Source organism: Sphingomonas sp. OTU376, from assembly GCF_038440415.1.
Taxonomy (GTDB): Bacteria; Pseudomonadota; Alphaproteobacteria; order Sphingomonadales; family Sphingomonadaceae; genus Sphingomonas; species Sphingomonas kyeonggiensis_A.
This window is the reverse complement of sequence record NZ_JASATQ010000041.1, coordinates 1-48057: the sequence shown is the minus strand read 5'-3', so window position 1 is coordinate 48057 and position 48057 is coordinate 1. Positions and strand designations below refer to the sequence as shown.

The 48057-nt window shown below is 66.9% G+C and carries 40 protein-coding genes; 21 read left to right on the top strand and 19 right to left on the bottom strand.

Annotated features, from left to right (window positions below; genetic code table 11):
• Positions 1–347 precede the first annotated feature (347 nt).
• Entirely contained in the window at positions 348–2363 is a 2016-nt protein-coding gene (gene roxA, locus AAHM44_RS16405; RefSeq protein WP_342250659.1) for a rubber dioxygenase RoxA, read from the top strand.
• Positions 2364–2436: 73 nt separating this feature from the next.
• Here roxA and AAHM44_RS16400 read toward each other — a convergent pair whose 3' ends face one another.
• Positions 2437–3969 carry an acyl-CoA synthetase gene (locus tag AAHM44_RS16400; protein WP_342250658.1) on the bottom strand — a complete coding sequence of 511 codons (1533 nt, stop codon included), beginning with the start codon at positions 3967–3969 and terminating at the stop codon, positions 2437–2439.
• A gap of 146 nt (positions 3970–4115) precedes the next feature.
• Here AAHM44_RS16400 and AAHM44_RS16395 point away from each other — a divergent pair, with 146 nt between their 5' ends.
• From AAHM44_RS16395 to AAHM44_RS16385, 3 genes are read left to right on the top strand one after another with little or no spacing between them, the layout of a single operon-like run.
• Positions 4116–5585, top strand: a complete 1470-nt coding sequence (locus AAHM44_RS16395) for an acetyl-CoA acetyltransferase (protein WP_342250657.1) — start codon at positions 4116–4118, stop codon at positions 5583–5585.
• Entirely contained in the window at positions 5585–6217 is a 633-nt protein-coding gene (locus tag AAHM44_RS16390; protein ID WP_342250656.1) for a glutathione S-transferase family protein, read from the top strand. Before AAHM44_RS16395 ends, AAHM44_RS16390 begins: the two co-directional genes overlap by 1 nt.
• Positions 6214–7365, top strand: coding sequence for a CaiB/BaiF CoA transferase family protein (locus AAHM44_RS16385; protein ID WP_342250655.1), 1152 nt, complete (start codon positions 6214–6216; stop codon positions 7363–7365). The genes AAHM44_RS16390 and AAHM44_RS16385 overlap by 4 nt, the downstream gene beginning before the upstream one ends.
• A gap of 55 nt (positions 7366–7420) precedes the next feature.
• Here AAHM44_RS16385 and AAHM44_RS16380 read toward each other — a convergent pair whose 3' ends face one another.
• From AAHM44_RS16380 to AAHM44_RS16370, 3 genes are read right to left on the bottom strand one after another with little or no spacing between them, the layout of a single operon-like run.
• Entirely contained in the window at positions 7421–9085 is a 1665-nt protein-coding gene (locus AAHM44_RS16380; protein ID WP_342250654.1) for a GMC family oxidoreductase, read from the bottom strand.
• Entirely contained in the window at positions 9085–9999 is a 915-nt protein-coding gene (locus tag AAHM44_RS16375) for an oxygenase MpaB family protein (RefSeq protein WP_342250653.1), read from the bottom strand. The genes AAHM44_RS16380 and AAHM44_RS16375 overlap by 1 nt, the downstream gene beginning before the upstream one ends.
• A gap of 5 nt (positions 10000–10004) precedes the next feature.
• A complete protein-coding gene (locus AAHM44_RS16370) occupies positions 10005–12479 on the bottom strand; it encodes a TonB-dependent receptor (protein WP_342250652.1) in 2475 nt (824 codons plus the stop codon).
• Between the two features lie 124 nt (positions 12480–12603).
• Between AAHM44_RS16370 and AAHM44_RS16365 the strand changes: the two genes are divergently transcribed.
• The 4 genes from AAHM44_RS16365 (at position 12604) to AAHM44_RS16350 (ending at position 16880) form a co-directional block, all read left to right on the top strand.
• Positions 12604–13335, top strand: coding sequence for a helix-turn-helix transcriptional regulator (locus tag AAHM44_RS16365; protein WP_269574214.1), 732 nt, complete (start codon positions 12604–12606; stop codon positions 13333–13335).
• 49 nt (positions 13336–13384) lie between these two features.
• Positions 13385–14035 (top strand): TetR family transcriptional regulator, encoded by a 651-nt coding sequence (locus AAHM44_RS16360; protein ID WP_184170525.1) that lies wholly within the window; start codon positions 13385–13387, stop codon positions 14033–14035.
• Positions 14036–14121: 86 nt separating this feature from the next.
• Complete coding sequence (locus AAHM44_RS16355; protein WP_342250651.1) at positions 14122–15738, top strand: fatty acid--CoA ligase; 1617 nt, start codon at positions 14122–14124, stop codon at positions 15736–15738.
• On the top strand, positions 15738–16880 hold the full coding sequence (locus tag AAHM44_RS16350) for an acyl-CoA dehydrogenase family protein (protein ID WP_342250650.1): 1143 nt from the start codon (positions 15738–15740) through the stop codon (positions 16878–16880). Before AAHM44_RS16355 ends, AAHM44_RS16350 begins: the two co-directional genes overlap by 1 nt.
• 65 nt (positions 16881–16945) lie before the next feature.
• Here AAHM44_RS16350 and AAHM44_RS16345 read toward each other — a convergent pair whose 3' ends face one another.
• The 4 genes from AAHM44_RS16345 to msrB form a co-directional block, all read right to left on the bottom strand.
• Positions 16946–17482 carry a hypothetical protein gene (locus AAHM44_RS16345; protein ID WP_342250649.1) on the bottom strand — a complete coding sequence of 179 codons (537 nt, stop codon included), beginning with the start codon at positions 17480–17482 and terminating at the stop codon, positions 16946–16948.
• A 67-nt stretch (positions 17483–17549) separates the two neighbouring features.
• Positions 17550–18062 (bottom strand): CPBP family intramembrane glutamic endopeptidase, encoded by a 513-nt coding sequence (locus tag AAHM44_RS16340; RefSeq protein WP_342250648.1) that lies wholly within the window; start codon positions 18060–18062, stop codon positions 17550–17552.
• Complete coding sequence (locus tag AAHM44_RS16335; protein ID WP_342250647.1) at positions 17978–18442, bottom strand: hypothetical protein; 465 nt, start codon at positions 18440–18442, stop codon at positions 17978–17980. The genes AAHM44_RS16340 and AAHM44_RS16335 overlap by 85 nt, the downstream gene beginning before the upstream one ends.
• 169 nt (positions 18443–18611) lie before the next feature.
• The gene (gene msrB, locus AAHM44_RS16330; protein WP_269574219.1) at positions 18612–19055 is read right to left on the bottom strand and encodes a peptide-methionine (R)-S-oxide reductase MsrB; all 444 of its coding nucleotides are present in this window, start codon (positions 19053–19055) and stop codon (positions 18612–18614) included.
• 37 nt (positions 19056–19092) lie between these two features.
• On the opposite strand from msrB, the gene AAHM44_RS16325 reads away from it, so the two are divergent.
• Positions 19093–19347, top strand: coding sequence for a hypothetical protein (locus tag AAHM44_RS16325; protein WP_342250660.1), 255 nt, complete (start codon positions 19093–19095; stop codon positions 19345–19347).
• On the opposite strand, the gene AAHM44_RS16320 is transcribed toward AAHM44_RS16325, so the two are convergent.
• The 3 genes from AAHM44_RS16320 to AAHM44_RS16310 form a co-directional block, all read right to left on the bottom strand.
• Positions 19311–20354: a CaiB/BaiF CoA transferase family protein gene (locus AAHM44_RS16320; RefSeq protein ID WP_342250646.1), complete on the bottom strand. Its 1044-nt coding sequence runs from the start codon at positions 20352–20354 to the stop codon at positions 19311–19313. The two genes, AAHM44_RS16325 and AAHM44_RS16320, sit on opposite strands and share 37 nt — an antisense overlap.
• 147 nt (positions 20355–20501) lie before the next feature.
• Entirely contained in the window at positions 20502–21284 is a 783-nt protein-coding gene (locus tag AAHM44_RS16315; protein ID WP_269574222.1) for an SDR family NAD(P)-dependent oxidoreductase, read from the bottom strand.
• Between the two features lie 18 nt (positions 21285–21302).
• Positions 21303–22478, bottom strand: a complete 1176-nt coding sequence (locus AAHM44_RS16310; protein WP_342250645.1) for an acetyl-CoA C-acetyltransferase — start codon at positions 22476–22478, stop codon at positions 21303–21305.
• Positions 22479–22623: 145 nt separating this feature from the next.
• On the opposite strand from AAHM44_RS16310, the gene AAHM44_RS16305 reads away from it, so the two are divergent.
• The 3 genes from AAHM44_RS16305 (at position 22624) to AAHM44_RS16295 (ending at position 26266) form a co-directional block, all read left to right on the top strand.
• The gene (locus tag AAHM44_RS16305) at positions 22624–24042 is read left to right on the top strand and encodes an aldehyde dehydrogenase family protein (protein WP_342250644.1); all 1419 of its coding nucleotides are present in this window, start codon (positions 22624–22626) and stop codon (positions 24040–24042) included.
• Positions 24042–24929, top strand: coding sequence for a crotonase/enoyl-CoA hydratase family protein (locus AAHM44_RS16300; protein ID WP_342250643.1), 888 nt, complete (start codon positions 24042–24044; stop codon positions 24927–24929). Before AAHM44_RS16305 ends, AAHM44_RS16300 begins: the two co-directional genes overlap by 1 nt.
• Positions 24930–25111: 182 nt before the next feature.
• Positions 25112–26266 carry an acyl-CoA dehydrogenase family protein gene (locus tag AAHM44_RS16295; RefSeq protein ID WP_342250642.1) on the top strand — a complete coding sequence of 385 codons (1155 nt, stop codon included), beginning with the start codon at positions 25112–25114 and terminating at the stop codon, positions 26264–26266.
• Positions 26267–26434: 168 nt separating this feature from the next.
• Here AAHM44_RS16295 and AAHM44_RS16290 read toward each other — a convergent pair whose 3' ends face one another.
• Entirely contained in the window at positions 26435–29008 is a 2574-nt protein-coding gene (locus AAHM44_RS16290) for an ATP-binding protein (RefSeq protein ID WP_342250641.1), read from the bottom strand.
• Positions 29009–29161: 153 nt separating this feature from the next.
• Between AAHM44_RS16290 and AAHM44_RS16285 the strand changes: the two genes are divergently transcribed.
• Both AAHM44_RS16285 and AAHM44_RS16280 read left to right on the top strand, forming a co-directional pair.
• Positions 29162–29530: a response regulator gene (locus AAHM44_RS16285; RefSeq protein WP_184170490.1), complete on the top strand. Its 369-nt coding sequence runs from the start codon at positions 29162–29164 to the stop codon at positions 29528–29530.
• Positions 29531–29533: 3 nt separating this feature from the next.
• The gene (locus AAHM44_RS16280; RefSeq protein ID WP_184170487.1) at positions 29534–29923 is read left to right on the top strand and encodes a response regulator transcription factor; all 390 of its coding nucleotides are present in this window, start codon (positions 29534–29536) and stop codon (positions 29921–29923) included.
• A 10-nt stretch (positions 29924–29933) separates the two neighbouring features.
• Here the strand turns inward: AAHM44_RS16280 and AAHM44_RS16275 are convergent, their stop codons facing one another.
• The 3 genes from AAHM44_RS16275 to AAHM44_RS16265 form a co-directional block, all read right to left on the bottom strand.
• Entirely contained in the window at positions 29934–30452 is a 519-nt protein-coding gene (locus AAHM44_RS16275) for a GAF domain-containing protein (RefSeq protein WP_184170484.1), read from the bottom strand.
• A gap of 70 nt (positions 30453–30522) precedes the next feature.
• Positions 30523–31020 carry a type II toxin-antitoxin system VapC family toxin gene (locus AAHM44_RS16270; protein ID WP_184170481.1) on the bottom strand — a complete coding sequence of 166 codons (498 nt, stop codon included), beginning with the start codon at positions 31018–31020 and terminating at the stop codon, positions 30523–30525.
• Positions 31020–31244, bottom strand: a complete 225-nt coding sequence (locus tag AAHM44_RS16265) for a type II toxin-antitoxin system Phd/YefM family antitoxin (RefSeq protein ID WP_184170478.1) — start codon at positions 31242–31244, stop codon at positions 31020–31022. Before AAHM44_RS16265 ends, AAHM44_RS16270 begins: the two co-directional genes overlap by 1 nt.
• A gap of 206 nt (positions 31245–31450) precedes the next feature.
• On the opposite strand from AAHM44_RS16265, the gene AAHM44_RS16260 reads away from it, so the two are divergent.
• Both AAHM44_RS16260 and AAHM44_RS16255 read left to right on the top strand, forming a co-directional pair.
• Complete coding sequence (locus AAHM44_RS16260) at positions 31451–32824, top strand: cation:proton antiporter (RefSeq protein ID WP_342250640.1); 1374 nt, start codon at positions 31451–31453, stop codon at positions 32822–32824.
• A 64-nt stretch (positions 32825–32888) separates the two neighbouring features.
• A complete protein-coding gene (locus AAHM44_RS16255) occupies positions 32889–34097 on the top strand; it encodes a hypothetical protein (protein WP_342250639.1) in 1209 nt (402 codons plus the stop codon).
• Positions 34098–34312: 215 nt separating this feature from the next.
• On the opposite strand, the gene AAHM44_RS16250 is transcribed toward AAHM44_RS16255, so the two are convergent.
• Positions 34313–35839, bottom strand: a complete 1527-nt coding sequence (locus AAHM44_RS16250) for a tryptophan halogenase family protein (protein ID WP_342250638.1) — start codon at positions 35837–35839, stop codon at positions 34313–34315.
• 95 nt (positions 35840–35934) lie between these two features.
• Here AAHM44_RS16250 and AAHM44_RS16245 point away from each other — a divergent pair, with 95 nt between their 5' ends.
• Positions 35935–36591, top strand: coding sequence for a trimeric intracellular cation channel family protein (locus AAHM44_RS16245; RefSeq protein WP_342250637.1), 657 nt, complete (start codon positions 35935–35937; stop codon positions 36589–36591).
• 16 nt (positions 36592–36607) lie between these two features.
• On the opposite strand, the gene AAHM44_RS16240 is transcribed toward AAHM44_RS16245, so the two are convergent.
• Both AAHM44_RS16240 and AAHM44_RS16235 read right to left on the bottom strand, forming a co-directional pair.
• A complete protein-coding gene (locus tag AAHM44_RS16240; protein WP_342250636.1) occupies positions 36608–37147 on the bottom strand; it encodes a pseudouridine synthase in 540 nt (179 codons plus the stop codon).
• A gap of 88 nt (positions 37148–37235) precedes the next feature.
• Positions 37236–38852 carry a family 43 glycosylhydrolase gene (locus AAHM44_RS16235; protein WP_342250635.1) on the bottom strand — a complete coding sequence of 539 codons (1617 nt, stop codon included), beginning with the start codon at positions 38850–38852 and terminating at the stop codon, positions 37236–37238.
• Positions 38853–39053: 201 nt separating this feature from the next.
• Between AAHM44_RS16235 and AAHM44_RS16230 the strand changes: the two genes are divergently transcribed.
• Genes AAHM44_RS16230 through AAHM44_RS16220 form a run of 3 tightly spaced genes read left to right on the top strand, consistent with a single transcriptional unit; the run spans position 39054 to position 43464 of the window.
• Positions 39054–40667 (top strand): hypothetical protein, encoded by a 1614-nt coding sequence (locus tag AAHM44_RS16230; RefSeq protein ID WP_269574232.1) that lies wholly within the window; start codon positions 39054–39056, stop codon positions 40665–40667.
• Positions 40649–42232 (top strand): Dyp-type peroxidase, encoded by a 1584-nt coding sequence (locus tag AAHM44_RS16225; protein ID WP_269574233.1) that lies wholly within the window; start codon positions 40649–40651, stop codon positions 42230–42232. The genes AAHM44_RS16230 and AAHM44_RS16225 overlap by 19 nt, the downstream gene beginning before the upstream one ends.
• Positions 42229–43464, top strand: coding sequence for a cytochrome P450 (locus AAHM44_RS16220; protein ID WP_269574234.1), 1236 nt, complete (start codon positions 42229–42231; stop codon positions 43462–43464). Before AAHM44_RS16225 ends, AAHM44_RS16220 begins: the two co-directional genes overlap by 4 nt.
• Before the next feature lie 3 nt (positions 43465–43467).
• Here the strand turns inward: AAHM44_RS16220 and AAHM44_RS16215 are convergent, their stop codons facing one another.
• Positions 43468–44499: an aldo/keto reductase gene (locus tag AAHM44_RS16215; protein ID WP_342250634.1), complete on the bottom strand. Its 1032-nt coding sequence runs from the start codon at positions 44497–44499 to the stop codon at positions 43468–43470.
• A gap of 312 nt (positions 44500–44811) precedes the next feature.
• Between AAHM44_RS16215 and AAHM44_RS16210 the strand changes: the two genes are divergently transcribed.
• Positions 44812–47976 carry a TonB-dependent receptor gene (locus AAHM44_RS16210; protein ID WP_342250633.1) on the top strand — a complete coding sequence of 1055 codons (3165 nt, stop codon included), beginning with the start codon at positions 44812–44814 and terminating at the stop codon, positions 47974–47976.
• The last annotated feature ends 81 nt before the right edge of the window (positions 47977–48057 follow it).

The following is a 48057-nucleotide window of genomic DNA, read 5'->3' as shown; positions in this document are numbered from 1 at the left end:
AGGCGGTCAGCCCCGCCTCGGCGCTGCCGGCGCGCGCCATGCGCAGGAAAAATACGAAGGGCGTGAGCGACAGGGACAAAACAACCCCCCCCCCCCGGGCGGCCCCCGGGGTAACCCAACCCCCCCCCCCCCGGTGGTTTTTACGCCCACCCACCCCCACCCCCCCCACACCCCCCCCAGGGGGGGTTTGACGATCAGGGCGGGATGACGGTCGGAGGAGCGGGTGTCCCCCCAAACCTGCCACGTTCGCCAGCTTGCCGCCTGCCCACCCCCGCAGCATTTTCCGATCAAATGCCGGCACATGTGGCTCGTCCGCAGGGGTGACCGGCGACAATGGGAGAGGTGCGATGGCCAACTGGACTGCCCTGCTCGCAAGCGCTGCGATACCCCTCACGCTTGCCCCCGCCGCGCTGGCACAGACCCAGCCGCTGCTCGACGAAGCCGCGATCCGCTCGCCGCTGGCGGCCGGGTGTGCCGGCAAGTCGGACGCGACGCCGCTGCCGGTCGATCCGCGCACGCTCATCGTGCCCAGCGTCAATGCGAACCCGAACGGCGCCGTCCGCTTCAATTCCTTCTTCACCAACCTGCACAACCCCGGCGCGCCCTGGGTCAACCGGCTGCCGGCGCGGCCCAGCACCTGTGGCGCGTGGCGCGCCAGCGTCGCGCGCGGCAAGCAGAACCTCGAGACGCGGCGATATTTCCTGCCCTTCTCGCGCGCCCAGGATTACGACAAGCTCTGGGCGGTCTGGGGGCTCTCCTCCAAGCCCGCCGATTTCAACGAGCAGGTCGAGAAGCGCTACGGCTTCTATCCCGCGCCTTTCCGAAATCCCTATCCGCTGCCGGGCGAGAATCCGAACACCACCAATGGCGGCTCGGGCCAGCTTCCGCTTGGCCTGATCCAGGGCAAGGGCGATGACGGCAAATGGACCGGCACGATCACCGCGTCCTGCTCGGCCTGCCATGACTCGCGGCTGGGCAATGCGAGCGAGTCCGGCTTCACCTGGGGCCTGGCCAACAGCGCCAATGACGCCGGCCTGCTCGCCTCGGACCTGTTCCGCACCAGTCCGGTCACCTGGCTCGGTCTGGCGCTGCCGATCCCGTGGAGCGACGGCCGCGGCTCCAGCGACGCGATCGGCCTGATCACCCTGCTGCCCGCCCTGTTCGACATGGACACGCTGCAGCTCGCCCCCAGCCTGCTCGAATATACGCCCGACACGCCCGCCGGCGGCATGACCAAGGCGCCGGCCTGGTTCAACCGCGCCTTCAAGACGCGGCAATTCTGGGACGGCTCGCTCACCTCGGACAACGTCCATTCGGAAATGGCGTTCGGCGTCGCCACGCTCACCCGCGATGCCACTGCCCGGCGCGCGCTGGAGAGCGATTTCGAGGACATCAACAACTTCCTGCTCTCGCTCTCGGCGCCCAAATATCCCGGCACGATCGATCGGCCGCTGGCCGAGCAGGGTGCGGTGATCTTCCACCAGCGCGATCTCTGGGCGAACGGCGCCAATGTCGAGATTCCGCGCCAGCCGGGTAACGGCTCCTGCGCGAGCTGCCACGGCGTCTATTCGCCGCGCTATGCCAACGACACCGCCTATCTGCCCGATCCGCGGCTCAAGGGCCTGCCGGGCAATGTCACGCCGATCGAGACGATCCAGACCGATCCGCGCCGGTTCAACCTGTTCGCCGATCCGCGCCAGCGCCGCGCCTGGAACAGCAGCTGGTGGGCATACAACTCGCTCAGCCCGAGCTGGTACGGCTATCCGGTGGAGTCGCTGATCGCCAGCTCGATCCGCCGGGTCTATCGCGCGGTCTACGACAATGGCGGGCCGATCTATTCGCCGCTCGGGCCGAACGAATGGGTCGAGCCCAAGGGCTATGTCTCGCCGCCGCTCTATGGCGCCTGGGCGGGCGGGCCGTTCCTGCACAATGGCAGCGTCCCCGATATCTGGGGCATATTGAAGCCTTCGGATCGTCCGGCGGTGTGGAAGCGGCCCTATTCGCCGGCGGGCATCGGCGGCAAGAACCAGGGCTATGATTATAGCTATGCGTCCTACGACTTCGCCAAGCTCGGCTGGAAGTACGAGACGCTGAATTGCAGCAGCTCGCCTTCGGTCCCGCCCTATCAGCCGTGCAACGGCCAGGCGACGCCGGATCGCTTCTATTCGGCCTTCGCCAATTCGGCGGCGGGCTATCTCAACCTGGCCTATCAGACGCCGCCGCCGATCACCGATGAGCAGATCCGCTCGCGGATGAGCTTCAACAGCAATCTCTATGGCGACGGCAATGGCGGCCATACCTTCACCCAGTCGCTCACCGATGCCGAGCGGCTGGCGCTGCTGGAGTATCTCAAGACGCTGTGAGCGCCTTGCAATGTAGGGTTTCGTCTGGCTGGCTTGGGCGGCCGGTTTCCAGGCCGGCCGCTCCTTGAATCGGTCAGGCCTCGACTTGCGCCCAGTAGCGGTCGCGCAGCAGCCTTTTGTAGAGCTTGCCCGTGGGGTGGCGCGGCAGTTGGTCGACGAAATCGATCCGCCGCGGCTGCTTCACGCGGGAGAGCTGCGGGGCGAGCCATTCGGCCAGTTCCTCGGCAAGCGCGGAGGAGGGTTCGAATCCCTCCCCTGGCTCGACCACCGCGATAACCTGTTCGCCCATATCGGGGTGGGGAGCGCCGATTACCGCCACATCGGCCACCTTGGGATGGAGCACCAGCAGGTTCTCGATCTCCTGCGGATAGATGTTCACTCCGCCGGAAATGATCATGAAGCTCTTGCGGTCGGTAAGGTAGAGAAACCCTTCCGCATCGACATGGCCGACATCCCCCAGCGTGGTCCAGCCATGCTGGTTCGCGGCGGCTTCAGTCTTCTCGGGATCGTTGTGATAATGGAACCCGGGCCCGCCTTCGAAATGGACCAGCCCGGTTTCGCCAGTCGGCAGCGGCTCGCCGTCCTCGTCGCAGATCCGGATCGTCCCCAGCACCGCACGGCCGACCGATCCTGGATGGGCCAGCCAGTCCTTTGCGCCGATCATCGTCAGCCCATTGCCTTCGGTCCCGGCATAATATTCGAGCAGCACCGGCCCCCACCAGTCGATCATCGCCTGCTTCACCGGCACCGGGCAGGGCGCGGCTGCGTGGATCGCCATCCGGAGCGAAGTCAGGTCATGCCGGCTGCGCGCGTCTTCGGGCAGCTTGAGCATGCGGATGAAGTGCGTCGGCACCCACTGCGCGTGCGTAATCTTGTGCCGCTCGATCAGCGCGAGCGCCTGCTCGGGATCGAACTTCTGCATGACGACCACGGTACCCCCCAGCCGATGCACCGCCATGCACCAGCGCAAGGGCGCGGCATGATAGAGCGGAGCCGGGGAGAGATAGACGGTATCGCCGTCCACCGCCGCATGCCGGGCGATGCCGACCATGGCGTTGGGCATGGTGATGTCGGTCTCGGGCAGCTGCGGGCGGATGCCCTTGGGTCGCCCGGTGGTGCCCGAGGAATAGAGCATGTCGGTGCCGGCGCGCTCGTCGGCGATGCGCGTGGCCGGCATTGCGCCGGCCTCGGCTTCCCAGGCGCGGAAGGGCGGCACGGCGCCGTCGAGCATGAACAGCGCGACGTCGTCCAGCGCCACTTCCGCCGCTACCGCACTCGCAACCGATGCCAGTGCCCGGGAAGAGATCAGCGCCCGCGCGCCGCTGTCCTGCACAATGAACGCGGCTTCGCTCGCCGTCAGCCGCGAGGATACAGCCACGAAATACAGCCCGGCCCGTTGCGCGCCCCAGGCGATCTCGAGGAAGCGGAGATGGTTCTCCAGCAGCACCGCGACCGCGTCCCCCGGTTGAAAGCCGAGCGCGCGGAACAGCTGGGCCGCTTGGTTCGAGCGGGCTTCGAGCTCGCCGTACGTCAGGGCCTGGCCCGTCTCGGCCAGGATCAGCGCGGGCTTCTCCGGCGCGGTTTCGGCGTGGACGCAGGGATGCATTCGGCCCTCTCTCCTCTCCATCGGGAGCGGTTTCCGCTCTCCGAGGCGCAGCATAGCCGAACCGCGGAAATGCGCTGCTATCGCTAGTGATAGTTCCGCATGCCGGGGCAGGCGGCGATACCGGACGGGCGACCAGGGAGAGGAAAATGGCGCCGGACACGCCCGTCATGGTGGGCATCGGGGAGTCGATCGACCGCCCCTTCGCGATTTCGTCGGCCAGGGAGCCGCTGGCGCTGATGGCCGAGGCCGCGCGTTCTGCCGACGCGGATGCCGGTGGCGGGCTGCTCGGCCGGGTCGACGCACTTGACGTGGTGAGCATCGTCAGCTGGCGCTATGCGGATGTCGCCGCGTCGCTCTGCGCCGAGCTCGACATCGCGCCGCGTATACAGGCCTTTCACGAGGTCGGTGGCGAATCCCCGGTCCGCCTGCTTCACGAAGCGGCGCTGCGGATCGCCCGGGGCGAGAGCAGGGTCGCGCTGGTCGTCGGCGCGGAGGCGCAGCACAGTGCGGCGCGGGCGAAGCGCGAAGGCGAGACGCCACCCTGGACGCCCTTCGCCAGGGACGCACCCTCGCCGCTGCGCGGGGCCGACATCGTCCACCCGCTCGCGCTGCGCCACGGCCTGTCGACCCCTACCCAGGTCTATCCGTTGTTCGAGATGGCCAGCGCCGCCGCCTGGGGCCAGTCGCCGGAAGAAGCGCGGGCGGAGTCGGGCACGCTCTGGGCGCGATACGCCAAGGTCGCCGCCGAGAACCCCCGCGCCTGGATGCGCAAGGCCGCGACCGCGCACGAGATCGTCACACCTTCCGAGGCCAACCGGCTGATTGCCTGGCCCTATACCAAGCTGATGGTTGCCAACCCGGCGGTGAACCAGGGTGCGGCGGTGATCGTCACCAGCCTTGAGGTCGCCCGCGCGGCCGGCATCCCCGACGAGCGCATGACCCACATCCTCGGCGGCGCGGCGGCCAGCGAGCCGCGCGACTTCCTCGCCCGGGATGGGTTCGCCGCCAGCCCCGCGCAGGACGCAGTGCTCGCGGCAGCATCGGCACTGGCGCCCGGCGGCTTCGACGCGCTCGAGCTGTACAGCTGCTTCCCCTGCGTCCCCAAGATGGCGCGCCGCAGCCTGGGCCTCGGCCCCGATGTCGAACCGAGCGTCACCGGCGGCCTGACCTTCTTCGGTGGTCCGCTCAGCAACTATATGCTGCACGCCGCCTGCGCGATGGTGCGCGTGCTGCGCGGTGGCGGCACCGGGCTGCTCTACGGCCAGGGCGAGTTCGTCACCAAGCATCATGCGCTTGTCCTGTCGCGCGAGCCCGGCGCGCCGATCGCTCCCGGCTATTCGGTGCAGGCCGCAGCGGATGCCCGCCACGGGCCGGTGCCTGAACTGGTTGAGCCCGAACCCGGCCCGGCGACGCTCGAAAGCGCGACGATCCTGTACCAGCGCGACGGATCGGTCGATCGCGGCGTGGTCGTGCTGCGCACGCTCGAAGGCGCTCGCACCCTAGCCACGGTGCCGGCCGAGGATAGCGAGACGCTCGCGCTGATAACCGGCGAAGCACGCTTCCCGGTCGGCCTGATCGGCACGATCAACGACCAAGGCCAGTGGAGCCCGCAATAATGACCCCAACCCTGTATCATTGCCGCGACGCCCGCTCGTTCCGCGTGCTCTGGATGCTCGAGGAACTGGAAGCCGAATATCGGCTGGAACTGCTGCCCTTCCCGCCGCGGGACCGGGCGCCCGGCTATCTCGAGCTCAACCCGCTCGGCACCATCCCGCTCTTCCTGGAAGGCGAGGCACGGATGACCGAGTCCGCCGCGATCTGCCACTATCTTGCGACTACGCGGGGCGACGGCCGTTTCGCTATAGCTCCCAGCGAGCCCGGCTATGCGGCCTATCTCGACGCGCTTTCGTTCGGCGAGGCCACGCTCACTTTCCCGCAGACCCTGGTGCTGCGCTACGCGATGCTGGAGGACGAGGCGCGGCGGGTGCCGCAGGTCGCGGACGACTACCGGCAATGGTATCTCGCTCGCCTGCGTGGCCTCGAAGCGATGCTGGCCGAAGCCGATCATGTCGCGGGCGGTAGCTTCACCGCCGCGGACATCTCGGTCGGCTATGCGCTGATGCTCGCCGAGTTCCTCCGCATCGGCGACGGCGGTCTGCTGCGTGTCGCCGCCTATTGGGAGCGATTGCGTGCCCGCCCGGCCTTTGTCCGCGCCAAGGCGGCGCAGGTGCAGGAGCGGGCGGCATGATGCTGGAGGGTATCCGCGTCGTCGACATGACGACGATCGTGTTCGGCCCCTATGCCACCCAGATGCTCGCCGACATGGGCGCGGAGGTCATCAAGGTCGAGGCGCCGGGCGGCGACCAGACCCGGCAGTTCGGCCGATCCCGTGCTGCTGCGCGGCAGATGGGTCCGGTGCATTGCACGCTCAACCGCGGCAAGCGGGCGATCGCGCTCGACCTGAAGGTGTCCGAGGACGCTGAAACCATGCGCCGCCTGCTCGCCGCCGCCGATGTGTTCATCCACAACGTCCGCGGCGAGGCGATGGAGCGGCTCGGCTTCGGCTATGAAGCGGTGCGCAGCCTGCGCGGGGACATTGTCTATGTCCATTGCCAGGGCTTCGGTTCGGGCGGCCCCTATGCCGGCTTGCAGGCCTATGACGACGTAATCCAGGCCGCGACCGGTACGGCCACCCTGCTGCCCCGTGCGGACGGCAATCCGGCCCCGCGGTACCTGCCGTCGCTGGTCGCCGACAAGGTTGCCGGGCTCTACGGCGCCCAGGCGGTGCTCGGTGCGCTGGTCCATCGGCTGCGCAGCGGGGAGGGGCAATTCGTCGAGGTGCCGCTGTTCGAAAGCTTCGCGCATTTCATGCTGCAGGAGCATCTGTTCGGCGCCGCCTTCGATCCGCCGCTCGAGCCCGCCGGCTATCCGCGCCAGATCGATCCCAACCGCCAGCCTTTCCCTACCGCGGACGGCTATGTCAGCATCGTGCCCTATACGCCGGCGACGATCGCGAAATTGTTCGAGTTGCTCGGTGCGACGGAAGTGTTCGACGATCCCCGCTTTGCCACGCCGATGGACCGGTTGCGCAATATCAGCGCGCTCTATGGCGAGATCGCCCGCTTCACCCCGGCGAGGACCAGCGCGGAATGGGTGAGAATCCTCAATGCCGGCGGCGTGCCCTGCATGCCGGTCCGCGATCTCGATGCGATCCGCGAAGACCCGCATTTGGCGGCGACCGGCTTCTTCCGCGCGCGAACGCACCCGGAGGAGGGGGACTATGTCGAGATGCCGCTCCCGATCCGCTTCGGCGTGCGGGCGGTGCCGGACGGTGCGGTGCCGCCGAGGATCGATGCCGATGGGGAAGCGATCCGGGCGGAGCTGGGGCCACAATAATCGTCATCCCGACTTTCGCCGGGATGACGGCTGGTGGAGAGCGGGCCTCGAGGCTTTAAGCCGCCACCCGCGCCTTAGCCGTCGCCAGGATCATGTCGCTGGCCTTCTCCGCGATTGCGATCGTCGGTGCATTGGTATTCCCCGAGACGATCCGGGGCATGATGCTGGCATCGACCACGCGCAGCCCACTTATCCCGTGCACCCGCAACTCGGGATCGACCACCGCGCGCGGGCCATGCCCCATCATGCAGGTGCCGACCGGGTGGTAGAGCGTCGTCCCCGCCCGTCGCGCATGCGCCAGCAGATCGGCATCGCTCTGCAGTTCGGCACCCGGCTGAAGCTCGTGGTCGATGAAGTCCGCCAGCGGCTTCTGCGCCGCGATCCGCCGCCCCCAGCGCAGGCCGGCGACAATCACTTCCTGGTCGAGCGGATCGCTGAGGTAATTGGGTGTGATCCGCGGCGGCGCCAGCGGGTCGGCCGAGCGGATGCGCACGGTCCCGCGCGACTCCGGGCGGAGCTGGCAGGCGGCGATGCTGATTCCCGGCAGCTTCTCCAGCTGCATCTTCTGCAGCCGGGCGAGCGCATCGCCGTCCACCGTCGCGGGCAGGATGTGGAACTGGATGTCCGGCGAGGCGAGATCGGGCCGTGAGCGGCAAAAGGCGGCGATATGCGCGGCTGAAAGGGTAAGCAGCCCCTTGCGTGCCACCGCATAGCGCGCGACTTCGCCGAGAAGCCGCAGCCCCCGGCTGAGTTCGTTGACCGAGACGGTGCCAGGCTTGAGCCGGTAGTTTGCCGAGATCAGCAGATGGTCCTGGAGGTTCTCGCCCACACCGGGCAGGTCACGCACCACCGCGATACCCTGTTCGCGCAGCAATTCGCCCGGCCCGATGCCCGAGAGCTGGAGCAGCTGCGGCGAGTTGATCACGCCGCCCGCCAGGATCACTTCGCACACAGCCTGCGCGACCAGCCGCTTGCCGCCGCGCACGAACTCGACGCCGGTGGCCCGGCCGGTCTCGATCACCACGCGCGTCGCCTGGGCATGGGTGACGACACGCAGGTTCGGCCGCTGCATCGCTGGATGGAGATAGGCCACGGCCGCCGAGCAGCGCCGCCCGTTGCGCACGGTCAGTTGGTACCAGGCGACGCCTTCCTGCTCCGGCCCGTTGATGTCGCGCTGGGGCAAGCCAAGTGCCTCGCACGCCTGCACCACCGCTTCGGACACCGGATGCGATCCGGCGGGGTCGGTGACGCTCAGCGGTCCGCCGGCGCCATGCGTTTCGCAGGCGCCATGCTGCTGGTCCTCGGAGCGGCGGAAATAGGGGGCGATGTCGTCCCAGCTCCAGCCTTCGCAGCCCATCTGCCGCCAGCCGTCATAATCGGCGCGCTGGCCACGGACATACAGCAGCCCGTTGATCGAGGAGGAGCCGCCCAGCACCTTGCCGCGCGGCCAGATGTGGCGGCGACCCTCGGTGCCTTCATCGGGCTCGGTGCGGTAGAGCCAGTTGACCTTGGGATCCTTCAGCGTCTGCGCATAGCCCACGGGGACGTGGATCATCAGGTTCGACAGGAACTGTCCGCGTTCCCGCAAAGGCCGGTCGTCGCCACCCGCCTCGAGCAGCAGCACGCGGTTCCGGCCATCGGCGCTCAACCGGTCGGCGAGCACACAGCCGGCCGAACCGGCACCCACGATCACGTAATCGGCTTCGAAGCGTTCGGGCATCAGGCTTTCCGGCGACGATAGAGATAGTTGGCGGGCAGGCCGAGCCGCTTGCAGGCCTCGACCGGCGGGGTGCCGGGGATCGGCACCCGCTCGAACAGCGCGCCGAGCGTGCGGACGGTGCGGCGTTCCCAGCCGCGCAGCCGCCATTCCTCGCCGTCCAGTTCCAGCGTCTTGCGTGCCCAGTCCGGCAGCAACGCGATCGCCGCGCGCACCATCATTCCCTGGAAGGGACGGAGCGGCAGCGGCACGCCCCGGGTAGCGAGCATGATGTCTAGGAAATCGCCGATGATGGCGTGCGGCTCCAGCCGTCGCCGCATCGCTTCGAATTGTGCCTGCTGCTCGGCAACCGACAGCGGCGCGCCATGCGCGAGGAACAGGTCGGCCGAGGGCTTGGCCTCGACATACGACCGATCCTTCTCCTCGCGGGTCAGCGTCCGGCAATAGGCCGAATAGGCTTCCATGAAGCCGAAGCCTACCGTGCATTGCACCCAGTTGAGCAGCTCGGGATCATTGGCGTGATAGGTCTCACCGCGCGGCGTCTGTCCACGCACGCGTTCGTGCATGCGTGTCACCCCGGTGATCACCTTGGTGGCGACATTGGCGGGGGCATAGACACTGACATGGGTGACATAGCCGGTGCGCTGCAGCCGGGTCAGCGGATCGGTCGGGAAGATCGAATGTTCCCACACGCCCGAACGCACCCGCGGTTCGCCCAGTTCGAGCAACACCGCCGCGATCCCGCCGACGAACAAAGCGACGGGGTTCTTGAACACTGCCCAGGCGACCGAGTCCGGCGGATAGAGCGCCGGCGCGCCTGGCGGATTGGAATAGTCGATGCGTGGCAGGATCCGCTTGCCCCCCGGCGCCGCGGTGGGCGCGGGGCCGGGGGGAAGCGGGATGGCCTGCTCACGCATCGGGATCAGAAACCGGCGGTCAGCGAGGCGCCGAACGTGCGCGGACGGCCGGCATAGCGGACGTTGAGGTTCTGGTTGTCCACTACCGAGGTCCAGTAATATTCGTTGGTCAGGTTGCGGGCCCAGATCGTAAGGCCCCATTTCCCGTCGGCGCTGGCGATGCCGATGCTGCCATTGACCAGTGCATAGCCCTTGATCCGGAACAGCGGGTCCTCGCCGAAGTCGCTGTGGGTCTCGCTCTGATAGGTGGCGTTGGCGGTCGCCTGGAAGTTCAGGCTCGACGAGATCGGCAGGTTGAGCGTCGCGGTGCCGCTGGTCGAGAATTCCGGCGCGAACGAGAATTCCGATCCGTCGTAGTTGGTCGGGATGCCTGCCGCGTTGGCGCCGGTATAGTCGGTGATCTTGGTCTTCAGGTATGTCGCGTTCCACGCGAAGGTGAAGGCCGGCGAGGGCCGCAGCGTGATCTCGCCGTCGATGCCCCAGGCATGCGAGCTCGGGATATTCACCAGCCGCTGCAGCGCGCCGAAGGTCGGGTCGGCCACGTACGAGCTGAACTGCTTGTCGGTATAGTCGTAATAGAAGCCGCTGACATTCACCTGCGCCAGCCGCCCGCCCACCGCGGTCTTGATGCCGGCTTCATAGGCGGTCAGCTTTTCCTGACGGGCGGGAGTGAACTGCACCGCGCGATTGGCCGGCACGATCGGCACCACACCCGATTTCACGCCGCGCGCCACCGAAGCGTAGAGCAGGGTGCCCGGCGCCGCCTGGTAGTTGAGCGAGAAGCGGCCCGAGAAATTGCTCTCGTCGAGCACCGAATGGACCAGCTTGTCGGTGTTGGTCGCGGGATCATAGGTGGTGCAGCCGTCCTTCTGCACCATCGGCGCGAGCAGGCCATAGCTCTGGAAGATCACGGCACGACCGGCGGTGTTCACGATCGGCAGGTAATTGCCATTGTAATCGACCGAGCAGCCGTCCAGCTCGCCATGGTCGATGCCAAGCCGCGCGCCGGCATTGATCTTGAAACCGCTGCCCAGGTCGAATTCGGCCGTCGCGAAGCCGCTATATGTCTCGTTATAGCCGCTCGCCCGGCCCGCGCCTTCGCGGAAGCCGACCGCCACCTGTGCAGGCGTATAGCCGCCGGGATTGAAGATCGCATTGGTCACCGGATTGGCTAGGATGCCCTGCGCGGCCAGACGCAGGTAAACGACCGAGCTGTTCTCGCCGATCAGGAAGCGGCTGTTCTCGCGCAGGTCGTCATGCGCGTAATAGCCGCCCACCGTCCAGCGGAAGCCCGGGCCATTGCCCTCGAAGCGCAGCTCCTGCGAAAACGACTTGATCCGCGCATCATATTGCGTCGAGACGATTTCCCACGGCGCGCCGCTGAAATCGACCACGTCCTTGCGGGTGAAGTCGTTGTATCCGGTCAGCGAGATCACCGAGAGCTGGTCGTTGGGCGACCAGGTCAGCCGCATCTGGGCCGAGACGAAGTCGGACTTGGCGCGGGGCGGTCCCATGCCGGTGGCGAGGCCCACCGTCGCCGCGCGTGCACCGGCGGGCTGCCAGCCGGCATCGCTCGCCCGGGTCGGCTGGTTGTTCTGCAGATAGGCGAGCAAAGCCGCCGAGTTGAAGTCGCCCGGCCCCACGGCGGGGGAGGCGGCGGAGAGCCGGTTGGTCAGGTTCAGGCTGATCGCCTGGCCGGCCTGGGTATCCGAACGGTCGCGCCAGCCCGAGACGGTGATGAGCCCTTCGAACTTGCTCGACGGCTGGAAGCTCAGCGAGGCGCGGGCGCCCCAGCGCTTGACCTTGCCCAGCTTCTCGCCGCGGCTCTGGTCGATCTGCCAGCCCTCGTCGCTGTTCTCGTCGCGGCCCGATACGCGCAGCGCGGCATTGTCGCCGAGCGGCAGGTTCAGATAGGCCTCGACATTGTAGGTCTTGTAGTTGCCTGCCTCGATCGTGCCGCCCGCGGCGAAATCCTTGCCCGGCTTGGCGGTGATGAAGTCGATCAGGCCGGCAGTGGTGTTGCGGCCATAGAGCGTGCCCTGCGGCCCCTTGAGCACTTCGACGCGCTCCAGGTCGTAGATCGGCCCGCCGGCCATCGACGGATAGGGATAGGCCAGCTCGTCCTGATAGATGCCCACGGTCGAGGTGGCGGTGATGTTGGTGGTGTTGAAGCCGATGCCGCGCAGCGTGAAGATCGGCACGCCCGAATAGGCCGGCGAAACCTGGAGGCCGGGCACCGAGCTGGCGAGCGACTCGACATCGGTGATCTGCAGGTCCTTCAGCGTGTCGGCGGAGAGCGCCTGCACCGCCAGCGGCACCTTGTTGATCGATTCCGAGCGGCGCTGGGCGGTGACGACGATCTCGTCATTGCTGGTTTGCGGGCCCTCCGCCTTGGGTGCCGGAGCTTCCTGCGCCAGCGCGGGTGCGGCGAGCAGCAGCCCGAGCGCGGATCCCATCAGCAAGCCTGCCTTGATCGCCATATCCTCTTCCCCTCCATATCGCCGATCCGCCTCGATTTTCGGGGTCGATTTCCGGCTGTTGTTTGTTTGAATAATTAGCTTTAGGGAAAGCGCTGTGCAGCTATCGTATGTGATAGGGAAGAACATGGCCTCTGACGCGCAGAATATGCCCTGGGAACTGGCCGGCCGGATCGTCGAGCATGGCCGCCGCATGGGCCTGCCGCTGATCGCCGCCTGCGCCGACATCAGCAGCGCCCGGCCGGTGCAGCTGGCCGACGGCACGCCGGTCAGCGCGCTGTTCGAATTCACCCATGATGCGGGTGCCTATTGGGCCCAGGGCGATTTCGCGCTGCGCAACGCGATCGTCTCGGTCGCGCGCCATCTCGCCGAGCCCTTCTATTACGACCAGGGCCGGATCCGCAGCTGGCGGCCGCTGCGGATCGAACCGCAGATCGAGCGCGAGGCGATGCAGCGCAGCTACCGGGTGGAAAGCGCGATCGTCGCGCCCGTCCACCTCCCCGCCGGCGTGATCGGCGCGGTGGTCTGGGCGACGACCACGCCCGGTCTCGACATCGACGCGCTGTTCGAGCGCGAGGCTTCGGTGCTCCATCCGCTGGCGCTGCGCTTCATCGCCACCTGCAATGCCGGGCCCGACGCCTCGACCGATATCGTCCAGCACAAGCTCACCCGGCGCGAGGTCCAGTGCCTCAAGCTCGCCGCGGCGGGCAAGACGGACGGCGAGATCGGGACGATCCTTGGCCTGTCGGTGCCGACGATCCGCTTTCACATGCGCCGCGCCAGCAGCCGGCTGGGCGAGAATGGTCGATTGCGCACGGTGCAACGCGCGGTCGCCCTGGGCTTCGCGCGGCCCAACTGACAATAACGGGAGGTTGGCGCGGCGGTGTCGCGCCGGTTAAGGTACGGAAATGGCAAGCAAGGCAAAGGCTCCGGTCGTGCGACTGGAGGCAAGTTCGGCGGATCAACTGCTCAACGCGACCAGCGCGTTGATGATCGAGCGCAACACGGTCGATATCACCTTCGCCGATATCGCGGAGAAATCGGGGCTCAATGCCGCGCTGATCCGTTATCATTTCGGCAGCAAGCTCGGCATGTTCATGGCGCTGCTCGAGCGCGATGCCGGCGGCACGTTCGACGATCTCGAGCGGCTGGTGAAGGCCGACATGGATGCCGGCCAGAAGCTGCGCCACCACGTCCACGGCATCATCAAGGTCTATTATCGCTATCCCTATATGAACCGCCTGGTCGCCGCGCTTGCGGTAGAGACCGACAGCGAGACCGCACGCTTCATCTCCGAGCGGTTCAGCCGGCCGCTCGCCGCCGCGCAGAAGGCGATCCTCGAGCAGGGCGAGGCCGAGGGCATCTTCCGCAAGATCGATCCGATGCTGTTCTATTTCTCGCTTATCGGCATGTGCGACCATCTCTTCATCGGCCGCCACTCGCTCCGCTACGCCTTTGGGGTGGAGGATATCGATGACGATCTGCGCAAGGCCTATGCCGTGCACGTCACCGATCTGCTGATGCGCAGCGTGCTGGTGAAGCCCGAAACCGACGCCTGACTTGCGAATCGCTTAATCAAGCGATTAAACAATGCTCGAGGGCAAAAACCCCCCGCGGTTCGAACCGGCTCGGAGAGGAGCGGCATATGGGCGATACACTGGTTGCGGAAGCCAAGTCGGGCTGGATCGATTTCGAGGCGATGCCCCGGCTGGGTGACATCCCCGCCTATCATGCGAAACATCGCCCGCATGCCATCGCCACCCGCTTCGAAGGGCGCGATACCGACTGGTCCACGCTCGATCGTCGCAGTGACCAGGTTGCCCGCGCGTTGCGCGCCGCCGGCTGCCGGGTAGGGGATCGCATCGCCTATCTCGGCAAGGGCAGCGACGAGTTCTTCGAGCTGCTGTTCGGCGCCGCCCGCGCCGGCGTGGTGGTGGTGCCGATCCAGTGGCGGCTCGCCACCGCCGAAATCTGCACGATCCTCGCCAATGCCCAGGTCAGCCTGCTCTTCGCCGGCCCCGACCAGATCGGTCGCGCCGCTGAATGCGCCGCCAATGACACGATCCGCGAGACGATCGCGATGGAGGACGGGGCCGAGGGTTTCCGCAGCTTCGCCGCCTGGCGCGATGCCGCACCCGAGCAACCCATCCCCGACGATGTCGATGCCGATGACGTCGCGCTCCAGCTCTATACTTCGGGGACCACCGGCGAGCCCAAGGGCGTGATGCTCAGCCACCGCAACCTGCTGCGCGGCCGCACCGACTCCATGGCGCAGGCGATGCCGTGGAACGAGTGGCTCGAAGGCGACGTCAACCTCGTCGCCCTTCCGCTCGGCCATATCGGCGGGGTCGGCTGGGCGATCGTCGGCTATTTCAACGGCGCGACCTCGATCGTCCACCGCGAGTTTGTCCCCGCCGCGGTGCTGGAGGCGATCGCGCAGGGCGGCGTCACCAAGATGTTCGTCGTGCCCACCGCGCTCCAGATGCTGCTGATGCTGCCCGGTGTACGCGAGGCCGATTTCAGCCGGCTGCGCTACATCCTCTACGGCGCCTCGCCGATCGCGCTCGACCTGCTGCGCGAGGCGACCGAAGTGTTCGGCTGCGGCTTCGCCCAGCAATATGGCATGACCGAAACCTGCGGGACGATCGTCTATCTGCCGCCCGAGGACCATGATCCCGCCGGCAACGAGCGGATGCGCGGCGCCGGCCTGCCGATGCCCGGCGTCGAGATCCGGGTCGTCCACCCGACCGAGCGCACCGCGCTCCCCGTCCGCGAGGTCGGCGAAGTCGAGACCCGCTCGGTCGCCAACATGGTCGGCTATTGGAACCTGCCCGAGACCACTGCGGACACGGTCGATGGCCAGGGCTGGTTGCGCACCGGCGACGCCGGCTATCTCGACGAAGACGGCTATCTCTACATCTGCGACCGCTTCAAGGACATGATCTGCTCGGGCGCCGAGAACATCTATCCCGCCGAAGTGGAGAGCGCGATCTTCGGCCACCCGGCCGTCCAGGAAGTCGCGGTGATCGGCGTCCCGCACGACAAATGGGGCGAGGAAGTGAAGGCAGTGGTCGTGCTCAAGCCCGGCGCCGAGCCCGATGATGCCTCTATCCTCGCCTACGCCCGTGAGCGGATCGGCGGGTTCAAGGTGCCCAAGTCGGTCGATTTCGTCGCCGCCCTGCCGCGCACGCCCTCGGGCAAGGTCATGCGCCGGGCGCTGCGCGATCCATACTGGGCCGGCCGCGAAAGGGGAGTGAACTGATGCTCGATACCGCTCGCCGCACCGGCCAGGACGAAAGCCAGGCGCTGTTTCGCGAAAGCGTCCGCCGCTTCCTCGCTGCCGAGGGTGTCCCGCATCTCGATCGCTGGGAAGAGGCCGGCATCGTCGATCGCGATTTCTGGACCAAGGCGGGCAGCGCCGGCCTGCTCTGCCCGACCGTGCCCGAGGAATATGGCGGCCCGGGCCTCGACTTCGCCTATAACGCGATCGTCACGGAGGAGCATGCCTATGCGCGCGTTCCCTCGGGCATCACCCTCCAGTCTGACGTGCTGGCCGATTATTTCATCGCCTATGGCTCGGAAGAGCAGAAGCGCGAATGGCTGCCCGGCATGGTTTCGGGCGAGAAGGTCGCGGCGATCGCGATGACCGAGCCGGGCGCGGGATCGGACCTGCAGGCGATCCGCACCACCGCGCGGCTCGACGGCAATCACTATGTCATCAACGGCACCAAGACCTATATCTCCAACGGCCAGACCGCCGATGTCGTGATCGTCGTTGCCAAGACGAACGTGGAGCTTGGCGCCAAAGGCACCAGCCTGTTCCTGGTCGAGGCCGATCGCGCGGGCTTCGCGCGCGGGCGCAACCTCGACAAGATCGGCCTGCACGGCGCCGACACCAGCGAGCTGTTCTTCGAGGATGTCCGCGTGCCGGCGACCAACATGCTCGGCCAGGAAGGCCGCGGCTTCGCCTATCTGATGCGCAATCTGCCGCAGGAGCGGCTGACCATCGCGATCGGCGCCCAGGCCAGCGCCCAGCGCGCCTTCGACGAGGCGCTCGGTTTCGTGAAGGAGCGCAAGGCGTTCGGGAAGACGGTGTTCGATTTCCAGAACACCCGCTTCACCCTCGCCGACCTCGCGGCGAAGCTGCAGATCGGCTGGGCCCATATCGACTGGGCGCTCGCCCGCCATCTCCGCCACGAGCTGACCCCCGAGGAAGCCTCGGCCGCCAAGCTGTGGCACACCGATACCCAGTGGCAGATCATCGACGCCGCGCTGCAGCTCCACGGCGGCGCCGGTTATATGAACGAATACCCGATCGCCCGCCTCTGGCGCGACGCCCGCGTCTCGCGGATCTTCGGCGGGACCAACGAGATCATGAAGGAAGTAATCGGGCGGGGGTTGTAGCCAAAGGCGTTTGCTAAGCCGTAGTTTGCCTGAGCTTCCTATAAACGTTACGCGAAGAGCAGAGCTTACTGTGTGTTTGAGGCCGAGTTCGGCCATTCTGGCCGTTTGAGATCCTTGCCTGAAATAATCGCTGCAACGAGTTCTAACCGGCCGCCAACGAGCTCGCGAATAATCTCTTGATCCTCTGAGGTGCCGTCGCGATCGTCGAGGTCTGTTGCAATGGGCTCGAGTACCAAGTTTATCAGTTTGAGCTGGCCGCCGACCGCAACGAGGTGACGGGCCGTCGATCTGGGCCCCTGATCCGAGAGTTCAAAGATTGGAAACCGATCAATTTCGTTAGCGACGGTTACCATGCTGAGTCCTGCTGCACGTATCGAGACGGCCGTCGGCAAGAAGTGCGCCGACGTTCGATGATAGCTTTCAAGAACCTCGAAGCCATTCAATAGGAGGCGGGCCGCCGCATTCTTCAATTGGCGACGTCTTTGCCAATGAGGCGCGAAGGCAGTTATGTAAGTCACGACCAGTGCCAGCATTGCTCCAAGAAATTGTGCCCAGCCAGACAGGCTCTCATGGACTTCTAGCCAGGCAATGGTGTCTGCCACCGGGTCTCGGCCTCAATCTACAATCGATGTAGCGCTTAACGTAGTACGGGAATGACGAAGGTGGAAGTCAGGCGGCAGTGTTGTGCCCAAACCGCCCGGCCCGCTTCGCCAGCCACAGCGCCACCAGTCCCACCGCCGTGCACACCAGCAGTGCCGGCAGCGAAGCCTCGGGCCCAAACCCGCCGCCGCTCAACCAGACGTTGGCATCGGTATGTGCAATGCTGCGCGCCAGTGAAGGTCCGAAATTCCCGCCCGACACGGCTGCGCCGAAGACATAGCCCTGGGTGAAGTTCCACGCGCCATGCACGCCGATCGACATCCATAGCCGCCCGGTCAGCGCGTACAGCGCGCCCAACATGATCCCGGCCTCGAGCGCGATGCACACCACACTCATCACGGTCGCACCGGGATTGAACGCATGGCCCAGCCCGAACAGCGCTGCCGAGGCGGCAAAGGCGACCACCGGCCCGAACGTGCGCCACAACAGGCGCAGGATCACGCCGCGCACCAGCAGTTCCTCGACCACCGCCGATTGCAGCGCCAGCCCGGCCCGCGCCATGCCGGCGCGACGCCGTGCCACTCGAAGCTGTAGAGGCCGGCGCCGATCAGGATCGTCATCACCGCCACGAACATCGCCGAACCAAGCCCAAGGCCGATCGCGAGCTGCCCCGCCGCCGGCTTCAGCGCCAGCTCGCCCGGCCAGCGATCCTCGCCCAGCCGTACGAGCAGCGTGTAGATACCCAGCGCCAACAGGCAGGCCACGCCGCTGGCGACAAGACCCAGCATCGGGTCGCCCTTGGGCAGCAATTGCTGCACCGGCACCATCGCGACGCGCAGCGAGAGCCCGATCAGCACGGCCATGCCCAGCATCCAGGCGATTGCCCGCAGCCAGCGCAATCGCCCTGGTTGCAGGATACGGCGTTCGCCAAGTGCGATCGGAATGGCGGAATGGATGGTCAACTCGAATCCCCCTGAAATGCGACGCCAGGACGTTCGCAAGGGCCTTGCCACATGCGAAACGACCCGCCGGCGCTGGGGGAGGCACCGGCGGATCGCGCAGTCTGTGGTGAATTACGCCACGGCTTGGCGCCGATCCCCAATCGCAATTGGGGTTCGGTGCCAACTCGGCTCAGGCGACGTCCTCGACCTGGTCGAGGTAGGCGCCGTAGCCGAGGGATTCCATCTCCGCCCTGGGGACGAAGCGTAGCGAGGCTGAATTGATGCAATAGCGCAGCCCGCCGCGATCGAGCGGGCCGTCCTCGAACACATGGCCGAGATGGCTGTCGCCATGCGCCGAGCGGACCTCGGTGCGGATCATGCCGTGGCTGGTGTCGCGCAGCTCGGTGACATTGGCGATCGGCCTGGTGAAGCTCGGCCAGCCGCAGCCGGATTCATACTTGTCGGACGACGCGAACAGCGGTTCGCCCGAGACGATGTCGACATAGATGCCGGCTTCCTTGTTGTTGAGCAGCGGGCCGGTGCCCGGGCGCTCGGTGCCGTTCTGCTGGGTCACGCGGAACTGCTCCGGGGTCAGCGCGGCGATGGCTTCATCGGTCTTGCGATAGTCGGTCATGCAAATCTCCGTTTCGCTGCGCTATGTGGGTATCCGCATGGCGAAGAAAAAGCGCATCCTCACCGCGACCATGGCCGATGGCTATGTGAAGACGATCGGGCCGACCAACGCGTCCTTCACCCATTACTGGCGCATCGTCGCGCATCTCGGCGGCGGCAAGACCGAAGTGTTCTGGGGGCACGCCAAGTCGCTCAAGGAAGCGACGGGCAAGAAAGCCGCGCTGGCCGATGCCGCGAAGCAGCGCGGCTGGGAAGGCTATGATTTCGAGGTGGTCGAGCTGGTCGAGAGCTGAGGCGCTGAAAAGCGTGGCGCTGGCGCCGGCTGCACCACGCCCTCCCGCTCGATGAACGCGCCGCGCGCGACATTGTGCGGATGTGCCGGCGCCTCTGCCATCGACAGCACCGGCGCGAAGCAGATGTCGGTCCCCTCCATCAGCGCGCACCATTCGTCGCGCGTCTTGGTCCGGAACAGCACCGCCAGCTTGTCCTTGAGCGCCGGCCAGGCGGCGGGGTTCATCTGCGCATTGAAATCGGGGTCGGCATCCAGCCCCGTCACCGCGCGGAGTTGGGTATAGAATTGCGGCTCGATCGCCCCGATCGCGACATGCTTGCCGTCCGCCGTCTCATAGGTGTCGTAGAAATGCGCTCCGGTATCGAGGATGTTGACCCCGCGCTCGTCGCGCCAGCCCAGGGTGGAGCGGAAGCCCCACACCATGCTCATCAGCAGCGCCGCGCCCTCGGTCATCGCGCAGTCGATCACGCTGCCCTGGCCGCTGATCCGCGCCTGGAGCAGCCCCGCGCTCATCGCAAAGGCAAGCAGCATGCCGCCGCCGCCGAAATCGCCCACCGCGTTCACCGGCGGGGTCGGCTTTTCGCCCGCCCGGCCAAAGGCGTGGAGCGCGCCGGCCAGCGCGATGTAATTGATGTCGTGCCCGGCCGCCTGGGCCAGCGGGCCGGTCTGTCCCCAGCCGGTCATCCGGCCATAGACAAGCCGGGGGTTGGCGGCGTGCAGTTCGGCCGGGCCCAATCCCAGCCGCTCCATCACCCCCGGTCTGAATCCCTCGATCAGCCCGTCGGCTCCTGCCGCCAGTTCGCGGACCTGCGCGATTCCCTCGGGCGACTTGAGGTCCACTTCCACCGCCGTACGCCCCCGCAGCAGCGGGTCGCGCGGGTTGGGTGGCTGGCCGGGGCGGTGGACGTACAGCACCTCCGCCCCGTGATCGGCGAGCATCATCCCACAGAACGGCGCCGGGCCGATCCCGCCCATCTCGACGATCCGGATGCCTTTCAACGGCTGCATGGCGACCTTTCAACTCCCCTCCCTGGAAGGGAGGGGTGGGGGTGGGTGGATGCACGCGATGCGGCGCGGTTGTCCCTTGGGTCACAGTATCGCCAGGCCGCGACCCACCCCTGGCCCCTCCCTTCCAGGGAGGGGTAAGAAGGCGCCTCAGCGCGGCGCCATCCGGATACCACCGTCCAGCCGCACATCCTCGCCGTTGAAATAGCCCGTCTCGATCATGCAGAGCGCCAGCCCCGCATATTCCTCCGGCCGCCCGAGCCGCTTGGGGAAGGGGACCGAGGCTGCCAGCGCATCCTTCACCGGCTGCGGCGCGGCGGCGAGCAAAGGCGTGTCGAAGATGCCCGGCAGGATCGTGTTCACCCGGATGCCTTCGCCCATCAGGTCGCGCGCGATCGGCAGGGTCATGCCGACCACGCCGCCCTTCGACGCCGAATAGGCGGCCTGGCCGATCTGCCCGTCCTCGGCGGCGACGCTGGCGGTGTTGACGATCGCGCCGCGCTCGCCGTCTTCCTGCGGATCGAGCGTCAGCATCCCCGCTGCCGACTTGGCGATGCAGCGGAAGGTGCCGACCAGGTTGATCTGGATCACCCAGTTGAACGCCTCGAGCGGGAAGTGGCGGATCGATCCGTCTTCCTTGGCGCGGCTCGCGGTCTTCACCGCGTTGCCGGTGCCCGCGCAATTGACCAGCACGCGCTCCTGCCCATGCGCAGCGCGTGCCTTGGCGAAGCCGGCATCGACGCTCTCGTCCGACGTCACGTTCACTTCGCAGAACACCCCGCCGATCTCGGCGGCGACGGCCTCGCCCTTTTCCTTCTGCAGGTCGAAGATCGCGACCTTCACGCCCTTGGCGGCCAGTGCCCGCGCGGTTGCCGCTCCCAGCCCCGAAGCGCCGCCGGTCACCACCGCGGCAATAGTGTTATCCAGCTTCATCCATCCCCTCCTATGATCTCAAAGCCGCTCGACGATCGTGACGTTCGCCAGGCCGCCGCCCTCGCACATCGTCTGCAGACCGTAGCGCAAGCCCCGCTTGTGGAGCGCGTGCACCAAAGTCGCCATCAGCTTGGTGCCCGAGGCGCCGAGCGGATGCCCCAGCGCAATCGCGCCGCCATTGACGTTGAGCTTCGCCGGATCGCCGCCGACATGCTTGAGCCAGGCGAGCGGCACCGGTGCGAACGCCTCATTGACTTCGTACAGGTCGATCTCGTCGATCGACATGCCGGCGCGCTTGAGTGCCCGGTCGGTCGCGAACAGCGGTTCCTCGAGCATGATGACGGGATCGCCGCCGGTGACGGTGAGGTTGTGGATGCGTGCCAGCGGCGTCAGACCATGCGCCTTGAGCGCCGCTTCGGACACGATCAGCACCGCGCTGGCGCCGTCGCAGATCTGGCTGGCATTGGCCGCGCTGATCATCCCGCCTTCGGCGAGCAGCTTGACCGAGCCGATGCTCTCGGCGGTCGCGTCATAGCGGATGCCCTCGTCGCGGGTATGGAGCGCCGCCCCCTCGGGCGTCTCGACTTCGAGCGGCACGATCTCGGCATTGAAGTCGCCGCGCTCGGTTGCCGCCGCCGCGCGGCGATGGCTCTCCAGCGCATAGGCGTCGAGCAGCTCGCGGGTGAAGCCGTGCTTCCGTGCCATCATCTCGGCGCCCATGAACTGGCTGAACTGCACGCCGGGATAACGCGCTTCCTGGCGTGGCGATTTGGGCCCACCGAGCCCGGCCTGGGCGAACAGCGCGCCGGTCGATCCCATCGGCACGCGGGTCATGCTCTCCACGCCCGCCGCGATCACCACGTCCTGCGTGCCCGAGAGCACGGCCTGCGCGGCGAACTGGATCGCCTGTTGCGAGCTGCCGCACTGGCGGTCGATCGTCACCGCCGGCACGCTCTCCGGCAGGCGCGAAGCGAGCACGGCGTTGCGCCCGACCTGGAAGCCCTGCTCGCCGCCCTGGCTGACGCAGCCCATGATCACGTCCTCGATCACGGCCGGATCGATCCCGCTGCGATCGGCGACGGCGTTGAGAACCTCGCCCGCCATGTCGGCCGGGTGCCATCCGGCAAGCCGGCCGCCGCGCCGCCCTCCCGCCGTGCGAACGGCTTCGACAATATAGGCGGTAGGTGCTGCCATCATCCTGCTCCTGTCCATTTTCGAATCAGCGGTACCAGCCTCGGCTAATGCGATCAACGGACTTAATCACCTGACTAAGTAAATAGTGGCAGGGCGAAATATGCTGTTCTATGCTCGCGCCAAACAGAGTCTGGAGGAGAGGGAAATGACCGCGTTCGACCGCGATTTCACCATGACGATCGGCGGCCAGCCCGTGCCCGGCGCCGCGACGATCCCGGTGCTCAATCCCGCAACCGAGGAAACCGTAGCGGAAGCCCCGGATTGCAGCGCGGCCGAGCTCGACGCCGCCATCGCCGCTGCCCGCGCCGCCTTTCCCGGCTGGCGCGCGACTCCGATCGAGCAGCGTCGTGCCGCGGTCGCCAAGATCGCCGAAGTGATTTCCACGAATCTCGATCAATTTGCCCGGCTGTTCACCCAGGAACAGGGCCGTCCGGTCGGCAAGGCGACCGAGGAACTGATGGGCGCTGCCTTCTGGGCCGCCAGCGTCGCCAAACAGGCAATCCCGGTGCTGGTGAACGAGGACACGCCCGATCGTCGCTCCGAGACCCGCCGCGTGCCGATCGGGGTGGTCGGCGGGATCGTGCCGTGGAATTTCCCGATGCTGCTCGGCGTGTGGAAGATCGCCGGCGCGCTGCTCACCGGCAATACGCTGGTCATCAAGCCTTCGCCCTTCACCCCGCTGACCATGCTCAAGCTCGGCGAGCTGATGCGCCCGCATCTGCCGGCCGGCGTGTTCAACGTGGTCAGCGGCGGCGATCAGCTTGGGCCTTGGATGACCGCGCATCCCGGCATCGACAAGATCAGCTTCACCGGCTCCACCGCCACCGGCAAGCGGGTGATGGCCAGCGCCGCCGCCAATCTCAAGCGCGTCACGCTCGAGCTGGGCGGCAACGACGCGGCGATCGTGCTCGGCGATGTCGATGTCGCCAAGGTCGCCGAGCCACTCTTCTGGTCGGCCTTCGGCAATAACGGCCAGGTCTGCATCGCGACCAAGCGGCTCTATATCCACGACAGCGCCTATGACGCGCTCGCCGCCGAGCTGACCGCGATCGCCAACCGGGTGAAGACCGGCAACGGCCTCGAACAGGGCACCGATCTCGGCCCGGTCCAGAACCGCGCCCAATATGAGCGGGTGAAGGCGCTGATCGCCGATGCGCAGGCTGAGGGCCTGACTTTCCTCGCTGGCGGCGAAGTGCCGGAAGGGAAGGGCTATTTCATTCCCGTTACCCTGGTCGACAACCCGCCCGAAGACAGCCGCGTCGTCGCCGAGGAAGCTTTCGGCCCGGTCCTGCCGCTGATCCGCTTCGACGATGTCGAGGACGTGATCGCCCGTGCCAACAACAGCGATTATGGTCTGGCCGGCTCGGTCTGGTCGGCCGACACCGATGCCGCGCTCGCCATCGCCGAGCGGCTCGATACCGGCACCGTCTGGATCAACGAGGCGCAGCACGTCACCCCCTGGGCGCCGTTCGGCGGGCACAAGCAATCGGGGATCGGTGTGGAGAACGGCACCGAAGGGCTGCTCGAATATACCAACGCCCAGACGATCTCGGTGCGCAAGTGATGGAGTATGCGCAGATCCGCTATGAAGTCGCCGAGGGCATCGCAACGCTTACGCTCAACCGGCCCGACAAGCTCAACGCCTATTCGATCCGGATGATGGAGGAGATGATCGACGCGTTCGACCGCGCCGATGCGGATGATGAAGTCGGCGTGGTGATCGTTACCGGCGAGGGGAGAGCCTTTTGCGCCGGCGCCGATCTGGAAATGGGCGCCAAGGTGTTCGACGCCGCCGGCGGCCCGGACTCGCCGATCCGCGCCGACGGCTCGATCGACTATGCCAGCCCGCATGCCCGCGACTATGGCGGCCGGCTGACGCTGCGCATCTTCGAGAGCCTCAAGCCGGTGATCGCCGCGGTCAACGGCCCGGCGGTCGGCATCGGCGCTACGATGCTGCTGCCGATGGACATCCGTCTCGCCAGCGACACCGCGCGCTTCGGCTTCGTGTTCGCGCGACGGGGGATCGTCCCCGAAGGCGCGTCGATGTGGTTCCTGCCGCGCATCGTGGGGATCGATCGCGCGCTCGAATGGTGCATGAGCGGGCGGTTGCTGGGGGCGGAGGAAGCGCTGGCCGGGCGGTTGGTCCGCTCGGTGCATGCGCCGGACGACCTGCTCGCCGCCGCCCGCGCGCTGGCCCGCGAGATCGTCGACAACGCCGCCCCGGTCTCGGTCGCGCTCACCCGCCAGATGCTGTGGCGCGGGCTCGGCATGGCGCATCCGATGGAGGCGCACCGCATCGACAGCCGCGGGGTACTGGCCCGTGGCCGAAGCGGGGATGCCCGCGAAGGCGTGATGGCGTTCCTCGAGAAGCGTGCGGCGACGTTCCCGGACCATGTATCGAGCGGCATGCCCGATTATTTCCCCTGGTGGGAAGAGCCGGGCTATTTCTGAGCCCGGCACCGACAAACCCGAATCCGTCATCCCCGCGCAGGCGGGGATCCAGGGTAACGGAAGGCAGCCCGTGCAATTGGGCATGGGCCGGCGTGGAGGCCGGCCCTATCGGCTACGCCTTTGCTCGTGGCTCTGGATTCCCGCCTGCGCGGGATGACGATGACAGGATGAGAGAAGCAGCGATGAATCCCACCCAACTCGCCGCCCAGGTCGAAGCCTTTGTCCGCGAAACCATCGCCCCCTATGAGCGCGACCCACGCTGCACCCCGCACGGCCCGTCCGAGGAGCTTGTCGCCGAACTCCGCGACCACGCCCGCGCCGCCGGCCTGCTCACCCCGCATATTGCGAACGGCACCCATCTCACCCACCGCGAGACCGCGCATGTCCTGCGCGCCGCCGGCCTCTCGCCGCTCGGCCCGGTAGCGCTCAACGTCGCCGCGCCCGACGAGGGCAACATGTTCCTGCTCGGCCGCGTCGCCACGCCCGAGCAGAAGCAACGTTTCCTCGATCCGCTGGTCGCCGGCACCGCCCGCTCGGCCTTCTTCATGACCGAGCCCGCCACCGATGGCGGCGCCGGCTCCGATCCCTCGATGATGCAGACTGTTGCCCGCCAGGACGGCAACCACTGGGTGATCGACGGCCGCAAGGCGTTCATCACCGGGGTGCAGGGCGCCAAGGTCGGGATCGTCATGGCGAAGACCGGGGAGGGGGCGACGCTGTTCCTGATCGACCTGCCCGATCCGGCGGTGCGTATCGAGCGGGTGCTCGACACGATCGACAGCTCGATGCCCGGCGGCCATTCGATCGTGGCGATCGACGGGCTGCGCGTCCCCGCCGATCAGATCCTCGGCGAACCCCACAAGGGCTTCGACTATGCCCAGATCCGCCTCGCGCCCGCGCGGCTCACCCATTGCATGCGCTGGCTCGGCGCCGCCACTCGCGCGCACGAGATCGCCTGCCAATACGCCGTGAAGCGCCACGCCTTCGGCAAGCCGCTGATCGATCACGAAGGCGTCGGCTTCATGCTCGCCGACAACCGGATCGCGCTGCAACAGGCCTGGCTGATGATCGACTGGTGCGCCGGGGTGCTCGACAGCGGCGTTGCTGGCATTGCGGAGAGCTCGATGGCCAAGGTCGCGGTGTCGGACCTGCTGTTCGGCGTGGCCGATCGCTGCGTCCAGGTGATGGGCGGCACCGGCGTCTCGGGTGACACGATCGTCGAGCAGGTCTTCCGCGAAATCCGCGCCTTCCGCATCTATGACGGCCCCACCGAAGTCCACAAATGGAGCCTCGCCAAGCGCATCAAGCGCGAGACGCTGGCGAGGATGGAAGGGTAGGGAAGCGCGCTATCGACTTCTGACTCTTTCAGTTCCCCCGCGAAGGCCGGGGCCCAGGTTCGGCGAAGTCTCGATGGCGCGGGGGGCTCTCGAACGACATTGCAACTGGGCCCCAGCCTTCGCCGGGGAACGGCCATGTCAATAGCGTGTCGTGAGCTTGGCTATGGCTTAAGCCCGAAGCTCCGCCAGGAACGCCTCCACCAGCGCCCCGCGCGCGCCAGCCGCAGCTACTTCCAGCGCATCCTCCAGCGCCGAAGCCTTGCTCCCCAGTTCCGCCTGGCCGAACAGCCCTGCCGAACCGGCGAACTTGTGGAGCAGCTCGCCCAGCGCCTCGGTCTCCGTGTCGCCCTGTTCGCCACCCACGAACGCTTCGGTCGCCACCAGCAGCTCCGCCTTGCGCTCGGCGAACTTTGCCCAGAGCGCGGGCGACAGCTTCATCGCTGGTGCCTTATCCTCCGGAGGCGGTGCGGGAATCGGCTCCATCGCCGGTGCGATCGGCTCCGGCGCGGTAGCAGCTGGCACCGCCCAGCGATCGATCGCCGCGGCTAATTCGGCCAGCTGGATCGGCTTGGCGAGATGCGCCTGCATCCCCGCCTCCAGACAGGCTGTAACGTCGTCGGCATAGGCATTGGCGGTCAGCGCCAGGATCGGCAGCTTCTGTGCCGAGATGCCTGCGCCGCGGATCGCACGGGCGGCGGAGATGCCGTCGAGCACCGGCATCTGCATGTCCATCAGCACCAGGTCGAAGGGCGTGCCTTGCAGGTCCGCCGCAGTCGCCGCCTCCAGCGCATGTGCGCCGTCGCCGACGATCGTCACCCGGTGGCCGAGTCGACCGAGCATTTCCTGCATCAGCAGCTGGTTGACGTCGTGATCCTCGGCCACCAGCACCTGCAGCGCGCGGGTGGCGCGCTCGGGGCTGCGCGGCCCCGCGCCGTCCGCATCCACCGCCTCCGCGGCGACAAGCGGCAGGCACAGGGTGAACACGCTGCCCTGGCCCTCGGCGCTGCGCAGGCCCAGCTCGCCGCCCATCAGCGACGCCAGCCGGCTGCTGATCGCCAGGCCCAGCCCGGTGCCGCCATAGCGGCGTGCGGTCGATTGCTCGGCCTGGACGAACTGTTCGAAGATCGGGGCATGGCGATCGGGCGGGATGCCGATGCCGGTGTCGGTCACGGCAATGTCGATGCGCGGCGTGCCGCCGTCGCTCGCCGCCTGCCGCGCGCTCAGCGTGATCCTGCCTTCGCCGGTGAACTTCACGGCGTTGCCCAGCAGGTTGAGCGCGATCTGGCGCAACCGCAGCCCGTCGACCATCACGAAGCGCGGCAGCGTCGGGTCGACGATGAAGTCGAGCGCCAGTCCCTTGGTCGCGGCGGCCGGTTCGATCAGCTTGAGGCAGCCCCGCAGCGCGTGGCGCAGATCGACGCGCTCGGCATTCACCTGCATCTGCCCGGCCTCGATCTTGGACAGGTCCAGAATGTCGTTGAGCAGCCGCATCATCGCCCGGCTCGAATCGACGATCAGCTGGGCGTGGCGGTGCTGCTCGGGCGGCAGGTCGCTGGCGAGCAGCAGGTCGGCAAAGCCCAGCACGCCGTTCATCGGCGTGCGGATCTCGTGGCTCATGTTCGCCAGGAAGCTCGACTTGGCCTGCACCGCCAGCTCCGCCCGCTCGCGCGCCGCCTCCAGTTCGTGCTCGAGCTGCTTGCGCCGGGTGACGTCGCGCAACGACGCGATGATCTCCGAAGGCGCGCCGGTGGCGGGATCGCGGACCAGCCCGCAATGCGCCTCGATCCATTGTTCCGACGCATTGGGGTCGAGCAGATGGGTGCGATAGGTGATCACCCCGCGCTCCACTTCGCCCGTGGTCAGCAGGTGCTGGAACTCGAACATCTCGGCGCGATGCTCGCTCGACACGCCGAAGCCGATCGAGCGGCCCAAGACATGCGCCGGCTCGACCCCGAGCACCGGCTCGGTGGAGGGCGAGGCATAGATGCACACGCCGTTCAGGTCGAAGCGCAGCACCGCGTCGGTGGCGTTCATCGCGAGCAGAGCCAGCTCGGCCTCAACCACTTCGCGTCGCGAGATGTCTTCGTGCAGCCGGCGGTTGGCGTCGCGCAGGATCGTCATCCGCTCGCGCCGCTCGCGCGCGATCAGATAGGCGAGCAGCAGCACCAGCATGCCGCTGGCCAGGCCGGCGAGCTGGATCGGCCCTTCATAGCCGCTGGCGCGCGCCAGCCGCGTCTGGAGCAGCTTCTCCTCCTCGCCGCGGATATCGCCGATCAGCGCCAGCATTCGGGCGGTCTCGTGGCGATTGGCGTCGCTCGCCAGGATCGCGGTCGCCTCGGCGGCGCGATTGGCGCCGCGCATCGCCAGCGTCTGTTCGGTCTCGACCATGCGCTGGCGGATCAGCGCGGCGAGATAGGCGACGCGCTCGCGCTGGCGCGGATTGTCGTCGGTCATGTCCTCCAGGCCCGACAATTCGCCGGGCAGCTCCTTGCGGACGCCGTCGATATTCTTGCGTGCCTCGGGATCCCCGGTGAGCAGATAGCCGCGGCGATAGACCTCGGCGCGCAGCGTCAGGATGCGGACATGCGATAGCCGGTCGGAAACCTGGAAGGTGTGGCGCACCCATTTGTCGGCATTCTGCTTCTGGCTGAACAGCCAGATGCCCGATGCGGCCGAGCAGGCCAGCAGCACCAGGGCTGCGACAAGGATCCATTGCGACCGGCGCGTCAGTATCTCTGCCATGGACTCGGCCCCTAAATAAAAAGGGTTAACGGGGTGTTCGGCCCCTTGCTGCAAAACGCCGGAAAGACAGAATGGCCACAGAATTTTAGCACGGAAGCGAAACCATGCGGTCTCCGTGGGTTATAAAATAGATTAGGATCGAACGAGAGTCAGATGGCACGGATCATCATAGCGGACGACGACGAGATCGTGGGCGAGATCGCCCGCGATGCGCTGATCGCGGCCGGGCATGGCGCCGGGCTGGTCAAGGACGGGGCCGAGGCGCTGCGCGTCATCAAGGCGCGCCGGCCCGATCTGGTCATCCTCGATTGCAACATGCCGGAGATCTCGGGCGTTCTCCTGGTGCAGGAGTTGCGCAAGATGCCCGATTTCGCCGATCTGCCCGTGATGATGCTCACCGGCCGCCGCAGCGACCGCGACGAGGAGCTCGCGCGGTTCGCCGGCGCGAACGAGTATCTGAAGAAGCCCTTCGATCCGGACGAGCTGGTCTTCCGGGTCGAGGAAATGCTGGCCAAGGCCTGAGCCATGGCGCGCATCATCTATGTCGAGGATGACGAACTGGTCGGTGCCGTGGTGCAGCAGGTGCTGAGCGCGGCCGGCCATATCGTCGGGGTGATCAACCACGGCACGCTGGCGTTCGACACCATCGCGTTCAAGAAGCCCGACCTGGTGATCCTCGATCAATCGCTGCCGGGCATGCAGGGCACCGATATCCTCAAGGCGCTGCGCCGGCTGCCGGCGCTCTATCTCACGCCGATCCTGATGCTGTCCGCCAAGGGCAGCGAGGCGGAGATCGACGCGGCGATGGGGGCGGGGGCCAATGACTATCTGGTCAAGCCGTTCGAACCCGAGGAGCTGGTCCAGCGCGTCGCCGACGTGCTGCGCAACAACAGCTTCGCCAATCGGGTTTCCTGAAAGGCGGCCGTCAGGCCGCGGCCAGCAGTTCCGCCGCGCGTTCACCCAGCTCACGCAGGCGCTTGCTCTGCTCGGGCAGCAGCTTGGCGCGCGGATGCTGGTCGATCGCGCACAAGGCGCCCAGTGCCTCACCCTCGGGGGTGAGCAGCGGCACGCCGACATAGAAGCGGATATGCGGCGAGCCGAGCACCAGCGGATTGCCCGCGAAGCGCGGATCATGCGCGGCGTCGAACACGCACATCACGTCGTGCGGATTGGCGATGGTGTGGCCGCAGAACGAGATGTCGCGCGGCGTCGAGCTCAGCTCGCCGCCATGGCAGGCCAGGATATGCTGGGTCTGCCGGTCGATCAGCGTCGCGATGCCCATGTTCGATCCGAACAGCTGGGCGACTTCCTCGACGATCGCCTTCAGCTCCGGCGACGCCGACTTGCCGGTCAGACCGAGCTTGTCGACCGACGCCTGGCGCTGCTTCTCGCCGCGCAGCAAGGGGGCGAGGGCATGAAAGATCGGCTTGAGTTTAGGTACCATTGGGCGACTGTTGCCGTAAATTGTCTAACCACAAGTGAAGGCGGCAATACGGGCCTCTTCGTAACGCACATCACGCACGGACGAACAAGTTCTTGAGCCAAAGCGGACCAGTTCGTGCGGCGTCGCGCCAATCGCCCTCCTCCTCGGCCGCATCGGGCGTATAGCCGCGCGGGTCGAACAGCTTCACGCGCATGCCCTTGAAGGCCGCGGTGTTGCGGGTCACCAGGGTCAGTCCATGCTCCAGCGCCGTCGCGGCGAACAGCGCATCGCGGGTGTCGCCCAGGGCAAGCTGCCCGCGCCGCCGCGCCACCGCCGCGTCGAGCGGCAGCACATGCCCCTCGAACGCCGGGAGCAGCTGCTCGTCGATCCAGCCGCGCAGCATCGCGCCGGCCGTCTTGTCGCGCCGCGCGGTCTCGGCGGCGCTGGTCTCCAGCTCGACCAGGCTGATCGCGGAGAGGAACAACCGCTCGCGCGCGACCCCCGAAGCCCAGGCGGTCAGCCCCGCCTCGGCGGTGCCGGCGCGCGCCTTGCGCAGTTCATAGACGATGGGCGTGTCGAGCAGGAACATCACCAGCGCCCCGGCGGCGCCAGCTCGGCATCGAGGCTGCCGGCGGGCAGGGCGAGCAGGTCGACGATGCTCTCGCGCTGCCCGCTCAATGCACGGAACTGGTCGATGCTCATCAGTACATGGGTCGGCCGCCCGCGATCGGTGACGAACACCGGCTCGCCGCGCGCGAGTCGCTTGGCGGCGCTCACGTCCTGGTTGAATTCGCGGCTGGTGATGACCTTCATTTGATGCCTATGTACCTATATTGTCCGCGTTGTCATGTAGGTACGTTACTACTGTGTGGACGACATGCAACAGAAACATCCCGGCCGCCGGAAAAATCAGGGGGGTGGCGAACTTTGCAGTTGCGTGCAGCCATTGCCGCGCGCTCCTTCCTGCCAAGCGACAGGCGCACAAGTGCCACGCGAGAGGATGAGTGGGGGAAGGTAGAATGCTCGATCTGTTGAATAGTGCCTGGCATGCGTTGACCGATGTGCTCAGTCCGCACGGCCCCGCGGTGAACGCCGCGAAGAGCTATGCGCCCGGCGACTACAGCATCCATTTCTTCCTGCAGCTCGCGATCATCATCCTCGCCTGCCGCGTCGTCGGCTGGCTCGGCCAGAAGTTCCTCAAGCAGCCCCAGGTCGTCGGCGAGATGATCGCCGGCGTGGTGCTCGGCCCGTCGCTGTTCGGCCTGTTCTTCCCCGATCTCCAGCTGGCGATCTTCCCCAAGGAGACGCGCAACGTGCTCTACACCGGCGCGCAGCTCGGCGTCGGCCTCTACATGTTCATGGTCGGCCTCACCCTGCGGCTCGATCATTTCAAGTCCAAGGCGAAGAGCGCCGCGGGCGTCTCGGCCGCCGGCATCGCCGCGCCGTTCCTGCTCGCCGCGCTGATCACGCCGTTCCTGCTCACCGTGCCGGGCCTGTTCACGCCGGGCATCAGCCAGTCGAACGCCACGCTGTTCATGGGCGCCTGCATCGCGCTCACCGCCTTCCCGATGCTCGCCCGCATCATCAATGAGAACGGCCTGGCCAACTCGTCGCTCGGCACGCTGTCGCTGACGGCCGGCGCGTTCGACGACGCTGCCTCCTGGTGCGTGCTGGCGCTGGTGCTGGCGACCTTCGGCGCCGGCCCAGGCGTGGCGGTGCTCGCGATCGGCGGCGCGATCCTCTACGCCGGCTTCATGCTGATCTGGGGTCGCAAGCTGCTCGCTCCGCTCGGCCGCATCGTCGAGGAAAAGGGCGAGATGACCACGGGCATGCTCGCGGTCACGATGATGCTCTTCTGCCTCTCTGCCTTCGTCATGGATGCGATCGGCATCCACGCGATCTTCGGCGGCTTCCTGATGGGCGTCTGCATGCCGCGCGGCCTGTTCGTCCGCGAGCTGCAGCGCAAGGTCGAGCCGATCGCGGTCGTCCTGCTGCTGCCGATGTTCTTCACCTATTCGGGCCTCAACACCCGGATGGACATGGTCAACTCGGTCGAGCTGCTGCTGATCGCGCTGGGCGTGCTCGCGGTGTCGATCCTCGCCAAGTTCGGCGCCTGCTGGGCCGCGGCCCGCCTCGCCGGCGAGGACAATCGCACCGCGCTCGGCATCGGCGCGCTGATGAACTCGCGCGGCCTGATGGAGCTGATCATCATCAATATCGGCCTGCAGAAGGGCATCATCGGCCCGACGCTCTTCTCGATGCTGGTGCTGATGGCGATCGTCACCACCGTGATGGCCACCCCGCTGTTCGAGCTGGTCTATGGCCGAAAGGCCCGCGAGACCGGTGAGCTCGGCGCCCGCGGCCAGCCTGAGCCGCAGCTCGCCGCTGCCTGAAGAGGTCCTCCTCCGCCCGCCCCGTTCTATAAAGGAGGGGCGGGTTCTTTTCGAGGAAAGCAGAATGAAGAAAGCGCTGGTTTGCGCTATGGGATTGCTCGTCGCCGGCACGGCGCGGGCGCAGGAAGTGAAGTTCACGCCCAACCTGGATGTCCGGCTGCGCTGGGAGCATTTCGAGCAGGACGGCATGCCCGAAGACGCCGATGCGGTGACGCTTCGCGTCCGTCCGGGCGTGACGGCGAGCTGGCGGAACTGGACGGCGCTGGTCGATGTGGATGCGGTGGTCGCGCTGACCAACAGCTATAATGACGGGTTCAACGGCAAGACCCGCTATCCGCTGATCCCTGACGCCGAGAATCTCGAGTTCAATCGCGCCCAGCTCCGCTATGCCGGCAAGGACGGGCTGGCCGTGACCGCCGGGCGCCAGCGCCTCAACTTCGCCGATGATCGCTTTGTCGGCAACGCGCCGTGGCGGCAGAGCGAGCGGACCTATGACGCGGTCCGCTTCCAATATGGCAAGCCGCTCGGGCTGAGCACCGACGTGGCGTATAGCTGGAGCGTCCGGACCACGGACGGCCGCCAGGGCCGCGGCTCCCGGCCTCAGGCGATCGGCGGCGACAATGTCTTCGCCCTGGTCAACTATGGTACAAAGATGGGTACGCTCAGCGGCTTCGCCTATCTGGTCGATCAGGACGAGGCTGCGGTGCAGGGCTTCCGCCTGTCGACCCAGACCTATGGCGTGCGCTTCAGCGGCAGTCGGCCGCTCGGCAAGGATGTGTCGGTCGGCTATGCCGCCAGCTGGGCGCGGCAGAGCAATTACCACCGCAACCCCAATCGCTACGCCGCCGATTACTGGATGGGCGAGGCCAAGCTCACCGCCAGGGGTCTCAGCCTGACCGCCGGCTATGAAGTGCTCGGCGCCGACAAGGGCGTGGCGCTCACCAGCGTCCAGACCCCGCTCGCGCCGCTGTTCAAGTTCAACGGCTGGGCCGGCAAGTTCGGCACCACCCCGCCCAACGGCCTGCGCGATCTCTATGGCAATGTCGGCTATGCCTGGAAGAAGGTCGGCCCGCTCGACGCGATCAATGTCGGCGCGATCTATCACCGTTTCCACAGCGACCGGCTCGACCTGCAATATGGCGACGAGTTCGACTTCATCGCCGGCGTGAAGCGCGGGCGCTACGCACTCTCCGCCCGCTATGGCCGCTACAAGGCGAAGCAGTTCGCCACGGATACCAACAAGCTCTTCGTCCAGCTGGACTGGATACTCTGACCGGGGCGGCGGCCGGCCCCATATCCGTCATCCCGGCGAAAGCCGGGATTTCAGGCGGTAAGAGTACTTCGCCAACAACATGACTGTCATCCCCGCGCAGGCGGGGATCCATTACCGCTGTCAGTAGTGAATGGATTCCCGCCTTCGCGGGAATGACGGTTGAAATAGGGAGGGGCGCTTGCCGCCCGAGATCCCGGTTTTCGCCGGGATGACGGCTACTTCGCGTTAATCGCGTCGATCAGCGCCCGGTGTGTCGGCAAATCCTCGGTCGCCCGCTCGCCGAACGTCCGGATCCGCGCGAACAGCTTCTCCGCCGCCGCCACGTTCGGGAAATCGCCGCGCCCGTCCGACAGGTCGGTGCGATAGTCCATCCCGTAGAGGATGTACTGGTAGTTGAAGAAGGCGAAGCTCTCCAGGTCGAGCAGGAAGTCGAAGCGTCCCGGCGGCCGGTGGCGCCATTGCCGCAGCAGTTCCTGCAATGCCTCGGGGATCGAGGCCGGATCGGCATTGTCGCGCCAGAAGGGTTCGTCGCGCCGGCTCAGGCAGTAATGGAGCTTGAGGAAGTTGATGATCCGCTCGTAGCGCGCGACGATCAGCTCGTTGAAGCGCCTGGCCGGGGCATCGATCGGCCCGTTATGCGGGAACAGCTCGGCGATCATGCCGACGGCGGCCTCGATCAGCACCACGCCGGTCGATTCCAGCGGCTCGAGGAACCCGCCCGACAGGCCCACCGCCACGCAGTTCTTCACCCATTGCGCCTCGCGATAGCCGGGCTCGAACGGGATGATGCGTGCCTTGTAGGCGTCATGCCCCACATAGTCGCGCAGCACCTGCGCTGCTTCGTCGTCGGACATGTGCGCCGAGGAATAGACGGTGCCGATGCCCCGCGCGCCCTCCAGCCCGATGTCCCAGGTCCAGCCGGCCGCATGCGCCGCCGCGATGGTGAAGCTCTCGATCGGCGCGTCGGGGTCGGCGTATGGAATCTTGCAGGCGATCGCCCGGTCGGTGAACAGCACCTGCCGGGCCGACTTGAACTCCGCCCCCAGCGCCTTGCCGATCAGTTCCGCCCGGAAGCCCGAGCAGTCGATATAGAGGTCCGCCTCCAGCGCGCCCAGCTCGCGGGTCTGCACCCGGGCGATCGCGCCCTCCGCGTCCAGCTCGACGCCGGTCAGCAGCCCGGAGACGTGCCTTACCCCCAGCTCGACCGCGCGCTCCTGCAGGATCTTCGCCAGCCGCGCCGCGTCGAAATGATAGGCATAGTTGAGCGGCCCGGAGAACTCGCCTTCGCCGCGCTTCTTGGGTGCCCGCTGGCTCTCCGCGACGCGGTTCTGGATCGTCACCGCCTCGGCGAAGGGCGGCCGCGTCCCGGCGTCCTGGAGCAGCCAATAGGGCACCAGGCTGGTCCCCTCGGTGTAGAAGGGCGGTTCGAACGGGTGGAGATAATGGTGCCGCGTGCCGTCGGGCAAAGGTGCGTGGAGCCAGTCGTTGAAGCGGATGCCCTGCTTGAACGTCGCACTGGTCGCGCGGATGAACTGGGTCTCGTCGATGCCGAGGAACTTCAGCGTCGATCGGATCGTCGGGAAGGTGCCTTCGCCTACGCCGATGATGCCGAGTTCGGGCGATTCGAGCAGCGTGATCTCGATCCGCGCGCTGTCCGCCACATCGAGGAACCGCGCGAGATAGGCGGCCGTGAGCCACCCCGCGGTGCCCCCGCCAACGATAAGGATACGCCTCTTGCCCATGCAGCGGCGAGCTTAGCCTGCGTGGGTCGAGGAAGCCACTGGTTGCGATGCGAAACCCGGCCTAACTTGCCGGCGATCGGACGGAGCCTGCCAAGATGAAGCTCGACGACACCGCCACGAACCGTATCCGCGACAGGATGCTGGACGCCGTGGATCTTGCCGCCACCTTCGTGCTGGCGGTGGAGTGCGCGCTCACGGCCGTCCAGGCGGACTTCGACCTGTTCGGCATCCTGGTACTGTCCTTTGTCGGCTCGGTCGGCGGCGCGGTGATCCGCGACCTGCTGCTCGGCGAGCATCCGCCCGCGCCGTTCCGCGACTGGCGTTATGCGGCACTGGCGCTGGCCGCAACCATGGTCGTCCTCATCGCGTCGCTTGTTCTGGGCCCGGTCGGGAGTTTCACGCCGCCGCTGCAGGTCGATGTGTTCGAGGGCGGCGGCCTTGCGCTTGCCGCGGTCGCCGGTACGCGCAAATGCCTCGACTACAAGCTCAACAGCGCCTCGGTCGTGATCATCGCCACCGTCAACGGCTGCGGCGGGGGCATGCTGCGGGACGTGCTGCTGGCCCGGGTGCCCAAGGTCCTGCACGAGGATTTCTACGCCACCGCCGCCATCGCCGGCGCGGCGCTGATCGTCGTGCTGGTCCGCCGTTTCCAGGTGCGCCAGGACGTGGCGGGCGCGGCCGGCGCCGTGGCGATCTTCACGCTACGCGCCGCGGCGCTCGTTGGTGCGTGGCGGTTGCCGCATCTCCATTAGGCGCTCCCGCCAGGCATCATACCACGCGCCACGTGCCGCTCGGCAGGTCCGCGAGCGACCAGTCGCCGATGCTCCATCGCACCAGCCGCAGGGTCGGGTGGTCGACGGCGGCGGTCATCCGGCGCACCTGACGGTTGCGCCCCTCGCGGATGGTCAGCTTGATCCAGCAATCGGGGATGTTCGCGCGGTAGCGGATCGGCGGATCGCGCGGCCACAGGTCGGGCGCCTCGATCCGCTCGGCCAGCGCCGGCAGCGTCGGGCCGTCCTTCAGCACCACGCCGGTGCGCAGCCGATGCAGCGCTTCCTCGCTCGGCTCGCCCTCGACCTGGACCAGATAGGTCTTGGGCAGCTTGAACTTCGGGTCGGCGATCCGCGCCTGCAGCCTGCCGTCGTCGGTCAGCAGCAGCAGCCCCTCGCTGTCCCGGTCGAGCCTGCCGGCCGGATAGACGCCCGGCAGGTCGATCAGGTCGGACAGGGTGGCGCGCGCCGTCTCGGTGCCGCGATCGGTGAACTGGCTCAGCACGCCATAGGGCTTGTTCAGCCGGACGAGCGTCACGCCGGGCCTGCTGCGGAAGAGGGGGGCAAGAACATGCCGGCGTCGATCATGGCGGCCCGCCTAGCGCGGAACCGCCATGATCGCCAAGTCAGAGCGCCCGGAACCTGAAGTCCCGGAACTTCGCCTCGCCCGCGCCCGCCGAGTACAGCCCCGGCCGCAGCATCAAAAACCCGCCGCGCACATTGTGGTGATAGCCCGAGACTTCCATGCCCCGGTCGAACCGCTTCCACGTCTTCCCGCCATCGCCCGACAAATGGAACGCCACGATATGCCTGTCGTTGCGCACCCGCATGCGGAGCTTGCGGCCATAGGGATTGGCCGGCCGCCCGCGCTCCATGCCGTACTGGTGGGTGACGAACTTCTTCTCGTCGAAGCCCAGCCCGCAATAGAGCTTCTCGTCATAGAACAGCACCAGCCCGGCGGTGCCACCCGGCGCGATCTCGATCTCGCATTCGAACTCGTATCCGGTGTCGCCGGCGATCAGCAGCAGCGGCGACGAGTCCACCGGCGCCTTGCCCGTGGCCTTCAGGGTCAGCGTGCCAGCTTCGGCGTGCACTCTGTCCGATTCCGTCTGGGAGGGTTTGAAGAAACTCCACTTCCGCCCCAGCGCCAGCGGCCCGGTGAAGTCGTCCGACAGCGCCTGGCCATGCGGCACCCGCGCGCCGCCCTTCGGCTTGCGGATCGGCTTGGAAAGATCCCCGCCGGTCATCCGGAACCAGCCGTCCGCCGTCCATTCTATGGGGTCGAGCAAGGCCTGGCGCCCCAGCGTCCAGTATCCGTTCTCGAAGCCGTGATAGACCGACCACCAGCTCCCGTCGGGTGCCTCCACGAGCGAGGCATGCCCGCGCGACCACCAGGCCTCGTCGTTGTTGACAGTGCGCACCAACGGGTTTGCAGGGCATTGCTCCCAGGGCCCGTGGATCGAGCGCGAGCGCGCCGCGATCACCATATGGCCGGTCGGCGGACCTGCCGTGCCGCCCACCGCGGTGATCATGTAGAACCAGCCCTTGTGGTGATGGATCTTCGGCCCCTCGGGGGAGAAGCTCTCCACGTCCCATTCCTCGGGATAGTGCCAGGGGTCGTAGACATGCTCGACCTGGCCGACAGTGGACAGACCATCCTCGGAAAGCCGCACCCGGTCTCCGCCCGAAAGGAACAGCCATCTGGAACCGTCTTCACCCACCGCGTGGCAGGGATCGATATGGGCGTGCAGCCCCAGGTCGATGGGGTCGCTCCACGGGCCGTCGATATGGTCCGCCCAGATCACGAAGATCGAGTTCGGGCTCGCCTTGACCGGGATGTAGATGAAGTAGCGCCCATTGTGCTTCTCCAGGCTAACTGCCCAGACCGAACCGATATTCCTGGTCAGCGCCGCCTTGCGCGGCTGCCAGTTCACCAGGTCGCGGCTGTGCCAGATCGTGATGCCCGGATAGGAATCGAAGCTGGAGAAGGTCATGTAGTAATCCGCGCCGTCCTTGAGGATGGCGGGATCGGGATGGTCGCCGGCGAGCAGCGGGTTCAGGAAGCGCCCGTCGCCCAGGTCGGCGATGCGCTGGTTGTCGAAGCCGCGCTTATATCCGGGGACCAAAGCGTCTGTTTGTGTCGCATGGGCCTCGTCCGGCCGGAGCAGCGCCCCGGCGCCTCCGGCCACCGCCGCGCCACCTGCCAGCACCGCCCCGAACGCGTCACGCCTGCTGATACCCATGCATTCCTCTCCGTTTTTAGGATTGTATGCCACCGGTGTCATGTAAGCGAAAGGGACTTTGTTCGCGTTAACATTGCGAACTTTGGAGACTGATGCGTCCACTTCGGGTGCATGTCGAATATTTGCTATCGATGTAGGAAATGCCGTGCCAGTTTCCGTTCACGTTTGAGGGGACGGGGGATGCGGCAAACCACGTTATCGGTGGCACTCGAGGTCAAGCCCGAGAGCTTCGACCATCTGTCGGGCCTGCTCGACGCTTTGCGGGACCGGCGCAGCCCGAACCCGTCGGGCGGCACCGGGCCGTTCGCGGACTTCCTGACGACGGTGCCGGCGGTGCACTTCATGTCGCTCAGCGTCTTTCCGGGCTTCGACTATGATCCGCTCTTCGTGATCGAGGCGAATTTCGATGGCGCGCCTGGCCCGTTCTGGGGGCAGCTCGAAACCGCGATCGGCCCCGATCTCCGCAGCTTCCTGCGGTGCTGCAAGCGCCCGCTCGATCACACCGGCGACCTGTTCGACGCCGTGACCGCGCCGGACAGCCGCGCCCCGATCGCTCCCTATCTCGAAGCGCGCACGCTCACGCCGACGGTCTATCACCACGGCAATCGCGGCATGACGCGCGACCGCATCCTGGCCGAGGGCGAGCTGTTCCTCGGCACCCGCAAGGAGCTGGCCAACGCCAATGACGGCGGCCCCAGCCCCTATCGCAAGCTCACGCCGGTGGAGATCCACGCCAAGCTGCGCGCGGCCCTGCTGCCCCAGTTCGGCTGGCTGGCCGAGAAGGCGCCCGCCCGTATCCCGTTCCTCCAGAGCGTTGGCGATTACGCCCGGCTCGCCTGGTTCGTGCTGCTGGTGGTGTTCGCGCTGTCGATCCCCGGCCTGATCCTCAAGAGCCAGCTCGCCTGGCAATATTATGCCGGGCTCTGCGTGGCGCTGTTCGCGCTGTTCACCGGCATACTCTACAAGATGGGCAAGCCGCTCCCCGGCACGGCGACGCCGACGCGGTTCAGTTTCCTCACCTTCTTCCTCAGGCATCTTCTGGTCCCCGTGGTGATCGCCGTGGCGGTCTATGTCGCGATTGCCGCCTTCATCACCGCGCCGATCTGGTCGTGGATCGGCCACAAGCCGTTCTGGCCGGCCTGGTGGGACATGGCGATCTGGGCAGGCTGGAGCGGCGCCAGCATCGCGGTGACGGTCGCCGGCATCCTGGTCTGGCTGCGCTGGCTCGAGCGGCGCGACGCCTCGCAGGATGCGCCGCCGGTCGATCCCAAGATGCTGCGCGAAATGGCCCGGCGCGAGGACTGGATCCCGCAGAACCACATGGGCTCGGTCGTCCTCATCAAGCCGGGCGTGCTGCGCGCGATCCTGATCCGCGTCGGCCATCACGGCCTGCACCTGCTGCTGCGCGCGCAAAAGGCAGCGCGCGAGGGCTATCTCGGCTCGATGCGCACGATCCATTTCGCCCATTGGGCGCGGGTCAACAATGACAGCCGGCTGATGTTCTTCTCGAACTTCGACCAGACCTGGGAAAGCTATCTCGATGACTTCATCGAGAAGGCGCATGCGGGCCTCACCCTCGCCTGGAGCAGCGGGGTGGGCTTCCCGCCGACACGCTTCCTGGTGAAGGACGGCGCCAGCCATGGCCGCCAGTTCAAGGAATGGGCGCGCCATTCGATGACGGTCAGCCGCTTCTGGTACTCGGCGTACAAGGATCTCACCGCGGAGCAGGTCGAGCGCAACTATCGCATCGCCCTGGGTCTCCGGAAGAAGCAGCTCAGCGAGAAGGAGGCCGCGGCGTGGATCAACGACCTGTGAGCGAGGGTGGCGGCACTCCGAACTGGCATCTCTCGGCCCCGGCCAGCGGCCAGGCCCAGGGCCTGGTGGTCAGCGGCTTCGCGTCGCTGCCCACCGGCCGCGCGCTGTTCCTCGAGCTCGGCTGGAAGGGCGTGAAGAAGAAGGGCGGCGGCGCCTGGGTGGAGGCGCTGCGCAAGGTCGCGCAGGTGACCGACGCCGATGGCCGCGATCCGCGCGCCGTGGCGATGGGCTTCACCTGGTCCGGCCTCCAGAAGATGGGGCTCAACGCGAACGCGCTCGCCTCGTTCGACCGGCCTTTCCAGGAAGGCATGTTCCAGGAAGATCGCCTGCGTCGCCTCGGCGACCGGCGGGGCGAGGAATGGCAGGGCACGGTGATCCCGGGCGGCCCGAAGTGGAGCGGCAACACCCCGCTCGACGATGCCGCGGTGGATGACGAGGCCCGCGCCTTCGACGATCGCCAGGAAATCCGCGAGCAGCGGATCAAGACGCCGGTGACGGTCCATGCGATCGTCCTGCTCTATTGCGAGCATGACGAAGCGGCCGAGGCCTGGTGCGAGGAAGTGAGCGCGGCGCTTGCGCCTTTCGAGGTGACCGTCTCGCATCACCTGCCGCTCGATCTGCGGCTCGACAAGCAGGGCATCGCCCGCGAGCATTTCGGCTTTGCCGACGGCATCTCGCAGCCGATCCCGTTCGAGACCGGCACCGTCGTCTACAAGGACGGCAGCGACGTGCCCAAGGACTATTGGAACGGGGTGCCGCTCGGCGAGATCCTGATGGGCCATATGAATGGCCATAACGAGATCGCGCAGGGGCCGGTGGTCGCCGCGAGTGCCGGCAACACCGATGGTCTGCCCGATCATCCCAAGGGCGTCGGCTTCAAGGATCTCGGGCTCAACGGCAGCTACATGGTCGTCCGCGAGCTGAAGCAGGACGTCTATGCCTTCTGGCAGTCGATGCGCGCCGCCGCCGCCCATATCCGCGAACGCGATCCGGAAGGATCGGCGCACGTCACCACCACCTGGATGGCCGAGCGTGTGGTCGGGCGCGACACGCACGGCAACCTGCTCTGTCCGCTCGGCACGATCCCGGTCGAGAACAATGATTTCGGCTTCTGGGACAATGATCGCCACGGCATGGGCTGCCCGCTTGGCAGCCATGTCCGCCGCGCCAATCCGCGCGATGGCCTCGCACCGACGCCGGCCGACAAGCAGACCCTGCTCGATGCGGCGAACAACCACCGCATCCTGCGTCGCGGCCGGAAGTACGGCAAGACGATCAGCGTGCCGCCGACGCCGGACGAGGTCGATCGCGGGCTGCTCTTCGTCTGCCTGAACACCGACATCACCCGCCAGTTCGAGTTCGTCCAGCAGACCTGGATCCTCAACCCGAACTTCGCGACGCTCTATGACGAGACCGATCCGCTGATCGGCCCCAAGGGCACGATGACGATCCCGGAGGACCCGCTGCGTCGGATCATCGATGTCGAGACCTTCGTGCAGATGGCGGGCGGGGAATATTTCTTCCTGCCGAGCATCCCGGCGCTCAACTATCTGGGCTCGCTGTGAACGCGCTTACCTCGCGCGATGTGCTGCGCCCCGGCAAGAAGGGGCTGGCGCGCTGGATCGAGGGGCGGGTGTTCGCCGCCATGCCCTATGCCTTCGCCTTTTTCCGGCGCTGGAAGCCGGTGGTGAAGTTCGGCGGGATGACGCTCACCTCGCGCTATGACGACGTCAAGGAAGTGTTCGCCACCGATCCGGTGTTCGGCGCGCCCTACAAGCCCAAGCTCGATGTCATCATGGGCGGCGAGCCCTTCTTCCTAGGCATGGCCGACACCCCGCTTTATCACCGCGACACCGATGCGATGCGCATGGTCGTGCTGCCGAAGGACCTGCCCGAGCTGGGCCGCAGGGCCGAGGCGATGGCCGAAGCGATCGTCGCGGCCGCGCCCGGCCGGATCGAAGTGGTCGACACGCTGGTGCGCCGCGTCACCTTCTCGGTGCTGGCCGATTATTTCGGCGTGCCCGAGCCCAAGGGCGGCGATCTGCGCGTCTGGGGCACGCGCCTGTTCGAGTTCCAGTTCGCCGATCCCAAGGGCGATCCGGCACTGCGCGCCGATGTCGACCAGATCGCACCGGCGCTCCGCGCGCATATCGATGCCGAGATCGCCGCGCGGAAGGCCACGCCCGGCCGCGATGACGTGCTGACCCGTTGCCTTGCCCTGCAGAAGAAGGGCGTGCCCGGTTTCTCCGATGTCGAGATCCGCACCAATCTGATGGGCTTTATCGTCGGCGGGCCGCCCCAGCCGCCGATGGTCGTGCCTCAGGCGATGGAGCAGCTGCTCCGCCGTCCCGCGGCGCTGGCCGGTGCCCAGGCGGCGGCGCGGGCAGGGGACGACGACCTGCTCTGGGGCTATGTCCAGGAAGCGATGCGCTTCGATCCGCTCGCACCGGGCCTGCCGCGCAACGTGCTGGTCGACAGCGTGATCGCCCGCGGCACGTCGCATGAAACCCCGGTCCAGGCCGGGGACACGGTGCTGGCGGCCTTCGCTTCGGCGATGATGGATCCGCGCCGGGTCACCGATCCCGCCCGCTTCGATCCGCATCGCCCGGCCAGCAATTACATCCATTTCGGATATGATTTGCACCAGTGCTTCGGCCGCCACATCAACCGCGCGACGCTACATTTCATGCTCAAGCCATTGTTAAAGCGTGTAAATCTCCGCCGCGCACCCGGTGGTGCCGGGCGGCTGGTCAAGAATGGACCCTTTGCGGAGTCGCTGACAGTGGTGTTCGACTAAAGCTCAGCGCCGCTCGCTGGGCCCGCCGCGATACCCGCCCTGGCGCTCGAGCATCCAGCCCGGATACTCCGCCGGCAGCTTGCTCACCGCATCGAGCCGTTCCAGCTCCTCGGGGCTGAACGCGACGTCGACGGCGCCCAGATTGTCGGCCAGCTGGTCGGGCCGCTTGGCGCCGATGATCACGCTCGAAACCGCCTTCTGGTAGAGCAGCCAGGCCAGCGCCAGCTGCGCCACCGAGCGGCCCTTGGCCCCGGCCAGTTCGCGCAGCACGTCGACCACGTCATAGCCGCGCTCCTTGTCCACCGGCGGGAAGTCGAACCCCGCCCGCCGCCCTTCGCCCTCACCCTCGCGGGTGTACTTGCCCGACAGGAAGCCGCCGGCGAGCGGGCTCCACACCATCAGGCCGACGCCTTCCGACTGGAGCATCGGGATGACCTCGCGCTCCAGATCGCGCCCGGCGATGGTGTAATAGGCCTGGAGCGAAGCGATCGAGGCATAGTCCCTGGCCGCCGCGATGCCGACCGCCTTCATCACCTGCCACGCCGCCCAGTTGGACAAGCCGACATAGCGCACGACACCCCGCTTCACGAGGCTGTCGAGCGCGTAGAGCGTCTCCTCGATCGGCGTGGCCGTGTCGAAGCCGTGGATCTGGTACAGGTCGATATGGCCGGTGCCGAGCCGCTCCAGGCTCTTCTCCACCTGCGCCAGGATATGCCCGCGCGATGCGCCCGCGCCGTTCGGCCCGTCATGCATCCGTCCCAGCACCTTGGTGGCCACCACCACCTCGTCCCGCGCCACGCCGAGGTTCTTCAGCGCCTGGCCCAGGATCCGCTCCGAGCGACCCTCGGCGTAAACATTCGCGGTATCGAAGAAGTTGATGCCCGCATCCAGCGCCGCCTTGACCAGCGCGTCCGCCTCTTCCTGCCGCAGCTGCCCGATCCGCCCCCACATCCCGCCCTCGCCGCCAAAAGTCATGGTGCCGAGGCAAAGTTCCGAGACGATCAGGCCCGAACGGCCGAGCTGGTTGTAGCGCATGGGGATACCTCATCGGGAGCGAGGGGAGGGAGCCCGGCAGATGTGGTGCGCAGCCCTCCACCGCAATGCCGTAGCGCGAAGAATCCGCCTGAGTCGGCCATTGGCAACGGTGTCAATAAACTCATACAATATGGTGCGCTGCATCAATCCACGCACCGTACTGCGGTAAGTGGTTGTTCCCGCGTTAAACTTAAATGGTCCAAATGTATGAGTTGACAGCGCATCCGTCGAGGCATAGCCAAATGTGACCGCTAACATCGCAACCACGCGATACGCTCAACGGCCCGGGAAGAGGCCATACAGGAGGGGAATATGCACGCTCGAGTTGCGTCTCGTTTCACTGCGCGCCGTCTCGGCATGATCGGCGCGGTGCTGCTCGCCGGCACCGCCTGGCCCGCGCTGGCCCAGACCGCCCAGACCCCGCCCGCCACCCCGAGCGCCGATGCGCCCGCGGCGCAGGACGCGAGCGTCCCTCAGGAAGAGCAGTCGATCGTCGTCACCGGCTATCGCGCGTCGCTCGCCAGCTCGACCAATGCGAAGAAGAACTCGGTCGGCTTCACCGACTCGATCTTCGCCGAGGACATCGGCAAGTTCCCCGACACCAACATCGCCGAGAGCTTCAACCGCATCCCCGGCGTCACCATCGCCCGCGAAGTGACCGGCGAAGGCCTCAACGTCACGATCCGCGGCCTCGGCACCAACTTCACCCGCGTGCTCCTGAACGGCGCGCCGGTGGCGGTCGCCTCGACTGGCCGCACCGACTCGCAGAACACCAACCGCGAAGTCGATCTCGACATGTTCCCGACCGAGCTGTTCACCTCGCTGACGGTCAACAAGAGCGGCATCGCCGACCAGGTCGAGGGCGGCGCCGCCGGCACGGTCAACATGCGCAGCGCCCGGCCGTTCGACCGCTCGGGCACGCACCTCACCTATGGCGCGCAACTGACCAAGAACACCAATGCCAAGGACTGGGGCTATCGCGGCTCGCTGCTCGCCAGCACCACGATGGGCGATTTCGGCGTGCTGCTCGGCGTGGCCGGCGTGCACAACAAGGTGCGCACCACCGGCTTCGAGACGATCGGCTGGACCAACCCCAACCTGTCGGCGGCCCAGTGCGGCGCGACCAGCGGCTGCAACCCCACCGGCGGCGGCAACTGGACGATCCCGGCCACCGTGCCCGCCAATGCCGGCAACGGCCTCGTCACCGGCACGACGATCGACCAGGCCTTCCTGCTCTCCCGCAATCCGGGGGCTACGATCTCGCAGATCGACAACGGCATCATCCCGCGCCTCGGCCGCCCGATGTTCGAGGAAGGCACCAAGGACCGCATCAACGCGATCGCCAGCCTCGAATACAAGGGCGACACCTTCCACGCCTATGTCGACGGCATGTTCGGCTGGAAGGACAACCAGCTCGAGCGCGTCGACATGAACTGGGTCGGCCGCAACGGCGCCGCGATCCCGCTCAACACGCAATATGACCGCAGCGACTGCACCGCCGGCTGCGTGGTGACCAAGGGCACCTATGCCAATGCCCAGTGGTTCCTCGAATATCGCCCGTTCCTCGAGAAGACCAAGTTCTGGGGCGTGAACCCGGGCCTGGAATGGGAAATCGCCGACAAGCTGAAGTTCGACCTGCAGGGCAACTACACCTGGTCGAGCTTCCACCGCGAATCGCCGAGCGTCGTCGTGCTCACCACGCCGAACTCGGGCGTGACGGTGAACTATGACAATACCGGCGGCGAGATCCCGTCGATCACCACCAATATCGACCTCAACAACCCTGCCAACTTCGCCTGGCCCGGTGGCCGCGTGAACATCCAGGACGAGAAGCGCCAGACCGAGACCAAGGGCATCCGCGGCAACCTCGTCTGGGGCGACAATGCGTTCAACCTCAAGGTCGGCGCCGCCTATGACGACACGTCGCGCCGGATCAGCGCCTATGACAACAGCCAGGCCTGGCAGAATGCAGTGTGCGGCAATCGCCCGAGCGTGTTCGTGCCCTCGCCCAACACCCAGCCGCCGTGCAACGGCCTGGTCCAGCCCGGCGCAGCGCCGGCGGGCTATCCGAGCTATCCGGCCTATGGCACCGGCTATTCGAGTGGCTCGACCGGCCCTGTCACCTATGCCGGCTCGCTGATCTCCAACGCCCAGCTCGCCAGCCTGCTGCGCCCGACCTCGGCCGGCTTCGTCACGGTCGACTGGAACGCGTTCAAGGCAGCGTCCAACTATGACGCCTTCCACAATGCCGCGCCCGAGGCCGGCTCGTCCAACACCGGCGCCAGCGGCGGCTATGTCCGCGAGAAGGTGCTCGGCGCCTATGCCGAAGTGAATGGCGACCTGCAGATCGGCGACAACAACCACCTCAACTACAATGCCGGCGTCCGCTATGTCCGCACCGACCAGCGGATCGGCGGCCGCGTCTCGATCTCGGATCCGCGCAACTCGCAGGATCCGGACGGCGCCGGCCCGCTGCCCGCGGCCTGCCCGGGCACCGGCAATCCGCGCGACGGCAGCTGTTTCCCGAACATCACCAACTTCGTCTACACCGACGCTAAGTATGACAACTGGCTGCCCTCGGCGAGCGGTGCCTTCCATATCGGCGATGCCGCGGTGGTCCGTGCGGCCGTCTCGCGGACAATGACCCGGCCCAATCCGAACACGATGCTGCCGGGCCTCAACTTCTCGACGCCGTCGGCCGATGTCGGTTCGGTCGGCAACCCGTCGCTCGAGCCCTATCTGTCGACCAATATCGACCTGGGCTTCGAATATTATACCGGCAAGGAAGGCTATGTCGGCTTCACTGCCTTCCGCAAGGCGGTGACCGGCTTCACCACCACCGGTACGGTGACGGTGCCCTTCGCCGCGCTGGCCGCGTACGGCGTCACCTATGACACGCTGACGCCCACCCAGCAGGCGGCGATCAACTCGCGCGGCGGCCCCACCGCCGCCACCGTGGTGCTCAACCAGCAGGTCAACGCCACCGGCACGCTCAAGGTCAACGGCCTCGAAGTGAACTGGGTGCAGCCGCTCGACTTTCTGCTCGGCAAGATCGGCCTCAACGGCTTTGGCTTCAACGCGAACCTGACGCTGATCGACCAGACCGGCTCGGGCGCCGCCCCGGCGGTCGCGGTGGGCGTGTCGCCCGTAACCTACAACATCACCGGCTATTACGAGCAGGGTGGTATCAACATTCGTCTGTCGACCACCTTCCAGCGCGGCTCGGTCTCGTCGGATGCGAACCAGAACGGCATCGCGCTCGCCCGGCTCTATTCGAACGACTATCAGCAGTTCGACATGTCGGCGAGCGTCGACTTCGCCAAGGTGTTCGACCTGAAATGGGCGCCCGAGCTCACGCTCGACGTCATCAACCTCACCAAGGAAAAGCAGCGGAGCTACTTCCAGTTCGATCAGGCCGCCTTCACGCTCTACGATCCGGGCCGTCAGGTCATGATCGGCCTGCGCGGACGGTTCTGACGGGTCGCAAAAGGGGCGTGGGGGGGGGGGGGGGGGGGGGGGGGGCCCCCCGCCCCCCCCCCCCGCAGCCCGGCGCGCGCC

Excerpts from the sequence above, each read along its gene's own strand:
- AAHM44_RS16320 (WP_342250646.1), bottom strand. The coding sequence starts at position 20,354 with ATGCAGCCGTTGAAAGGCATCCGGATCGTCGAGATGGGCGGGATCGGC.
- AAHM44_RS16380 (WP_342250654.1), bottom strand. The coding sequence starts at position 9,085 with ATGCCCGAACGCTTCGAAGCCGATTACGTGATCGTGGGTGCCGGTTCG.
- AAHM44_RS16305 (WP_342250644.1), top strand. The coding sequence starts at position 22,624 with ATGACCGCGTTCGACCGCGATTTCACCATGACGATCGGCGGCCAGCCC.
- AAHM44_RS16400 (WP_342250658.1), bottom strand. The coding sequence starts at position 3,969 with ATGCATCCCTGCGTCCACGCCGAAACCGCGCCGGAGAAGCCCGCGCTG.
- AAHM44_RS16315 (WP_269574222.1), bottom strand. The coding sequence starts at position 21,284 with ATGAAGCTGGATAACACTATTGCCGCGGTGGTGACCGGCGGCGCTTCG.
- AAHM44_RS16245 (WP_342250637.1), top strand. The coding sequence starts at position 35,935 with ATGAAGCTCGACGACACCGCCACGAACCGTATCCGCGACAGGATGCTG.
- AAHM44_RS16385 (WP_342250655.1), top strand. The coding sequence starts at position 6,214 with ATGATGCTGGAGGGTATCCGCGTCGTCGACATGACGACGATCGTGTTC.
- AAHM44_RS16250 (WP_342250638.1), bottom strand. The coding sequence starts at position 35,839 with ATGGGCAAGAGGCGTATCCTTATCGTTGGCGGGGGCACCGCGGGGTGG.
- AAHM44_RS16365 (WP_269574214.1), top strand. The coding sequence starts at position 12,604 with ATGGCCTCTGACGCGCAGAATATGCCCTGGGAACTGGCCGGCCGGATC.
- AAHM44_RS16360 (WP_184170525.1), top strand. The coding sequence starts at position 13,385 with ATGGCAAGCAAGGCAAAGGCTCCGGTCGTGCGACTGGAGGCAAGTTCG.
- AAHM44_RS16265 (WP_184170478.1), bottom strand. The coding sequence starts at position 31,244 with ATGAAGGTCATCACCAGCCGCGAATTCAACCAGGACGTGAGCGCCGCC.
- AAHM44_RS16215 (WP_342250634.1), bottom strand. The coding sequence starts at position 44,499 with ATGCGCTACAACCAGCTCGGCCGTTCGGGCCTGATCGTCTCGGAACTT.
- AAHM44_RS16325 (WP_342250660.1), top strand. The coding sequence starts at position 19,093 with ATGGCGAAGAAAAAGCGCATCCTCACCGCGACCATGGCCGATGGCTAT.
- AAHM44_RS16295 (WP_342250642.1), top strand. The coding sequence starts at position 25,112 with ATGAATCCCACCCAACTCGCCGCCCAGGTCGAAGCCTTTGTCCGCGAA.
- AAHM44_RS16290 (WP_342250641.1), bottom strand. The coding sequence starts at position 29,008 with ATGGCAGAGATACTGACGCGCCGGTCGCAATGGATCCTTGTCGCAGCC.
- AAHM44_RS16260 (WP_342250640.1), top strand. The coding sequence starts at position 31,451 with ATGCTCGATCTGTTGAATAGTGCCTGGCATGCGTTGACCGATGTGCTC.
- AAHM44_RS16375 (WP_342250653.1), bottom strand. The coding sequence starts at position 9,999 with ATGCGTGAGCAGGCCATCCCGCTTCCCCCCGGCCCCGCGCCCACCGCG.
- AAHM44_RS16255 (WP_342250639.1), top strand. The coding sequence starts at position 32,889 with ATGAAGAAAGCGCTGGTTTGCGCTATGGGATTGCTCGTCGCCGGCACG.
- AAHM44_RS16355 (WP_342250651.1), top strand. The coding sequence starts at position 14,122 with ATGGGCGATACACTGGTTGCGGAAGCCAAGTCGGGCTGGATCGATTTC.
- AAHM44_RS16210 (WP_342250633.1), top strand. The coding sequence starts at position 44,812 with ATGCACGCTCGAGTTGCGTCTCGTTTCACTGCGCGCCGTCTCGGCATG.
- AAHM44_RS16235 (WP_342250635.1), bottom strand. The coding sequence starts at position 38,852 with ATGGGTATCAGCAGGCGTGACGCGTTCGGGGCGGTGCTGGCAGGTGGC.
- AAHM44_RS16310 (WP_342250645.1), bottom strand. The coding sequence starts at position 22,478 with ATGGCAGCACCTACCGCCTATATTGTCGAAGCCGTTCGCACGGCGGGA.
- AAHM44_RS16300 (WP_342250643.1), top strand. The coding sequence starts at position 24,042 with ATGGAGTATGCGCAGATCCGCTATGAAGTCGCCGAGGGCATCGCAACG.
- AAHM44_RS16275 (WP_184170484.1), bottom strand. The coding sequence starts at position 30,452 with ATGGTACCTAAACTCAAGCCGATCTTTCATGCCCTCGCCCCCTTGCTG.
- AAHM44_RS16270 (WP_184170481.1), bottom strand. The coding sequence starts at position 31,020 with ATGTTCCTGCTCGACACGCCCATCGTCTATGAACTGCGCAAGGCGCGC.
- AAHM44_RS16390 (WP_342250656.1), top strand. The coding sequence starts at position 5,585 with ATGACCCCAACCCTGTATCATTGCCGCGACGCCCGCTCGTTCCGCGTG.
- AAHM44_RS16280 (WP_184170487.1), top strand. The coding sequence starts at position 29,534 with ATGGCGCGCATCATCTATGTCGAGGATGACGAACTGGTCGGTGCCGTG.
- AAHM44_RS16395 (WP_342250657.1), top strand. The coding sequence starts at position 4,116 with ATGGCGCCGGACACGCCCGTCATGGTGGGCATCGGGGAGTCGATCGAC.
- AAHM44_RS16350 (WP_342250650.1), top strand. The coding sequence starts at position 15,738 with ATGCTCGATACCGCTCGCCGCACCGGCCAGGACGAAAGCCAGGCGCTG.
- AAHM44_RS16370 (WP_342250652.1), bottom strand. The coding sequence starts at position 12,479 with ATGGCGATCAAGGCAGGCTTGCTGATGGGATCCGCGCTCGGGCTGCTG.
- roxA (WP_342250659.1), top strand. The coding sequence starts at position 348 with ATGGCCAACTGGACTGCCCTGCTCGCAAGCGCTGCGATACCCCTCACG.
- AAHM44_RS16285 (WP_184170490.1), top strand. The coding sequence starts at position 29,162 with ATGGCACGGATCATCATAGCGGACGACGACGAGATCGTGGGCGAGATC.
- msrB (WP_269574219.1), bottom strand. The coding sequence starts at position 19,055 with ATGACCGACTATCGCAAGACCGATGAAGCCATCGCCGCGCTGACCCCG.